The following is a 54,881-nucleotide window of genomic DNA, read 5'->3' as shown; positions in this document are numbered from 1 at the left end:
TACACCATGCTCGACGTTCTGCTGCACCTGCAGAAAGTGGCGCCGATCAAGTTCGAGATCGTCGCGGTGAACATGGACCAGAAGCAGCCCGGCTTCCCCGAGGAGATCCTCCCGGCCTACCTGAAGACCCTCGGCATCGAGTACCACATCGTCGAGAAGGACACCTACTCGGTGGTCAAGGAACTGGTCCCGGAAGGCAAGACCACCTGCTCGCTGTGCTCGCGCCTGCGCCGTGGCACCCTGTACACCTTCGCCGACGAGATCGGCGCGACCAAGATGGCCCTCGGTCACCATCGCGACGACATCGTCGAGACCTTCTTCCTCAACATGTTCTTCAACGGCACCATGAAGGCCATGCCGCCGAAACTGCGTGCCGACGACGGCCGCAACGTGGTGATCCGCCCGCTGGCCTACTGCTCGGAGAAGGACATCCAGGCCTACTCGGACATGAAGCAATTCCCGATCATCCCGTGCAACCTCTGCGGCTCCCAGGAAAACCTGCAGCGCCAGGTGGTCAAGGACATGCTGGTGGAGTGGGAGCGCAAGATGCCGGGGCGTACCGACAGCATCTTCCGCAGCCTGCAGAACGTGGTGCCATCGCAACTGGCCGACCGCAACCTGTTCGACTTCACCAGCCTGCGCATCGACGAGAACGCCACCCCGCGTTTCCTCGACGTGCTGAACATCTGACCCATGCGCGACTACCAGTGGCTGCATGAGTACTGCCTGAACCGCTTCGGCTCCGCGGCCGCGCTGGAGGCCTACCTGCCGCAGCCGAAGAGCCCGGCGCAACTGCGCGCGATCAGTGATGACCGCTACCTTTCGACCCTGGCCCTGCGCGTATTCCGCGCCGGGCTCAAGCACAGCCTGGTGGACGCCAAGTGGCCGGCGTTCGAGCAGGTGTTCTTCGGCTTCGACCCGGAGAAGGTGGTGCTGATGGGCGCCGAGCATCTGGAGCGGCTGATGCAGGACACCCGCCTGATCCGCCACCTGGGCAAGCTCAAGAGCGTGCCGCGCAATGCGCAGATGGTGCTGGATGTACAGAAGGAGAAGGGCAGCTTCGCGGCGCTGATCGCCGACTGGCCGGTGACCGATATCACCGGGCTGTGGAAGTACCTGGCCAGGCATGGCAATCAGCTGGGCGGGTTGTCGGCGCCGCGGTTCCTGCGGATGGTGGGCAAGGATACGTTCATTCCGACCGATGACATGACGGCGGCGTTGATTGCCCAGGAAGTGATCGACAAGAAGCCGACCAGTCTGAAGGACCTGGCCTTGGTGCAGGCTGCTTTCAATCAGTGGCATGCCGAGAGTGGGCGGCCGCTGTGCCAGTTGTCGGTGATGCTGGCGCATACCGTCAATCATTGAAGGTGTTCTTTAGGGCCTTATCGCTGGCAAGCCAGCTCCCACAGGGACCGCGTGCGCCGCGAAACCTGTGGGAGCTGGCTTGCCAGCGATGAGGCCCTAAAGTCAAACCGATCCTTCCCCTGCCAACCTGCGATCCAGCTGAAACCGCCAGCGGATATACAGCAGTGCACTGACGAACAACGTCAGGCTGATCACCACCTCCAGCCAGCCAAACAGCGCCCGCGCCGGGTCGAACGCCGCTTCCACCCCGGTGATGAAGTACAGGTTGAGCACGAAGCACATCCACGCATGGGCCCGGGCACTGCCGCCGATCATCCCCGGCGCCACCAGCGCCAGCGGCAGCAGTTGCACGCCGAGGATCACCCAGCTGCGCGCGCCGTGCAGGTCGGTAAAGAACAGCGTATTCACCACCACCAGCACCACCAGGCTGGCAAAGGCCGCCAGGCTCAGGGCCCGGGTCAGGCGCACCCGGGGTTCCAGCCATTGCATCGGCGGCAGGATCTTCGGCTTTTTAGCCACGCCCGTTCTCCAGCAGTTTCGCGGTGCTCGCCAGACGCTGGCCGAGTGCCCGGCACAGGGCGATCTCGTCGGCATCCAGGTCGCGCTTGCCATCGGCCCCGGCATGGTGGCTGGCGCCATAGGGCGTGCCACCGCCACGGGTTTCGATCAGCGCCGACTCACTGTAGGGCAGGCCCATGATCAGCATGCCGTGGTGCATCAGCGGCAGCAGCATCGACAGCAGGGTCGATTCCTGGCCGCCATGCAGGCTGGCGGTGGAGGTGAACACCGCCGCCGGCTTGCCCACCAGGCCGCCGCTCAGCCACAGGCTGCTGGTGCCGTCGATGAAGTACTTGAGCGGCGCGGCCATGTTGCCGAAGCGGGTTGGGCTGCCCAGGGCCAGGCCGGCGCAGTTGCGCAGGTCGTCGAGAGTGGCGTACAGGGCGCCGGTCTCGGGGATCGACGGGGCCACCGCTTCGCATTCGGTGGAGATCGCCGGCACGGTGCGCAGGCGCGCTTCCAGGCCGGCCAGTTCGACGCCACGGGCAATCTGCCGGGCCATTTCGCTGGTGGAGCCGTGGCGGCTGTAATAGAGAATCAGGATGTACGGCTGGCTCACGGCAGGATCTCCAGCACGTTCTCCGGCGGACGGCCGATCACCGCCTTGTCGCCGGCCACCAGGATCGGCCGTTCGATCAGCTTGGGATGCTCGGCCATGACAGCGATCAACTGTTCGTCGCTCAGGGCCGGGTTGGCCAGGTCGAGGTTCTTGTATTCGTCTTCGCCCGTGCGCAGCAGTTGGCGTGCGCCGATACCCAGCTTGCCGAGCAGGGCCTTGAGGGTCGCCGCGTCCGGCGGGGTTTCCAGGTAGCGCACCACGGTGGGGGTGAGGCCGCGCTCTTCGAGCAGCTCAAGCGCGCCACGGGATTTGGAGCAGCGCGGGTTGTGGTAAAGCGTCAGGTCGGTCATGTCAGGGTCGCATCCGGCTGTGAGTGGCGGGTATTCTAACCGCAGCAAACCGGCATTTTGCCTGAATCTTGAAGAAGGATTGACCCATGACAAGGCGTTTGGCAGCAGCCCTGGCCATCAGCATGAGCCTGATGCTCGGTGGTTGCGGTGCGGACTACGGCCTCGACCAGAACGGCAACACGGTGAAAGCCGAGCAACTCGACGGGCGCTGGGTGGTGCTCAACTACTGGGCCGAATGGTGCGGCCCGTGCCGGGTGGAGATCCCGGAACTGAATCACTTCGCCAAGGAATGGCAGGCCCAAGGCGTGACCGTGGTCGGGGTGAACTTCGACGGGTTGCAGGGTGAGGAACTGAAGAAGTCGGTGGAAACCATGGGCATCGGCTTCACCGTGCTGGCCCAGGACCCGGCCGAGCGCTATGACCTGCCGCGTGCCGAGGGGCTGCCGGTGACCTACATCATCGATGACAAGGGCAAGGTGCGCGAGCAGTTGATGGGTGAGCAGACCGAGGCGGGGCTGGTGGAGAAGATCAAGGCGCTCAAGGGCGCCTGATCAGTTCTGGCAGGCAACACATGACCCCTGTGGGAGCTGGCTTGCCAGCGATTGGGCCCGATCTGGCAACATCTTTGTCAGTGCCGGCCTCATCGCTGGCAAGTCGGGGCGCCGAACCGCAGCTCCCACAGGGTTTTGTGCTGGCCTTGAGAAGGGAGATCAGCCTTCTTCAGGCCAGAACCGCAGCGGCTTGCCCTCGGCCGGCCAGAACCTGACCTGCTCGATCGGCGAAACATCCCAGCGTTCGACCTGGGTCAGCGCCTGCAAGAAGCGCTTTTCCTGCTCCATCAACGCCGGCGCACACAGCTTGCGCGTGCTGCCTACGGTACCAAAGCTGAGCTTGTCACCCTGCAGGCTGTACTGGGCGAACCAGTGGTTGCACCCGGCATTGCCATAGGCCCGGCCATCATCGGCCAGGGTCAGGGTCAGGTGGCTGTAGTCCATCAGCGGACGTTCGCCGATCCACTCCAGCACATAGCTGCGTTCCTTCTGCAGCTTCACCGGCTCGGCCGCGCAGCCCGCCAGGGCCGCCAGTACCGCGCCGCTCATCAACAGCTTGTTCACTGCGCCTGCTCCCGGCATTTCGGGCACAGGTGTTTCTCACCCTTGGTCGCCCAACCCAGCTCGGCAATCCGCGCCACTGCCGCCGGCTGCTGGGCTTTCTTGCCCAGCTTGGCGTCTACCGCGAATTCGAATCCGAGCTCGGCGTCGCAGGCATTGCACTGCACTTTCCACTGGTGGATCGCCAGCTCGCCGAAGACCGGACCGTTGGCCGTGGCGACCCATTGACCGCGCGGGTTGATCAGGTGGCGGACGCTGTCGACGCTGAGGCGCATCGACAGGTCCTTGCTGCCCTTGAGGGTCACCAGCAGGACGTCGCCTTTCTGGATCGAGCCGCCGTTGCCGGTGACCTGGTAGCGACCGGCCGCCAGCGCGCGGCATTCGATCAGGGTGTGTTGCGGGTTGAAGAGGGTGTAGCGGAAATCGTGTTCGACCATGGGGCCTCCAAATTTGCCGCGTATCCTACCTTATCCCTCCACCAGATTCTGCGGCTCGCCGACCATCCATCGGGCGATGTTGTCCAGGGTGGTCTCGGCGATGGCCGCCAGGGCCTCGCGGGTCAGGAAGGCCTGGTGCGCGGTGATGATCACATTGGGGAAGGTCAGCAGTCGCGCCAGCACGTCGTCCTGCAAAGGCTGGTCGGAGCGGTCCTCGAAGAAGATCTGCGCTTCTTCCTCGTACACATCCAGGCCCAGGTAGCCGAGGTGGCCACTTTTCAGCGCCTCGATCAGCGCCGGCGTGTCCACCAGGGCACCGCGCCCGGTGTTGATCAGCATGGCGCCGGGCTGCAGGTCGGCAAGGCTGTGGATATTGATCAGGTGTTTGGTCTGCGAGGTCAGCGGGCAGTGCAGGCTGATGATATTGGCCTGGCGCAGCAACTGGTCCAGGGGCAGGTAACGGGCGCCCAGGGCTTCGACTTGCGGATTGGGGTAGGGATCGTAGGCCAGCAACTGGCAGCCGAAGCCGGCCATGATGCGGGCGAAGGCCAGGCCGATCTGCCCGGTGCCGACCACGCCGACGGTCTTGCCGTGCAGGTCGAAGCCGGTCAGCCCGTGCAGGCTGAAGTCGCCCTCGCGGGTGCGGTTGTAGGCGCGGTGCAGGCGGCGGTTCAGGGCCAGGATCAGCGCCACCGCATGTTCCGCCACGGCATGCGGCGAATAGGCCGGGACCCGGGTCACGCTCAGGCCCAGGCGCTTCGCCGCCGCCAGGTCGACATGGTTGTAGCCCGCCGAGCGCAGGGCGATCAGCCGCGTGCCGGCAGCGGCCAGGCGCTCCAGCACCGGCGCCGACAGGTCGTCGTTGATGAAGGCGCAGACCACTTCATGGCCGGCGGCGAGGGCGGCGGTGTCCTCGTTCAGGCGGGCGGGCTGGAAGTGCAGCTCCAAGCCGCGCACCGCGCGGGCAGCGGTGAAGCTGTTCTGGTCATAGGACTGGCTGCTGAAAAACAGGACGCGCATCGTTCAAGCTCCCTAACGGTCGAACCGCCAGTGTAGCCAGAGCGCCGCGCGCCCGCCTTGCCTCAGGTCAGGCGCTCTGGCGCGCCGCGTGGGTGAGGCGGTCGATGGCCCGTTCCAGGTCGTCGAGGGACTGCTGGGCCTCCGGGTCGTCCTGCTTCAACAGGGTCTCGCTGCGCTGGCAGGCCGCGCGCAACTGCGGCACGCCGCAGTAGCGGGTGGCGCCATTGAGCCGGTGCACGCGCTCGATGGTCGCGGCGCGGTCGCCGGTATCGCGGGCGGCGCGGATCGCGTGGCGGTCGGACTCCAGCGAGGCCAGGAGCATTGCCAGCATGTCCGCCGCCAGGTCCGGTTTGCCGGCGGCCAGGCGCAGGCCTTCCTCCGGGTCCAGGACTTTAAGCTCGTTGCTGCCGTACTGGTTGGCGCTGCTGCGGTCGTCGCGGGTGACCTTGACCGTCAGCCCGGTCCATTTCTGCACCACCTGGGCCAGTTGCCGGTCGCTGATCGGCTTGGTCAGGTAGTCGTCCATGCCGCTATGCAGCAGGGCACGCTTTTCGTTGGCCATGGCATGGGCGGTGAGGGCGACGATGGGCAGCGCCTGGCCACCATGCCCGGCTTCCCAGCGGCGGATCTGCTCGGTGCATTCGCGACCGTCCATGCCCGGCATCTGCACGTCCATCAGGACCAGGTCGAAGCTGTCCTGCTGCACGGCCTTGAGCGCCGCCTTGCCGCTGTCCACCGCCAGTACCTCGGCGCCGAGGTCCTCCAGCAGGGTCTGCACCAGCAACAGGTTGGCCGGGTTGTCGTCGACACACAGCACCTTGGGCAAACGCTGGCCCGGGACGGCCTTGAGTTCGCCCTGGCTGCGCCGCGGCTGGACCAGTTCGAGCAGGGCGCGACGCAGCTTGCGCGTGCACGCCGGCTTGGCGTAGAGCTGGCCGTGGGCATTGGGCAGGAACGGGTGGTAGAGGGTCTGCTCGGTGGTCGGGCAGAGCACCAGGGCCTGGCAGGCGAACTGCTCCAGGCGCTGGATCAGCTGGCCGAGGCTTTCCGGGGCCATGTCATGCAGGTTGACCCCGAGCACCGCCAGCTCGAACGGCTGTCCGGCCAGGTGCGCGGCTTCCACCGCGGTCAGCAACTGCTCCGGCGAACCGAAGGTGCTCACCGCCAGGCCGCAATCCTCCAGTTGATGCTCCAGTGCCTGGCGGGCCAGTTCGTGGTTGTCGGTGATCGCCGTGCGCCGTTGGTGCAGGGCCGGCAGCGGCTGGTCCTCGGTGGTGTCGCGGGCGCGGGGCAGGCTCAGGCTGATCCAGAACTGCGAGCCTTCGCCCGGGGTGCTGTCGACGCCGATCTCGCCGCCCATCTGTTCGATCAGGCGCTTGGAAATCACCAGCCCCAGGCCGGTCCCGCCGGCCTGGCGCGACAGCGAGTTGTCGGCCTGGCTGAAGGCCTGGAACAAGGCGCGCACATCCTGGGCCGAGAGGCCGATCCCGGTGTCCTGGATGCAGATGCGCAACTGCACCGAATCCTCGCGCTCGTCCTCGAGCATGGCGCGGGCGACGATGGTGCCCTCGCGGGTGAACTTGATCGCGTTGCTCACCAGGTTGGTGAGGATCTGCTTCAGGCGCAGCGGGTCGCCGATCAGCGACAGCGGTGTGTCGCGGTACACCAGGCTGACCAGTTCGAGCTGCTTGGCGTGAGCCTGCGGCGCGAGGATGGTCAGGGTGTCCTGGATCAGGTCGCGCAGGTTGAACGGAATGCTCTCCAGCACCAGCTTGCCGGCCTCGATCTTCGAGAAGTCGAGGATTTCGTTGATGATCCCCAGCAGGCTGTCGGCCGATTTCTCGATGGTGCCGAGGTAGTCGTGCTGGCGCGGGGTCAGCTCGCTTTTCTGCAGCAGGTGGGTGAAGCCGACGATGCCGTTGAGCGGTGTGCGAATCTCGTGGCTCATGTTGGCGAGGAACTCGGACTTGATCCGGCTCGCCTCGATCGCCTCCTTGCGCGCCATGTCCAGCTCGATGTTCTGGATCTCGATGGTTTCCAGGTTCTGGCGCACGTCCTCGGTGGCCTGGTCGATACTGTGCTGGAGCTCTTCGTGGGCGCTGTGCAGGGTCTCGGCCATGCGGTTGATCCCGGCCGCCAGTTCGTCCAGTTCGTAGCTGCCCATGTTTGGCAGGCGTTCTTCCAGGTTGCCGTCCTTGAGCTGGCTGACCGCATGCTTGATCTGCCCGATCGGGCCATTGATCGCCCGGCTCATGCGCAGGGCGAGGAGGGTGGTGGCCATCAGCCCGAGGAGGATCAGCAGCATGCTCGCGAACAGCGCGCGATAACCGCGCAGCAAGGTGCCGCTATGGGAAATTTCGATTTCGACCCAGCCCAGCAGGCGATCGGCTTCGTCGGGCACCGGATCGTCGGCAAGGTCGCGATGATGGCCGAACACCGGCAGCAGGTAGCGCGTGGCATCGCTGCCCGAGCGCTGGAGCATCTGCGTACCACCGCCGGCCGGCGGCATGTTGAGCATGCTCGGTCCGGCATGGGCGAGGCTGCCGCGGTCCGGTCCGAGGAAGGACACGGCCCGCACATCGGCCTGTTCCAGGCTCTGCGCGGCGATCCGCTCCAGTTGCGCCCGGTCCCTGCGGGCCAGGGCCGGGCCGGCAAGCGGTGCCAGGCTTTCGGTGATCATCTGGCCGCGCTGGAGCAACTGGGTCTGCAGCTCGTTCTGCTGCAGCCAGGTGAAATAGCCACCGAGCACCAGGGCCATGGCCCCGGCGGGCACCACGGCGAGCAGGAGCACGCGGGTCCTGATTCCAAATCGATTCAGCACGCCCGGTCTCCTGTGTCTGCGCGGCGCTGGATGGGAAGAAAGCTACCGCGTGTTTCAAGGTATTGCACTGGTTTATCGCTTCATGACGAACCGGCCTTTGTACTAGGGTCGGGTTGCCTGGGGCAATTTATTGCTCAATAATCGCGCGATTGAGAATTGCTAGCAGCCGCCAATGAATCCCGCCGTCATCCGCAATCCCAACATTCTCGCGATCGAGGACGATCCGGTACTCGGTGCCTACCTGCACGAGCAACTGGAGCGTAGTGGCTTTCTCGTGACCTGGTGCCGCAATGGTCGGGACGGCCTGGACCAGGCGCGCCAGCAGCATTTCGACGTGGTCCTGATGGATATCCTGCTGCCGGGCATGACCGGCCTCGATGCCCTGGTGCAGTTGCGCGAGCGTAGTGGCACGCCGGTGATCATGATGTCGGCCCTGGGCGCCGAGGCGGACCGCATCACCGGTTTCCAGCGCGGCGCCGACGACTACCTGCCCAAGCCGTTCAGCATGACCGAGCTGCGCGTGCGTATCGAAGCGATCCTGCGGCGGGTCGACCTGGAAAGGCGCTATTCGCCGGTGAGCAAGGCGCCAGCCAGCGAACTGCGTTTCGACGACGAGGCCAGTGACGTCTGCCACGACGGCCAGTGGGCCGGGCTGACCCCCAGCGAATACCGGGTGCTCGACACCCTGCAGCGCAGCCCCGACGAGGTGCTGAGCAAGCCCTTCCTTTACCAGCATGTGCTGCAGCGCGGTTACTCGCGCCACGACCGCAGCCTCGACATGCATGTCAGCCAGATCCGCCGCAAGCTCAAGGCCATCGGCTACCAGGAGCGCCAGGTCCGCACTGTGTGGGGCCAGGGTTACATCCTGAGCGCCGGCGAGGACCAGTGAGTTGCCCAACCGTCATTCGCTGTTCTGGAAGCTGGCGATCCTCATGGTGGGTTTCTGCCTGCTGCTGATCGGCCTGACCCTGTCCTGGGGCAAGCAGATGGAGGTGCGCAACGCCTACCTCGGCCCCCAGGCGCGGGCGCTGCTCGAAGGCTACGCCGCCGAGGCCGAACGGGCCCTGGAAAGCGGTGGCACGGCTGGCGTCGACCTGTGGCTGACCGGCATGCGCGAACGCGAACAGGGCTTTATCAGCGTGATCGGCCCGGACCTGCAACCGCTGGGCAGCCTGCCGCTGACCGATGGCCAGGTCGAGCGCCTGACCAACCTGCGCGGCGTGGATCGTCCGGTCAGCCGGCATTCGTCCACGGCGCCGTGGATGCGCGTGCCGTTTCCTGGTGATTCGTCCCTCGGCAGCCTGGTGATCGAGCTGCCGCACCGGCTGATCCCCGACCGCTGGAACCTGCTGTTCTGGCGCATGGTCACCAATGGCCTGATCCCCGGCCTGCTGACCTTGCTGTTCTGCGTCGGCCTGTACCGCATGCTGATCCGCCCGCTGCACCAGTTGCGTGACCAGGCCAATGCCTGGCGCTCCGAGCGTCTGACCGCACGGGTCGCCAGCACCACCACCAGCCGCCATGACGAATTCGGCGAGCTGGGCCGCGCCTTCGACGATATGGCCGAGCGCCTGCAAGGCACGGTGGCCTTGCAGCAGCAACTGCTGCGCGACCTGTCCCATGAGTTGCGCACACCGCTGAGTCGCCTGCAGGTGGCAAGCGACACGGAAGAAGACCTGCCCCGCCTGCGCGAGCGCCTGGGCCAGGAAGTGGAGGGCATGCAGCGTCTGGTCGAGGATGCCCTGCAACTGGCCTGGCTGGATGCCGAGCGCGCGCCGCTGCCCTGCGAGCCGATCGAGATTCCGGCGCTGTGGGAAATGCTCTGCGAGGACGCCAGCTTCGAAAGCGCCTGGCCGCGGGCGCAACTGGTCTGCGAGCTGGACGGTGAGTGCTGGGTGCAGGGCCATCTCAACAGCCTGGCCCAGGCTCTGGAGAACATCCTGCGCAATGCCATTCGCCATTCACCCGCCGACGGCGTGATCCGCCTCGGTGGCCAGCGCCAGGGCGAGTATTGGCTGCTGTGGCTGGAGGACCAGGGGGGCGGGGTGGACGAAGCGGAGCTGGAACGGATTTTCGCCGCCTTTACCCGTCTCGATGGTTCACGCCCGGGTGATGGCGGCTTCGGCCTTGGCTTGAGCATCGCCCGCAATGCCATGCAGCGCCAGGGCGGACGGCTCTGGGCGCAGAACGGCGCCCGCGGCCTGCGCCTGAATTTCCATCTGCGCGCAGCCGATCCGGCTGGCCTGGGCAAGGGGTTATAGCCATCCGCTATAAGCCCCGCAGATTGCGTGATATGGGGCGCGACGGTTTGCCGGTATGATAGGCGGCCCCGTGAGTCTGGATTGCGAAAACGCCATGACCTTGCAGTACCCCACCATCGCCGATTGCGTCGGCAACACCCCCCTGGTTCGCCTGCAGCGCATGGCCGGTGAGACCAGCAATACGCTCCTGGTAAAGCTCGAAGGCAACAACCCGGCGGGTTCGGTCAAGGACCGTCCGGCGCTGTCGATGATCACCCGTGCCGAGCTGCGCGGCCAGATCAAGCCAGGCGACACCCTGATCGAGGCGACCTCCGGCAACACCGGGATCGCCCTGGCCATGGCGGCGGCGATCAAGGGCTACAAGATGATCCTGATCATGCCCGACAACTCCAGTGCCGAACGCAAGGCGGCAATGACCGCCTACGGCGCCGAGCTGATCCTGGTCAGCAAGGAAGAGGGCATGGAAGGCGCCCGTGACCTGGCCGAGCGCCTGCGTGACGAAGGCCGTGGCCTGGTCCTCGACCAGTTCGGCAACGGCGACAACCCCGAGGCCCACTACGTCAGTACCGGCCCGGAGATCTGGCGCCAGACCGGCGGCAACATCACCCATTTCATCAGTTCCATGGGCACCACCGGCACCATCATGGGCTGCTCGCGCTACCTCAAGGAGCAGAACCCCAACGTGCAGATCGTCGGCCTGCAGCCCATGGAAGGTTCGGCCATCCCGGGCATCCGCCGCTGGCCGGAGGAATACCTGCCGTCGATCTTCCAGGCCGAGCGCGTCGATCGCGTGGTCGACATGGCCCAGAGCGAAGCCGAGGACACCACCCGCCGCCTGGCCCGGGAAGAGGGCATTTTCTGCGGTGTGTCTTCCGGTGGTGCGGTGGCGGCGATGCTGCGCCTGTCCCGTGAAGTGGAAAACGCCACGATGGTGGCGATCATCTGTGACCGTGGCGACCGTTACCTGTCGACCGGCATTTTCGACGCGGATCGCTGATGTCCAAAGCTAAACGAAACGGCGGCCTGCGCTTCCAGCCGGCCGGCGGCAGCCGTGCGCCCCAGGTGCCGACGGGCAAGAAGCAGCGCCTGAGCATCGAGCGCCTGGCCGGTGACGGTCGTGGCATCGCCTTCCTCGAAGGCCGCACCTGGTTCGTCAGTGGCGCGCTGGGTGGCGAAGAGGTCGAGGCGCGGGTGCTCAATGCCCATGGCAAGGTGGTCGAGGCGCGCCTGGAGCGGGTTTTCACGGCCAGCGAGCAGCGCCGCGAGGCGCCCTGCAAGCACTTCGACCGCTGCGGTGGCTGCAACCTGCAACACCTGCCCCACGCCGACCAACTCGAACTCAAGCAGCGCCTGCTCGCCGAACAGTTGCAGCGGGTGGCCGGCGTTGCTCCCGAGCAGTGGGCCGCGCCCTTGAGCGGTCCGGAATTCGGTTATCGCCGCCGCGCCCGCATCGCGGTGCGCTGGGACCAGAAGGCGAAGAAGCTGGACGTCGGTTTCCGCGCCGAAGCCAGCCAGGACATCATCGCCATCGACGACTGCCCGGTGCTGGTACAGCCCTTGCAATCGGTGATGCGCCATCTGCCGTTGCTGTTGCAGAGCCTGGGCAAACCCCAGGTGGTCGGGCACGTCGAGCTGTTCAGCGGCACCGCCCTGGCCATGCTGGTGCGTCACACCGCGCCACTGGGCGAGGCCGACCTGGGCAAGCTGAACGCCTTCTGCGCCGAAGCCGGCGTGCAGCTCTGGCTGCAAGGTGAAGGCGAGCCTGAAGCGGTGGAACCGGATCAGTTCCTCGGGTTCGAACTGGAGCCCTGGAAACTGACCCTGGCCTACCGCCCGGGCGACTTCGTCCAGGTCAACGCCGGGGTCAATACGGCGATGATCGAACAGGCCCTCGACTGGCTCGCCCCGCAGAATGACGAGCGCGTGCTCGACCTGTTCTGCGGCCTGGGCAATTTCGCCCTGCCGCTGGCGCAGAAAGCCGCCGAGGTAGTGGCGGTGGAAGGGGTGCAGGTGATGGTCGATCGGGCCGCCGCCAATGCCCTTGGCAATAATTTGAATAATGTTCGCTTTTTTCAGGCGGATTTATCCCAACCTCTGGCCGTTGCCGAGTGGGCGGCTGAAGGCTTTTCTGCGGTACTCTTGGACCCACCGCGCGACGGTGCCTACGAGGTCGTCAGAAAAATCGCAGCACTGGGTGCCAAGCGTCTGGTCTATGTGTCGTGCAATCCGGCGACCCTGGCCCGCGATACGCTTGAATTGATCAAGCAGGGTTACCGGTTAAAAAGGGCCGGGATCCTCGACATGTTCCCGCAGACAGCACATGTCGAGGCCATGGCGTTATTCGAGGTGGGTTAGCACCGCTAATCGCCCGGTGTCGTGCCTTCATCGTTCATAGGCACGGCACCCGAGTTATCAGGCGCATCGAGCATGCGCTGCAGGAAAAGGTAAACAAAGATGGTACAGGTGAGAGTGCACCAGCCGGTCAACACCGACGGCAGTATCAATCTCGAAGCATGGCTGGATCACGTATGCAGCGTCGATGCAGCGCTGGACCGTGAAGCCCTGAAGATTGCCTGCGAGTACGCCCAGGAAATCGAGAAGAAGGGCAACCAGGCCAAACACTCCTGGGCCGACGGTACGTCGAGTTTCCAGGCCGGCCTGGAAATCGCCGAGATCCTCGCGGACCTCAAGCTCGACCAGGATTCGCTGGTCGCCGCGATCATTTACCGCGCCGTGCGCGAGGGCAAGGCGACCCTCTCCGAAGTCGCCCAGCGCTTCGGCGCGGTGGTCTCCAAGCTGATCGACGGCGTGCTGCGCATGGCCGCCATCAGCGACAGCCTCAACCCGCGCCATTCCCTGGTGCTGGGCTCCCAGGCCCAGGTCGAGAACCTGCGCAAGATGCTCGTGGCCATGGTCGACGACGTGCGCGTGGCCCTGATCAAGCTGGCCGAGCGCACCTGCGCGATCCGCGCGGTGAAGGGCGCCGACGACGAGAAGCGCCACCGCGTCGCCCGCGAGGTCTTCGACATCTATGCGCCGCTGGCGCACCGCCTGGGTATCGGCCATATCAAGTGGGAGCTGGAGGACCTGTCCTTCCGCTACCTGGAGCCGGACCAGTACAAGCAGATCGCCAAGCTCCTGCATGAGCGCCGCCTCGACCGCGAGCGCTTCATCAACGACGTCATGGCCCAGTTGCAGAACGAACTGCTGGCCACCGGGGTCAAGGCCGATATCAGCGGCCGGGCGAAACACATCTATTCGATCTGGCGCAAGATGCAGCGCAAGGGCCTGGAATTCAGCCAGATCTACGACGTGCGCGCGGTGCGCGTGCTGGTCCCGGAAATGCGCGACTGCTATACCGCGCTGGGCATCGTCCACACCCTGTGGCGGCACATTCCCAAGGAGTTCGACGACTACATCGCCAACCCCAAGGAAAACGGCTACCGCTCGCTGCACACCGCGGTGATCGGCCCCGAGGGCAAGGTGCTGGAAGTGCAGATCCGCACCCACGCCATGCACGAGGAAGCCGAGCTGGGCGTCTGCGCCCACTGGCGCTACAAGGGCACCGACGTCAAGTCCGGGTCCAACCACTACGAAGAGAAGATCTCGTGGCTGCGCCAGGTTCTGGAGTGGCATGAGGAACTGGGCGACATCGGCGGCCTGGCCGAACAGTTGCGGGTCGATATCGAGCCGGACCGGGTCTACGTCTTCACCCCCGACGGCCACGCCATCGACCTGCCCAAGGGCGCCACGCCGCTGGACTTCGCCTACCGGGTGCACACCGAGATCGGCCACAACTGCCGGGGCGCCAAGATCAACGGGCGCATCGTGCCGCTCAACTACAGCCTGCAGACCGGCGAGCAGGTGGAGATCATCACCAGCAAGCACGGCAACCCGAGCCGCGACTGGCTGAACTCCAACCTCGGCTACGTCACCACCTCACGGGCGCGGGCGAAGATCGTCCACTGGTTCAAGCTGCAGGCCCGCGACCAGAACGTCGCCGCCGGCAAGACCCTGCTGGAGCGCGAGCTCAACCGCCTCGGCCTGCCCCAGGTGGACTTCGAGCGCCTGGCGGAAAAGGCCAACCTGCGCGCCGCCGAGGACATGTTCGCCTCCCTCGGTGCCGGCGACCTGCGCCTGGCGCACCTGGTCAACGCCGCCCAGCAACTGGTGGAGCCGGAGCGGATCGAGGAAATCGACCTCATCACCCGCAAGGCCACCGGCTACAAGCCGGGCAAGCGCGGCGACATCCAGATCCAGGGCGTCGGCAACCTGCTGACCCAGATGGCCGGTTGCTGCCAGCCGCTGCCGGGGGATGCCATCGTCGGCTACATCACCCAGGGCCGCGGCGTGACCATCCACCGCCAGGACTGCGCCTCGGTGCTGCAACTGGCCGGGCGCGAGCCGGAGCGGATCATCCAGGTCAGCTGGGGCCCGGTGCCGGTGCAGACCTATCCGGTGGATATCGTGGTCCGTGCCTACGACCGTCCGGGCTTGCTGCGTGACGTCTCCCAGGTCCTGCTCAACGAGCGGATCAACGTGCTGGCGGTGAACACCCGCTCGAACAAGGAAGACAACACCGCGCTGATGTCGCTGACCATCGAGATCCCCGGCCTGGACGCCCTTGGCCGTCTGCTCGGGCGTATCTCGCAGTTGCCGAACATCATCGAGACCCGGCGCAACCGCACCCCTTGACCGAGCAGGCCCGCCAGCACGGCGGGCCTTGCCTGTTGCGAGAGACCACGATGTACACCCTGGAAGACCTGCTGCACCTGATGGCCCGTTTGCGCGACCCGCAATACGGCTGCCCGTGGGACCTGAAACAGACCTACGCGAGCATCGTTCCGCATACCCTCGAGGAAGCCTACGAGGTGGCCGACGCCATCGAGCGCGGCGACTTCGAGCACCTCCAGGGCGAGCTGGGCGACCTGCTGTTCCAGGTGGTCTATTACAGCCAGCTGGCGCTGGAAGAGGGCCGCTTCGAATTCGCCGGGGTGATCGACAGCATCACCCGCAAGCTGATCCGTCGTCATCCCCACGTATTCCCCACCGGCGAGCTGTACGCGCCGCTGGACGCTCCGCGTCTGGACGAAGACCAGGTCAAGCAGCGCTGGGAAGAGATCAAGGCCGAGGAGCGTGCCGAGAAAGGCGTCCCCGAGCAGCTTTCGTTGCTCGACGACGTCCCGGCGGCGCTGCCGGCCCTGTCTCGCGCGGCCAAGCTGCAAAAGCGCACGGCCCAGGTCGGTTTCGACTGGCCGGGCCCGCTGCCGGTGCTGGACAAGGTCCGCGAAGAGCTGGACGAAGTGCTGGAAGCCATGGCCGACAACGACGCCGTGGCCCTGGCCGATGAAGTGGGCGACCTGCTGTTCGCCACGGTCAACCTGGCCCGGCACCTGAAGATCGACCCGGAAAACGCCCTGCGTGGCGCCAACGCCAAGTTCGAACGCCGCTTCCGTTTTATCGAGCAGGCATTGCGCGACATAGGGCGTCCGATTGAAGATTGCACCCTCGAAGACTTGGACGCACTCTGGGGCGAAGCCAAGCGTCAGGAAAAGAACCTGCCCAGCTGCGGCTGAGCGCGATGCATTAAGTGAGTGAACACGATGAGCCTTTCCCTTCGCGACCAATTGCTCAAAGCCGGCCTGGTCAACCAGAAGCAGGTCAAGCAGGTCAACAAAGACCAGAAGAAACAGAAACGCCTGGAGCAAAAAGGCCAGGTCGAAGTCGACGACAGCCAGCAGCGCCTGGCCAAGGAAGCGATGGCCGAGAAGGCCGCGCGCGACCAGGAACTCAACCGCCAGCAGCAGGAAAAGGCCGAGCAGAAGGCCCGTGCCGCGCAGATCAAGCAACTGATCGAAGTCTCGCGCCTGCCCAAGCTGACCACCGAGGACTACTACAACTTCGTCGATGACAAGAAGGTCAAGCGCATCCCGGTCAACGCCCTGGTGCGCAGCAAGCTGAGCAGCGGCTCGCTGGCCATCGTCGCCCATGGCGGTGGTTACGAGATCATCCCGCGGGAAGCAGCGGTGAAGATCCAGGAGCGCGATCCGCAGCGCATCCTCTTGCTCAACACCCAGGTGGAAGAGCCGGATGCCGACGATCCGTACGCGGCCTACGTGATTCCGGATGACCTGATGTGGTGATCTGACTCCGCAGAAACGACAAACCCCGCCTTGGCGGGGTTTGTCGTTTCTGCGGGGGAGGGCGGTGTCAGGACGGGTTGCGGCGGGTTTCCCAGACTTCCAGTTCCATGCGGTAGCGGTGGGCTTCGTGTTCAGTGTGGAACATGCCGACCAATTGGCCCTGCTGGTGCACATCCCAGATGCGCACGCCGGCGGCGACACCTTCATGGGACAGTTTCGATTCGTCGCGCTCAGTTACTTTGACAGTCATGTGCAAACTCCAAATCCGGTTAACTGCGGCACTCTGTCGCAGGCCTCTTTTATAGAATTTGTTAGCTGGCTAAGTAAATTAAAAGCGCCATGAAAGATCTTTCATGGTTGTCTGCACCGGCCTCATCGCTGGCAAGCCAGCTCCCACAGGGAATTGCATGCACCGCGGAACCTGTGGGAGCTGGCTTGCCAGCGATGAGGCCCTCACAGACAAAAGAAAACCCCGCACAAGGCGGGGTTTCCGGATACAACGAACAACCAGCCAGTCAGTTACCCTTGACCGCCTTGCCATCCACCGTGCCGTCCTGCAGCACGATCACGTATTCCTTGCCATCGGTCTCGACCTGGCGCAGTTGCACCAGCAGGTAGTCCCAGTCCTTGGCGAACCACAGCTCGGTGATGCGCTTGCTCTGGCTTGGATCACGCACGCGCTCGACCTTGACCGCATCGACCTGGCCGGTACGGGTGCTGACCTTCTCGGTACCCAGCACGCGGAAGTCGTAGGTGTCGATCTCGTCGCCATCCACCACCTGGTAGCTCACGCTCTTCTTGCCCGCCGCCACGTCATGCTGCAGCGCCAGTTGGTAGGTCGACTTGTCCAGAACGCCACGGTTGAGCGGCAGCTTCACCGCGTCGCCACGGTCGGTACCGGTGATGACCTTCTGCGACCAGTCGAAGTCCAGGTCGACTTTCTTCGCCTTGCCCAGGCCACCCCGTTCGAAGTGGTAGCTCTGCGGCAGCAGGGTGTCCTTGTCCAGCGACAGGGTGCTCTGCTCGGTCAGGCTGGCGATCATCATCGATGCCTTGAAGTTGAGGCTCCAGGTGCCGTTGGTGTTCTTTTCCAGGCTGCGTTCGGCAGTGCCGCTCATGGGCAGTTGCTTCCAGTCGGCGGTGTAGCTGGCCGAGAACGGTTTCAGGTCGGCTGCCTGAAGCGGCAGCGCGAGCACGGCGAGGGCGAGAAGCAGGGCGCGACGCATAAAATCTCCTAGGGTCGAATCAAGTGGCCGCTGGCCGCCAGTGGCTGGCCATCCAGTAGAGCACCGCTTGCACCGAGGCGCAAACGGCCTGCGGCAAACCAGCTCACGGCCAGCGGGTAGATCTGGTGTTCCTGGCTGTGAACCCTCTGCGCCAGGGTCTCTGGCGTGTCATCCGTAGCCACCGGAATGATTGCCTGTACGACCAGCGGCCCGCCATCGAGTTCCTCGGTGACGAAGTGCACGCTGCAGCCATGCTCGGCATCGCCGGCCTCCAGCGCCCGTTGGTGGGTGTGCAGGCCTTTGTACTTGGGCAGCAGGGACGGGTGGATATTCAGCAGGCGCCCGGCGTAGTGGCGGACGAAGTCGCCGCTGAGGATACGCATGAAGCCGGCGAGCACCACCAGGTGCGGCGAGAAGGCATCGATCTGCTCGATCAGGGCGCGGTCGAAGGCTTCGCGGCCATCGAACCCCTTGTGGTCGAGCACGGCGGTATCGATGCCGGCATTGCGCGCGCGCTCGAGGCCATAGGCATCGGCGCGGTTGGAAATCACGGCGCGGATCCGTACCGGGGAATCCCCGGCACGGGCGCTGTCGATCAGGGCTTGCAGGTTGCTGCCGGAACCCGACAGCAACACCACCACATCACACTTCGCTGCGGGCATCAGTGCGCCTTGACGTTCTTCAGCTCGACCTGGGCGGCGCCTTCGGCGGCAACGCCGATCTGGCCGATGACCCATGGCTGCTCACCGGCTTCGCGCAGGGTGTTCAGGGCCACTTCGACCTGGTCCTGGGCAACGCAGATGACCATGCCGACGCCGCAGTTCAGGACACGGTGCATTTCGTGCTCGTCGACGTTGCCTTGCTCCTGCAGCCAGTTGAACACCGCAGGACGCTCCCAGCTCGCCACGTCGACGATCGCCTGGGCGCCTTTTGGCAGGACGCGCGGGATGTTGTCCAGCAGGCCGCCGCCGGTGATGTGGGCCATGGCCTTGACCGCGCCGGTGTCCTTGATCAGCTTGAGCAGCGGCTTGACGTAGATGCGGGTCGGGGCCATCAGCAGCTCGGTCAGCGGCTTGCCGTCCAGTTGCACCTGCTCGATGTCGGCGCCGGAGACTTCGATGATCTTGCGGATCAGCGAGTAGCCGTTGGAGTGCGGGCCGGAGGACGGCAGGGCGATCAGCGCGTCACCGGTGGCGACTTTCGAGCCGTCGATGATCTCGGCCTTCTCGACCACACCCACGCAGAAACCGGCCAGGTCGTAGTCTTCGCCTTCGTACATGCCTGGCATTTCTGCGGTTTCACCACCGACCAGCGAGCAGCCGGCCAGTTCGCAGCCGGCGCCGATGCCGGTAACCACGGTGGCGGCCACGTCGACATTCAGCTTGCCGGTGGCGTAGTAGTCGAGGAAGAACAGCGGCTCGGCGCCGCAGACCACCAGGTCGTTGACGCACATGGCGACCAGGTCCTGGCCGATCGAGTCGTGCTTGTTCAGGTTCAGCGCCAGGCGCAGCTTGGTGCCAACGCCGTCGGTGCCGGAGACCAGGACCGGTTGCTTGTAGCCGGCCGGGATTTCACAGAGGGCGCCAAAGCCGCCCAGGCCGCCCATGACTTCCGGGCGCGCGGTGCGCTTGGCCACGCCTTTGATGCGTTCGACCAAGGCTTCGCCGGCGTCGATGTCTACACCGGCGTCCTTGTAGCTAAGGGAGGGTTGCTTGCTCATGTGATCCAGGCCTTTAGGAGGGAGGGATTCGGGAAAATCGACCCTGACCTGCCAGGCTGCGGGGAAAACTGGATCCGCCTGCCCGACCGTCAGTGGTCTGCGAAGGCGCGCGATTTTATCAGGGTTGCCCGGCAGCGGCCATCCTCAGGCCGACGGGCAGGGCCGGAATATCAGGAAAAAACATGAATCGCCGCGGGCGGCTGGTTGCCTTGTCACGGCCTGTATAAGGTATAGGAGGTGAAACAGTGCCCCTTGCGTGTATTTTGCGCTGCGGCGAGGGCGCTGGACTTCGCTTCTTTCTATATCTGGACAGGAATTCTTCATGCCTTTGCGTTCATATCTGTTCGGTTGCTGCGTGGCCTTGTTCGCCGTGGCGGCCCAGGCCGAAAGCGTCTCCGGGCTGTACCAGGTGCGCGAGCCGGTCGGGCAGGGCGCCGACGCCCGCGCCCAGGCCACCCAGGCGGCGCTGGACACCCTGGTCCTGCGCCTGACCGGCGACCCCAAGGCGCCGCAGAACCCCGGGCTTGCCGAATTGCGCAAGGACCCGCAACAGATCATCAGCCAGTTCGGCACCGAGGCCGGCCCGCCGGAGACCCTGCTGGTGGACTTCGACCCGGGCAGCACCGAGCGCGCCCTGCGCAAGGCCGGCCTGGCGCTGTGGGGCAGCAACCGCCCGGCGATTCTCGGCTGGTGGTTGAACGACAGCACCGAGGGCTCGAACCTGGTTGGCGACGGCCAGGGCAATGCCGAGGTGCTGCGCCGCGCCGCCCAGCATCGTGGCCTGCCGCTGCGCCTGCCGCTGGCGGATCTTGAAGAGCAACTGGTGGCGACGCCGAAGAACCTCGAAGGCACCGACCCTGCGCCGTTGCAGGCTGCGTCCGGGCGTTACGGCGCCGATGCCCTGCTGGCGGTGCATGCCAGCGAAGCCGATGGCAAGTGGAACGGCACCTGGCGCCTGTGGCTGGGCGAGCAGCGCGAGCAGGGCAAGGTGGAAGGTGCCGATCAGGCGGCCCTGGCCGATGCCGTGATGCTTGCGGTCAGCCAGCGCCTGGCGCCGCGTTTCGTGGTCAAGCCGGGCTCCAGCAGCGAGCAGCTGTTCCAGGTCCAGGGCATGAACCTGGAGCGCTATGCCGAACTGGGTCGGGTGCTGGAACCCTTCGGCGGTCGGGTCACCCTGGTTCAGGGTGACGTGATGACCTGGAAGGCTACCGGCAGCAATGATCAACTGCGCGCCCAGCTAGGGCTGGCGAAACTGCAGGAACTGCCGCCAGAGCCTGCACCGGCGACGCCAGTGGCACCGGCACCTGCAACGCCGGCCGAAGCTGGAGCTGCAGCACCGGCGCCTGCGCCGGCGCCGTTCACCGGCCTGCGTTTTCGCTGGTAAGGAGCCATGATGATCGACGTGCGCCGCTGGATGTGGCCGATCGCCCTGCTATCGCTGGGCCTCCTTCTATATTTGCTGCACGGAATTCTTTCGCCGTTCCTGGTCGGCATCCTTCTGGCCTACCTGGGCGATCCGCTGGTGGATCGCCTGGAACGCATGGGTCTGTCGCGCACCGCCGGGGTGGCGGTGGTCTTCGCCCTGTTCAGCCTGATCCTGCTGGCCATGCTGCTGGTGCTGATCCCGATGCTGGCCAAGCAACTGGTGCGCCTCTATGAGGTCGCGCCGCAGATGCTCGACTGGCTGCAGCACGTGGCGTTGCCCTGGGTCCAGGTCAAGCTGGGGCTGGCCGACGGCTTCTGGAAGTTCGACAAGGTCAAGGCGGCCATCAGCGCCCATATGGGCCAGACCACCGATATCGTCGGCATGGTCCTGTCCCAGGTGACCGCGTCCGGGCTGGCCCTGGTCGGCTGGCTGGCCAACCTGGTGCTGATCCCGGTGGTGGGCTTCTACTTGCTGCGCGACTGGGACCTGATGATGGCCAAGCTGCGCAGCCTGCTGCCACGCCAGCGAGAACCGCAGGTGGTGGAACTGGCGGGGGAGTGCCACGAGGTGCTGGGTGCCTTCGTTCGCGGGCAGTTGCTGGTGATGCTGGCGTTGGGCGTGATCTACGCCTCCGGGCTGATGCTGGTGGGCCTCGAACTGGGTCTGCTGATCGGCCTGCTGGCGGGGCTGGCGGCCATCGTGCCGTACATGGGCTTCATCATCGGTATCGGCGCGGCGCTGGTGGCCGGGCTGTTCCAGTTTGGCGGCGACCTCTACCCGCTGCTGGGCATCGTTGCCGTGTTCATGGTCGGCCAGGCGCTGGAGGGCATGGTCCTGACCCCGCTGCTGGTGGGCGACAGGATCGGCCTGCACCCGGTGGCGGTGATCTTCGCCATCCTCGCCGGCGGCGAGCTGTTCGGCTTTACCGGCGTGCTCCTGGCCTTGCCGGCAGCGGCGGTGATCATGGTGCTGCTGCGGCACATGCATGACTTCTATAAAAGGTCGGACGTGTATGGCGAGAAGATCGATCCGGATCTTTAGCCGCAAGCCCTAAGCTGCAAGCGGCAAGAAAGAGCAGTGCGCGTCGCCGCTGCTTTTTCTTGTCGCTTGCAGCTTGTGGCTTGAAGCTGTCCCAACCCTTTGATTTCCTTCGCTCATTGTGCGACCGACGGCGCGGGTATAGACTTTGCAAACTTTTACCAAGGGCCCTTTGCGGTTCCTCACGACCGCCCAGCCAGCATGAAACCGATCCAGTTGCCCCTGGGTGTGCGTCTGCGCGATGACGCCACCTTCATCAACTACTATCCGGGTGCCAACGCCGCAGCATTGGGCTACGTCGAGCGACTCTGCGAAGCCGACGCCGGCTGGACCGAAAGCCTGATCTATCTGTGGGGCAAGCAGGGGGTAGGGCGTACCCATCTGTTGCAGGCGGCCTGCCTGCGTTTCGAGCAACTGGGCGAACCCGCCGTCTACCTGCCGCTGGCGCAACTCCTCGATCGTGGTGTCGAACTGCTGGATTACCTGGAGCAGTACGAACTGGTGTGCCTGGACGATCTGCACGTCATCGCCGGCAAGCCGGAGTGGGAAGAGGCGATGTTCCACCTGTTCAACCGCCTGCGTGACAGCGGCCGGCGCCTGCTCCTGGCCGCCTCCGCCTCGCCCCGCGAACTGCCGATCAAGCTGCCGGACCTCAAGTCCCGCCTGACCATGGCGCTGATCTTCCAGATGCGCGCCCTGTCCGACGAAGACAAGCTGCGCGCCCTGCAACTGCGTGCCTCGCGCCGCGGCCTGCACATGACCGACGAAGTCGGGCACTTCATCCTCACCCGCGGAACCCGCAGCATGAGCGCATTGTTCGACCTGCTGGAGCGTCTGGACCAGGCTTCGCTGCAGGAAAAACGTAAGCTCACCATCCCCTTCCTGAAGGAAACATTGGGCTGGTAAACCCCGTCCTTGACCTACCGCACATAAAAGTCACATTTTTTTCGATTGAATTTGCAAATCGAATCCATAGAAGGCATAGTCGCGGCTTCATCAAATTCAAGACACGGTCGTGCCCATGCTGAATCGCTTCGCACCCCTCGTGCCCCTCGCACTCGTGACACTGCTTTTCGGCTGCGCAGCTCATAGCCCGGCACCGCAACAGCAGGATCACTTCGCTGTTTCTGCCAAGTCCGCCACCCAGTCCCCCGTTGACGCTTCGGTCTTCGACGAAGAGCTGGCGACCGAGCAGGATCTGGAAGAATTCTCCGGCAACAAGTCCTACCAACTGCCAGCCCTGGCCGACAGCATCCTCGAGCGCGGCATGTCGCTGATCGGTACCCGTTACCGCTTCGGTGGCACCTCCGAGCAGTCGGGCTTCGATTGCAGCGGTTTCATCGGTTATCTGTTCCGCGAGGAAGCCGGCATGACCCTGCCGCGTTCGACCCGCGAGATGATCAACGTGGATGCGCCGCTGGTCTCGCGCAACAACCTCAAGCCGGGTGACCTGCTGTTCTTCAGCACCAACGGCCGAGGTCGCGTCAGCCACGCCGGTATCTACCTTGGCGACAACCAGTTCATCCACTCCAGCAGCCGCCGCAGTGGCGGGGTGCGGATCGACAGCCTGGGCGATCGCTACTGGAGCAAGACCTTCATGGAAGCCAAGCGCGCCCTCGCGCTGGCTCCAGCGGCACCGGCCGAGACACTTTCGCGCAACTAAGCGAATTCCCTCGGTGTCAGACACACGGCGACTATGCTGAAAAGCTAGTCGCCGTGCGTGTTTACAGAAAACGTCTAATCTAATTTCTCACCACTTTTCCGGCCTCGCGCCGGCAGCTTCAGACAGGATGTTCTGATGAAGACGATGATGGCGCGTTTAGCGGTATTGTCCCTGGCAGCACTGCTCGGTGCCTGCTCCAGCCATGCTCCGACCCCGCCTCCGGTGGTCCAGCCGGCCTATGTTCCTGCCCAGATCACCTACTCGCCAGCCGCTGAGGACGTGCTTTTCCGCGCGCTCGGGCTTGTGGGTACGCCGTATCGCTGGGGTGGCAACACGCCAGACTCCGGGTTCGATTGCAGCGGGCTGATCGGGTACGTCTATCGGGACGCGGCGGGGATTTCCCTGCCCCGTTCGACCCGCGAGATGATCGTCATGCGTGCCCCGGATGTGCAGCGCGATGCGCTGCAGTCGGGGGATGTGGTGTTCTTTGCGACGAACGGTGCGAGCCAGGTGAATCATGCTGGCATCTATGTCGGGGAAGGGCGCTTCGTGCATGCGCCGTCGACCGGTGGGACGGTGCGGCTGGATTATCTGTCGAACAATTACTGGCAGAAGTCGTACCTGAATGCCAAGCGGGTATTGGTGGCGCCGGCGCATCTGGCGCACAACCCCTAGCTTTTGGGTGGGGCTGATGGCCTCATCGCTGGCAAGTCGGAGCGCCGAACCGCAGCTCCCACAGTGACCGCGTGCACCGCTGGACCTGTGGGAGCTGGCTTGCCAGCGATGAGGCCAGTACAGACAACCTCGATTACTGAAGCTTGCTCACCCGCCAAACCACATTCCCCACATCATCCGCCACCAGCACCCCGCCTCTGCGGTCCGTGACCACCCCCACCGGCCGCCCCATCGCCTTGCCATCGTCATTCAGGAACCCGCTCAACAAATCCACCGGTTTCCCGGCCGGCTTGCCTTCGGTACTGAACGGCACGAACAGCACCTTGTAGCCACTGTGCGGCTTGCGGTTCCACGAGCCGTGCTGGCCGATGAACGCGCCCTGGTCGAACGGCGGCGGCAGCGCCCCGGCTTCGGCGAAGGCCAGGCCCAGCGAGGCGGTATGCGGGCCCACCGCATAATCGGGGGCGATGGCCCGGGCCACCAGGTTCGGATCCTGATGCTCCACCCGCACATCCACATGCTGGCCGTAATAGCTGTAGGGCCAGCCATAGAAAGCCCCGTCCTGCACCGAGGTGATGTAGTCCGGCACCAGGTCGCTGCCGATCTCGTCGCGCTCGTTCACCGCCGTCCACAGCTTCCCGCTGTGAGGTTCCCAGGCGAGGCCGTTGGGATTGCGCAGGCCCGAGGCGAAGATCCGGTGCTGCCCGGTAGCCGGGTCCACCTCCCAGATCGCCGCCCGTTCCTTTTCCTTGTCCATGCCGTTCTCGGCAACATTGCTGTTGGAGCCGACGGTCACATACAGCTTCCTGCCGTCGGGGCTGGCGATGACGTTCTTGGTCCAGTGGTGGTTCAGCGGCCCTCCCGGCAGCTCGCTGACCGGCTCGCCCGGGCCATTAAGCGAGGTGGCGCCTTCCTGGTACTTGAAGCGCAGCAGGCGATCGGTGTCGGCCACATACAGGTCATTGCCGACCAGGGTCATGCCGAACGGCGAGTTGAGGTCCTTGAGGAACACCGTGCGGGTTTCCGCCACGCCATCCTTGTCGGCATCGCGCAGCAGGGTGATGCGGTTGGGGCTAGGTACGCCAGCGCCGGCCTTGGCCATGACCTTCTTCATCACCCAGCCACGGATGCCCTTGCCGTCGTCGGGTTTCTCCGGTGCGTTGGTTTCCGCGACCAGTACGTCGCCATTGGGCAGCACATAGAGCCAGCGCGGGTGATCCAGGCCACCGGCGAAGGCGACCACCTGGGTGCCCTGGGCCGCCTTGGGCTTGCCGCCATCGGGCCAGCCGACGGCGGGGGCGATGTTCACCGTGGGGATCAGGGTTTTGTTCGGTTCCGGCAGTTGCGGCGACGGGCCGCTGCCGTCGGTGACCTGGAGCCGGGCGGATTCGCCGCAGGCAGTCAGGCCGGTGGTGATGGCCAGCAAGATGGCAAGGCGCAGGGTGGGCATGGTCTGACTCCTTGGGATAGGTCCTAAAGAGTCAGAGGTGACGGGGGCGAGGGAGGTTCAGTCAGCTTCAAGCTATAAGCCTTAAGCTGCAAGAAAAGGCGCCGCTGCTCTTGCTTGCAGCTTATGACTTGCAGCTTGCGGCTGAACTCACGCCTGCTTCAGCAACAGCGCAACCCCGGGATAATACTGCCCCACCTCATCATGCAACTTCCGATACCCATACGGAAAACACCAGGCAATGGCACAGGCCGTATGCTTCTGCAGATCATCCACCAGGTCCTGCAGCTCTTCCGGGCTGGCATGCTGGCCCAGCTTGCACGGGCTGGCGAACAGCGCCGCGACCTTCAACTGGCTCGGATAGGCAATGGCCTTCGCCGCCTGCACCGTCTCCTGCAAGGCCCCGCTCAGATCAAGCCGTCCGACCTTCGGCCAGCGCTGCCCGGCATGCAGGTAAGCTGATTCATCCTTGCTGGCGATCAACAGATCGCAGCGCGCGCCCCGTTCGCCTTCGTCCCGCTGCTTCTTGCTCTGGTAACCCTGCAGGGTCACCAGTTCGGCCTGCCACAGCGCTGCCGACAGCATTCCGATGTTGCCCTGCACCCCTTGCCAGTGCGGACCCTCGTTGTCACCCAGGGTCTGGTTGAAGCGTTCGATGCATTCGCTCCAGCGCTCCAGCGCCGGCCGCAGGAACTCAAGACGGGGGTTGTTGATGATCAGACCTTGCATGCTGCTCTCCTTCGTAATTGTTGTACGAGCTACAGCGACAGCGTTGAATCATGTCAATGTGATATCACTCGTTTGGAGTGTGGCACAACGTGAAAGTTGCGCCGTTGGCCGCAATGTGACGGCGGTCTCCAATTGACGCTCCGGGCCCAACCCTCTAACCTTCGCGACTTGTTTCAGGTGCCCCGTGACTGCAAGGTCGACCGGGTGAAACAGGGAAGCCGGTGCGATTCCGGCGCTGCCCCCGCAACGGTAAATCGAGTCAAGACTGTGCACGGCCACTGGGTGTCGAAACCCGGGAAGGCGCCCGGTCAGGATCGCCCGGCGATCCGCTCGTTAGCCCGGAGACCGGCCTGCAAACTGTCAACGGCACCACGGCGGGTGGTGCGCGGTTCTCCGGGCCCTGGCGTCCGGTGCCTGCGCTTCCCTCCGTGCCCCCATCCCCTCAGCTGTCGCCGCCCTGCGACAGTGGCCCGCGGAGACCCCCGATGAGCGAATCCCCCGAACGTGACGAACGCCACCTGGCGCGCATGCAGCGCAAGAAGGCGGTGATCGACGAGCGTATCGCCAATTCCCCCAACGAATGCGGCCTGCTGCTGGTGCTCAGCGGCAACGGCAAGGGCAAGAGCAGTTCGGCCTTCGGCATGCTCGCCCGGGCCCTCGGCCATGGCATGCACTGCGGCGTGGTGCAGTTCATCAAGGGCCGCAATGCCACCGGGGAAGAACTGTTCTTCCGCCGCTTCCCCGAGGAAGTGCGCTACCACGTGATGGGCGAGGGCTTCACCTGGGAAACCCAGGACCGCCAGCGTGATATCGCCGCTGCCGAAGCCGCCTGGGAGGTTTCCCGTGAGTTGCTGCGCGACCCGGGCATCGGCTTCGTCGTCCTCGACGAGCTGAACATCGCCCTCAAGCACGGCTACCTCGACCTCGATACCGTCCTCGCCGACCTCCAGGCCCGTCCGCCGATGCAACATGTCATCGTCACCGGTCGCGGCGCCAAGGACGAGATGATCGAACTGGCCGACACCGTCACCGAGATGGGCATGATCAAGCACGCTTTCCAGGCCGGCATCCGTGCCCAGAAGGGCGTCGAACTATGAGCGACACCCGGCATTGCCCGGCGGTGCTGATCGCCGCGCCGGCCTCCGGCCAGGGCAAGACCACCGTGACCGCCGCCCTGGCCCGCCTGCACCGCAACCAGGGGCGCAAGGTCCGTGTGTTCAAGTGCGGCCCGGACTTTCTCGACCCGATGATCCTCGAACGCGCCAGCGGCGCGCCGGTGTACCAGCTCGACCTGTGGATGGTCGGCGTCGAGGAAAGCCGTCGCCTGCTCTGGGAAGCGGCCGGCGAGGCCGACCTGATCCTGATCGAGGGCGTGATGGGCCTGTTCGACGGCACCCCGTCCAGCGCCGACCTGGCCCGTCACTTCGGCGTGCCGGTGCTGGCGGTGATCGACGGCACCGCCATGGCCCAGACCTTCGGCGCCCTGGCCCTGGGGCTGGCGCGCTACCAGGCGGACCTGCCCTTTGCCGGCGTACTGGCCAACCGGGTTGGCTCGTTGCGCCACGCACAACTGCTGGAAGGCAGCCTGACCGAGGGGCTGCGCTGGTATGGCGGGCTCTCCCGCGAGACCGGGATCGAACTGCCAAGCCGCCATCTCGGCCTGGTCCAGGCCAGCGAACTGACCGACCTCGACCTGCGTCTCGACGCTGCGGCCATGGCCCTGGGCGATAGCTGCCAGTCCTCCCTGCCGCCGCCAGTGGCCTTCGAGCCGCCTGCACCCCGCCATATCGAGCGCAAGCTGGAAGGCGTGCACATCGCCGTGGCCCGTGACGAGGCCTGCGCCTTCACCTACGGCGCCAGCCTCGACCTGCTGCGCGAGATGGGCGCCGAGCTGAGCTTCTTCTCGCCGATCCACGACCAGGAACTGCCAGACGCCGACAGCCTGTACCTGCCCGGCGGCTATCCGGAACTGCATCACCATGCATTGGCGGCCAATACGCCGATGCTGGAAGCGATTCGCGCCCATCACCAGGCCGGCAAACCGTTGCTGGCCGAGTGCGGCGGCATGCTCTACCTGCTCGATGCCCTGACCGATGTCGCCGGGGAACGCGCCGAACTGGCCGGCTTGCTGCCGGGCGAAGCGACCATGCAGAAGCGCCTGGCGGCACTCGCCCTGCAATCGGTCGAACTGCCGGAAGGCACCCTGCGCGGCCACACCTACCACCATTCCCTGACCAGCACCGAGTTGGAGCCCATCGCCCGTGGCGTGAGCCCCAACGGCGGACGTGGCGCGGAAGCGGTATACCGCATCGGCCGCCTGACCGCCTCCTACGTGCATTTCTATTTCCCGTCCAACCCAGACGCGATGGCGGCGCTGCTGGCGCCATGAGCGAACATGCCTACAGCGAAGCCGAGCGCGCGGCGATCTACCGCGCCATCGGCGAACGCCGTGACATGCGCCACTTCAGCGGCGGCGAGGTGGCGCCCGAGCTGCTGGCGCGGCTGCTGGAAGCGGCGCACCAGGCACCCAGCGTCGGCCTGATGCAGCCCTGGCGCTTTATCCGCATTACCCGGCGCGAGCTGCGCCAGCGTATCCAGGCCCTGGTCGAGGACGAACGCCAGCGCACCGCCGAAGCCCTCGGCCAGCGTTCCGACGAATTCATGCAACTCAAGGTCGAAGGCATCAACGACTGCGCCGAAGTGCTGGTGGCGGCGCTGATGGACAAGCGCGACGTGCATATCTTCGGCCGTCGCACCCTGCCGGAAATGGACCTGGCCTCGTTGTCCTGCGCGATCCAGAATCTCTGGCTGGCGGCCCGGGCCGAAGGGCTGGGCCTGGGCTGGGTGTCGCTGTTCGATCCGCAGGCCCTGGCCGATCTGCTGCACATGCCCGCCGGGGCCAAGCCGCTGGCGATTCTCTGTCTCGGCCCGGTCCACGCGTTCTACCCGGCGCCGATGCTCGCGCTGGAAGGCTGGACCACGCCACGGCCGCTGGCCGACATGCTCTACGAAAACCAATGGGGAGAAGCCGAATGAGTGTGGCCTTGCTGACCGTGGCCGGGGTGGCGCTGGATGCGCTGCTGGGCGAGCCGCGGCGCTGGCATCCGCTGGTGGCCTTCGGCCGTTTTGCCGGGCGCCTGGAACAGCGCTTCAATTCCGGCGGGCGCGGCTGGCGCAGTCATGGGGTGACCGCCTGGTTCCTGGCGGTGATTCCGTTGACCCTGCTGGCGACGGCGTTGTCCTGGCTGCCCTACATCGGCTGGCTGGTGGAGATTCTCGCGCTGTACTGCGCCCTGGGCCTGCGCAGCCTTGGCGAACATGTGCAGCCGGTGGCCGACGCCTTGCGCGGCGGCGACCTGGACGAGGCGCGCAAGCGGGTCGGCTATCTGGTCAGCCGGGAAACCGCCGAACTGGATGAGACGGCCGTGGCCCGGGCCGCCACCGAATCGGTACTGGAGAATGGCAGCGATGCGGTCTTCGCCGCGCTGTTCTGGTTTGTCATCGCGGGGGCGCCGGGCGTCGTGCTCTATCGCCTGAGCAATACCCTGGATGCCATGTGGGGTTATCGCAACGAACGCTTCGAGCGCTTCGGCTGGGCCGCGGCGCGGATCGACGACGTGCTCAACTACCTCCCGGCGCGCCTGGTGGCGCTGACCTACGCGCTGTTGGGCAATACCCGCCTGGCGCTGAAGTGCTGGCGTCAGCAGGGCCCGAAATGGGACAGCCCGAATGCAGGTCCCGTGATGGCATCCGGCGCGGGTGCCCTGGGTGTCGAACTGGGCGGCTCGGCGGTCTATCACGGCGAGCTGCACGAGCGCCCGCAACTGGGCGAAGGCCCGCCAGCGGATGCCGGCGCCATCGAGCGCGGCTGGCAACTGGTGTGCAAGGGCGTGTGGCTGTGGTTGCTGCTGCTGTGCCTGGGAGCTGAATTCCATGCTTGAACACGGTGGCCGCCTGCTGCGGGCGATCGCGCACTACGGAATTGTCCGCGAGGACTGGCTGGACCTGTCCAGCGGCATCGCGCCCTGGGCCTTCCCGATTCCCGAGATTCCATTGCGTGCCTGGGCGCGCCTGCCGGAGACCGACGACGGTCTGGAACAGGCCGCCGCCGCGTACTACGGCGTAAAAGAGTTGCTGCCGGTGGCCGGTTCCCAGGCGGCGATCCAGGCGCTGCCGCGCCTGCGTCCGCTGGGCAAGGTCGGTGTGTTGTCGCCGTGCTATGCCGAGCATGCCGAGGCATGGCGCCGTGTCGGGCATCGTCTTCTGGAACTCAATGAAGCACAGGTCGAGGCGCAACTGGACAGCCTCGACGTGCTGGTGCTGGTCAACCCGAACAATCCAACCGGACGGCTGCTCAGCCCGGAAACCCTGCTCGGCTGGCATGAACGCCTGGCCCGGCACGGTGGCTGGCTGCTGGTGGACGAAGCCTTCATGGACAACACGCCGGTCCATAGCATCGCTGCGTTCAGCCAGCGCGAAGGGCTGATCGTGCTGCGTTCGTTCGGCAAGTTCTTCGGCCTGGCCGGGGTGCGCCTGGGCTTCGTGCTGGCGGAAGCGCCGCTGTTGCGAGCGCTGGCGGAAGAGCTGGGGCCCTGGTCGATCAGCGGACCGACCCGCGTGCTTGGGCAGGCAAGTTTTGCCGACAGCGAAAGCCAGCGCCTGCAGACCGAACGTTGCGCCACCGCCAGCGCCCGTCTCGCCGCCTTGCTGGAGTCCGCCGGTCTGAAGCCTTCCGGCGGCTGCGACCTGTTCCAGTACCTGCGCCATGACCAGGCCGCGATCCTCCACGATTTCATGGCCCGGCGCGGCATTCTCCTGCGCCTGTTCGATCAACCGCCCAGCCTGCGCTTCGGCCTGCCGGCGGACGAAGCCGACTGGCAACGCCTGGCCGCCGCGCTGGCCGCCTACCGCAAGGAACAGCCATGACCACCCTGATGGTGCAGGGCACCACCTCCGATGCCGGCAAAAGCACGCTGGTCACCGCGCTGTGTCGCTGGCTGAAACGCCAGGGCGTCGGCGTCGTCCCCTTCAAGCCGCAGAACATGGCGCTGAACAGCGCGGTCACCGCCGACGGCGGCGAGATCGGCCGGGCCCAGGCGGTGCAGGCCCAGGCCTGCAACCTCCAACCCCACACCGACATGAACCCGGTGCTGCTCAAGCCCAACAGCGATACCGGCGCCCAGGTCATCGTCCATGGCCGTGCGGTCACCAGCATGAATGCGGTGGCCTATCACGACTACAAGGCCATCGCCATGCAGGCGGTGCTCGCTTCGCACCAGCGCCTGAGCGCCGCGTATCCGGTAGTGATGGTGGAAGGTGCCGGCTCGCCGGCCGAGATCAACCTGCGCGCCGGCGATATCGCCAACATGGGCTTTGCCGAGGCGGTGGACTGCCCGGTGATCCTGGTGGCCGATATCAATCGCGGCGGGGTGTTCGCCCACCTGGTCGGTACGCTCGAGCTCCTTTCGCCGAGCGAGCAGGCGCGGGTCAAGGGCTTCGTCATCAACCGCTTCCGTGGCGATATCGCCTTGCTCCAGCCTGGTCTCGACTGGCTGGAAGAACGCACCGGCAAGCCGGTGCTGGGCGTGCTGCCCTATGTGATGGACCTGCACCTCGAAGCCGAGGATGGCCTCGACCGCCGCCAGGGCGCCAAGGCCGCGCAGGTGCTCAAGGTGATCGTCCCGGTGCTGCCGCGCATCAGCAATCACACCGACTTCGATCCACTGCGCCTGCACCCGCAGGTGGACCTGCAATTTATCGGCCCCGGCGAGGCGATCCCGCCGGCCGACCTGATCATCCTGCCGGGCTCGAAAAGCGTGCGTGGCGATCTGGCGCAGCTGTGCGAGCGCGGCTGGGAAGAGGCGATCGCCCGGCACCTGCGCTATGGCGGCAAGGTGGTGGGTATCTGCGGCGGTTTGCAGATGCTCGGCCGCGAAGTGCATGACCCGCTGGGCCTGGAAGGGCCCGCGGGGAGCAGCGCGGGCCTCGGGCTGCTGGACTACTCGACGGTGCTGGAAGCGCAAAAGCAGCTGCGCAACGTCAGCGGCAGCCTGACCCTGGAGCAGGCCGGGATCAGCGGCTACGAGATCCATGCCGGTGTCACCAGCGGTCCCGCCCTGGCGCATCCGGCGGTGAAACTGGCCGACGGTCGCGACGACGGCGCCATCAGCGCCGACGGCCAGATCCTCGCCACCTACCTCCACGGCCTGTTCGAATCCCCCGACTCCTGCGCCGCACTGCTGCGCTGGGCCGGGCTGAAACAGGTCGAGCGCATCGACTACCATGCCCTGCGCGAGCGGGATATCGAGCGCCTGGCCGACCTGGTGGACAAGCACCTGGACCAGGCGCTGCTTCGTCAACTCTGCGGGCTCGACTGACATGCTCAACCTGATTCTCGGCGGTGCCCGCTCGGGCAAGAGCCGCCTCGCCGAACAACGCGCCACGGCCAGCGGCCTGGCGGTGACCTATATCGCCACCAGCGAGCCGCTGGACGGCGAAATGAATGCCCGGGTGCAACTGCACCGCGAGCGGCGCCCGGCCGGATGGGCGCTGATCGAGGAACCGCTGGCCCTGGCCGCGGTGCTGCGCGCGAATGCTGCCGCCGACCGCTGCTTGCTGGTGGACTGCCTGACCCTGTGGCTGACCAACCTGCTGATGCTCGAAGACCCGGCCCGCCTCGCTGCCGAGCGCGATGCGCTGCTCGACTGCCTGGCCGGATTGCCGGGGGAGATCCTCCTGGTCAGCAATGAAACCGGCCTCGGTGTCGTGCCCATGGGCGAGCTGACCCGGCGCTATGTCGATGAAGCCGGCTGGCTGCACCAGGCCGTCGCCGAACGTTGCCAGCGGGTGATCCTCACCGTCGCCGGCCTGCCGCTCTACCTCAAAGGAAACCCATCATGACCCAAGCCTGGTGGCTCAACCCGTGCCGCGTGCCGGACGAACAGGTACGCGCCGAGGCCCTGGCGCGCCAGCAGCAACTGACCAAGCCGGCCGGCTCGCTGGGGCGCCTGGAGCAGGTGGCGGTGGAGCTGGCGGCATTGCAGGGGCAGCTCAAGCCAACGCTGGACCAGGTATGGATCAGCATCTTCGCCGGTGACCATGGCGTGGTTGCCGAGGGTATCTCTGCGTATCCGCAGGAAGTGACCGGGCAGATGCTGCTCAACTTCGTCAGCGGTGGCGCGGCGATCAGCGTGCTCGCTCGTCAACTGGATGCGCGTCTTGAAGTGGTGGACCTTGGGACGATCAATCTCGACCTCGATCTGCCAGGCGTGCGTCACCTGCGCATCGCACCGGGTACCGCCAACTTTGCCCAAGGGCCGGCCATGACGGCGGAGCAGGGCGAGCGTGCCTTGCAAGGCGGGCGTGACAGTGCCTTGCGAGCGGTGCAGGCCGGGGCGCGGTTGTTTATCGGTGGCGAGATGGGTATCGGCAATACCACGGCGGCCAGTGCGCTGGCCTGTACCTTGCTCGGGTGCGCGGCGGTCGAGCTGAGTGGGCCGGGCACCGGGCTGGATGCGGCGGGGGTGCGGCACAAGGCCGAAGTGATCGAGGCGGCCTTGCAGCGCCATGCCGGGATTGCGGGTGATCCGTGGCAGGCATTGCTGCATGTCGGCGGGCTGGAGATCGCCGCACTCGCGGGCGCCTATCTCGCCTGTGCCCAGGAAGGTGTCGCGGTGCTGGTGGATGGTTTTATCTGCACGGTCGCTGCGCTGGTTGCGGTGCGCTTGAATCCGTCGTGCCGGGCCTGGCTGTTCTTTGGTCATCGGGGTGCCGAGCCGGGCCATCGTCGGGTACTGGCCGAGCTGGAGGGGGAGCCGTTGCTGGAACTGGGCCTGCGCCTCGGCGAAGGCAGCGGTGCGGCGCTGGCGGTGCCGCTGCTGCGCCTGGCCTGTGACCTGCACGGGCAGATGGCGACCTTCGCCGAAGCGGCGGTGGCGGATCGGCCGGCATGATCCTCGACCTGCTGCGCCATGGTGAAACCGAGCTGGGTGGCGGCTTTCGCGGCAGTCTCGACGATGCGCTGACCGAGCTGGGCTGGGCGCAGATGCAGGCGGCGGTGGAAGGCGGCGGGCCATGGGATCGCCTGGTCAGTTCACCGTTGCAGCGTTGTGCGCGATTTGCCGAGCGTCTGGCGGCGGAGCTGAAGTTGCCGCTGACGCTGGAGCCGGGGATGCAGGAATTGCATTTCGGCGAGTGGGAAGGGCGCAGCGCGCTGGAGTTGATGGACGGTCATGAGGAGGCGCTGGGGCGGTTCTGGGCGGATCCTTATGGCTTCACGCCGCCGGGTGGCGAGCCGGTTATCGACTTCTCCGGGCGCGTTCTGGCCAGCCTGGCGCGTTTGCACACGGCCTATGCTGGCGAGCGGGTGTTGCTGGTGACCCATGGTGGTGTGATGCGCTTGCTGCTGGCCCGGGCTCGCGGGTTGCCGAGGGAGCAGTTGTTGCAGGTGCAGGTGGGGCATGGGGCGTTGCATCGGTTGCGTGTCGGTGCTGGCGACGAATTATCCGAATCCCTGTGAAGAACCCCTGTGGGAGCTGGCTTGCCAGCGATGAGGCCGGCAGGAGCAGTGATGTTGTCAGGTCGGGCCCAATCGCTGGCAAGCCAGCTCCCACAGGATTTGTGTCTGCTGGAGAGTCTGTGGTCAGCGCTGACTCTGTGGGAGCTGGCTTGCCAGCGATGAGGCCGGCAGGAGCAGGGATGTTGTCAGGTCGGGCCCAATCGCTGGCAAGCCAGCTCCCACAGGATTTGTGTCTGCTGGAGAGTCTGTGGTCAGCGCTGACTCTGTGGGAGCTGGCTTGCCAGCGATGAGGCCGGCAGGAGCAGTGATGTTGTCAGGTCGGGCCCAATCGCTGGCAAGCCAGCTCCCACAGGATTTGTGTCTGCTGGAGAGTCTGTGGTCAGCGCTGACTCTGTGGGAGCTGGCTTGCCAGCGATGAGGCCGGCAGGAGCAGTGATGTTGTCAGGTCGGGCCCAATCGCTGGCAAGCCAGCTCCCACAGGATTTGTGTCTGCTGGAGAGTCTGTGGCCAGCGCTGACTTTGTGGGAGCTGGCTTGCCAGCGATGAGGCCGGCAGGAGCAGTGATGTTGTCAGGTCGGGCCCAATCGCTGGCAAGCCAGCTCCCACAGGATTTGTGTCTGCTGGAGAGTCTGTGGCCAGCGCTGACTTTGTGGGAGCTGGCTTGCCAGCGATGAGGCCGGCAGGAGCAGTGATGTTGTCAGATCGGGCCTAATCGCTGGCAAGCCAGCTCCCACAGGGTTGGCGGCAAGCCAAACCATCGATGTATGTCTTGGAGAGACCGGCCATGCTGCCATTCTGGATCGCCCTGCAATTTCTCAGCAGCCTGCCCGTCACCCTGCCGGGTATGCCAACCCCTGAGCAGAACGGCCGCTCCCTGCTGTTCTACCCGCTGGTCGGCCTGCTCTTCGGCGTCCTGCTCTGGGCCCTGAATTCCCTGCTGCAAGGCACCCAGCCGCTGCTCCATGCCGCCCTGCTGCTCAGCGCCTGGGTCATCCTTGGCGGTGGCCTGCACCTGGACGGCCTGGCCGACAGCGCCGATGCCTGGCTCGGCGGTTTCGGCGACCGCGAACGCACCCTGACCATCATGAAGGACCCGCGCAGCGGACCCATCGCCGTGGTCACCCTGGTACTGGTCCTGCTCCTGAAATTCTGCGCCCTGCTGGCGCTGGTCGAAGCCGGGCAGGGCGCCTTGCTGATCCTGGCGCCGGTGATCGGCCGGGCGGCGATGCTGGCGCTGTTCCTCAATACCCCCTACGTGCGCCCCGGCGGACTGGGGCAAGCACTGAAGGATCATCTACCTCGGCAAACCGCACTGTGGGTCCTGATCGTTAGCGCCCTCGGCTGCCTGCTACTGGGCGGCTGGCTACCGCTGCTGGTCGCTGGCCTGGCCTTCTTCGCCCTGCGCCGCTCCATGCTGCGCCGCCTCGGCGGCACCACCGGCGACACCGCCGGCGCCCTGCTGGAACTGCTCGAACTGGCCGTCGTCCTGACCCTGGCTTGCAATATTTCGTAACTTTCTCTTGCGTCACTTCCGGATGCGGGTATATACACGCATTCATGTTGACCAGTACCTGCATCTGCACCCATCTGCGTCGCGCTGCCCGTGGGGTGAGCCGGCATTACGACGAGGCCCTCGAAGGCTTCGGGATCAATGTCGCCCAGTTTTCCCTGCTACGGCATCTGCAACGCCTGGATAAACCGAGCATCTCGACCCTGGCCGAAGCCATGGGCCTGGAGCGCAGCACCCTGGGGCGCAACCTCAAGGTGCTGGAGGCCGACGGCCTGGTGGCCCTGGCCGAGGGCAGCGACCTGCGCAATCGCGTGGTGCTGCTGACCGCCGAAGGCGCCGAGCGGGTGCGCCTTGCCGAACCGGCCTGGGAAAAGGCCCAGGCGGGCCTGGTAGACACGTTGGGTGCGGATCAGCGCGATCAGTTGATCCGTCTGCTGGAACAGTTGGCCTGAGCTTTTTCACGACCTTGCGCAACAGGAGAGAAAAACAATGACATCCGTATGGCGTACCAGTGGCTGGGTGCTGCTGGGCGCGGCCCTGATTCTCGCGTTGTCGCTGGGCGTGCGCCACGGCTTCGGCCTGTTCCTTGCGCCAATGAGCGCCGAATTCGGCTGGGGCCGCGGCGTGTTCGCCTTCGCCATCGCTCTGCAGAACCTGGTCTGGGGCCTGGCCCAGCCGTTTGCCGGGGCCCTGGCGGACCGGCTTGGTGCCGCGAAAGTGGTGATCATCGGTGGCGTTCTCTACGCCGCTGGCCTGGTCCTCATGGGCATGTCGGATTCGCCGATAACCCTGTCCCTGAGCGCCGGCCTGCTGATCGGTATCGGCCTGTCCGGCACTTCGTTCTCGGTGATCCTTGGCGTGGTCGGGCGTGCGGTTGCCCCGGAGAAGCGCAGCCTGGCCATGGGCATCGCCAGTGCCGCCGGCTCCTTCGGCCAGTTCGCCATGCTCCCCGGCACCCTCGGCCTGATCAACTGGCTGGGCTGGTCCCTGGCCCTGCTGGTGCTGGGGCTGATGGTGGCCTTTATCGTGCCGCTGGTGGGCATGCTCAAGGACCGTCCGCTGCCGGCCCAAGGTCATGAGCAGACCCTCGGCGAAGCCCTGCGTGAAGCCTGTTCCCACAGAGGGTTCTGGCTGCTGGCCCTGGGCTTCTTCGTCTGCGGTTTCCAGGTGGTGTTCATCGGCGTGCACCTGCCGGCCTACCTGGTCGACCAGCACCTGCCGGCGACCACCGGGACCACGGTGCTGGCCCTGGTCGGGCTGTTCAATATCGTCGGTACCTATACCGCCGGCTGGCTCGGCGGACGGATGTCCAAGCCGCGCCTGCTGACCGCCCTGTACCTGCTGCGCGCGGTGGTGATCGTGCTGTTCCTGTGGGCGCCGGTGACCCAGTTCAGTGCCTACCTGTTCGGTATCGCCATGGGCCTGCTGTGGCTGTCCACCGTGCCGCTGACCAATGGCACCGTGGCCACCCTGTTCGGCGTGCGCAACCTGTCGATGCTCGGCGGGATCGTCTTCCTTCTCCACCAGTTGGGCGCCTTCCTCGGTGGCTGGTTGGGCGGGGTAGTGTATGACCAGACCGGCAACTACGATCTGGTCTGGCATATCTCCATCGCCCTCAGCCTGCTGGCCGGCGCCTTGACCTGGCCGGTGCGCGAGCGTCCGGTGGCGCGCCTGCAGGCGGCTGCGGCATGAGCCATGCGCGCTTCTGGCTGATCGGTCTGGGCCTGGCCGTCCTCTTGCTGGGGCTGGCCTGGTGGGGCTGGCAGCGCGGCGGGCTGGCGCTGATGCAGTTGGGCATGGGCGTGTGTTAGGCGTACTCTGATCCTTCGTACAACGAATGGAGAATCGTCATGCAAGCACGCCTGTTGATCGCCGCCGTGGCCCTCGGCTTCAGTGGTCTGGCCCTGGCCGACGGCTGCCCGGCCCTGCTCCAGGGCGATCTGCCCAAGTTGCGGGCCAAGGAAAGCATCGACCTGTGCCAGCAGTTCGGCGGCAAGCCGCTGGTGGTGGTGAACACCGCCAGCTATTGCGGTTTTGCCCCACAGTTCGAGGGGCTGGAGTCGGTCTACAAGGAGTACCACGGCAAGGGCCTGGAAATGCTCGGTGTGCCGTCCAACGACTTCAAGCAGGAAGACGCCGACAGCGAGAAGACCGCCAAGGTCTGCTACGCCAACTACGGCGTGACCTTCACTATGACCGAGGCGCAAAAAGTGCGCGGTGATGGCGCCATTCCGCTGTTCCGCGAGTTGGCCAGCCAGAGCGCCGCGCCGAAGTGGAATTTCTACAAGTACGTGGTCGATCGCCAGGGCAAGGTGGTGGCCAGTTTCTCCAGCCTGACCAAGCCGGATGATCCCGAATTCCGTGCAGCCATCGAGAAGGCCATCGCCTCCAAGCCCTGAACGCCTATTTGCCGGGGTGCACGGTCAGCGCTACCAGCTTGATCACGATCGGGCGCACCACCAGCACGCAGGCGAAGGCCACCGGCATGGCCAGTTGATAGGCCTTGAGCACATGGCTCAGGTACTGCTCGCCGATACCGCTGTTGGCTGCGGTGATGACGAAGCACATCAGCATGGCCATGATCGACGACATGTAGAAGGCGAATACGTAGGGGGTGGCGCGTACGCCAAGTTTGCGGGAACGGGGACGGGTAGTGACCTGTGATTCCATGCGACCTCCTGCGGGGCTTGGGTGAGTCGGCGCAGGTTAGCAACGGGGCCGCGGGGCAAGTAGACGGGCAGGGCTTAGGTCTTTATAAAGGAAAACTTACGAATCCTGTGGAGACCTCCCGCGTGAACCTGCTGGGCCTGATCAAGAGCTTCATCAAGGTGGTCGAGGCCGGCAGCATTGCCGGCGGCGCGCGCAGTCTCGGCCTGAGTGCGGCGGCGGTGAGCCAGAACATCGCCCGGCTGGAGGCGCACCTGCAGGTGCGCCTGCTCTCGCGTACCACTCGCAGCATGGTGCTGACGCCCAGCGGCAGCCTGTATTACGACAAGGTCCGGCATATCGAGCGGGACCTGGAAGAGGCGCAACTGGCGATCACCACAGCCGACAGCGAGCCGCGAGGGCGCCTGTGCATCGCCACTACCTCGGCCTTCGGGCGCCATGTACTGGCGCGACTGATCCCGGAGTTCAGTGCGCTCTATCCGCGTCTTTCAATCGAATTGCTTACGAGTGACGAAAAGGTCGATCACGCCCGGCAAGGGGTGGATGTCAGCCTGCGTATCACCCCGCAACTGGAGGATGGCCTGCTGGCCCGGCATATCGCCCAGGTGCCCTTTATCTGCTGTGCCTCGCCTGGTTACCTGGCGCGCGAGGGCTGGCCGCAAAGTCCCGAAGAGTTGAAGCAGCGTCGCTGCCTGGTGTTCCGCTATCCGGTGGACGGGCGCTTCCTGCGCTGGGGTTTCGTGCGTGATGGCCTGCGTTTCGATGCCGAGTTCGGCGATGTATTGATCAGCGACGACATCGACGTGCTGGCGCAGATGGCGGTGCATGACGGCGGCATTACCCGGCTGGCCGAGTTTGTCGCCCGGCCCTGGCTGGAGCGTGGCGAGCTGGTGCCCTTGTTCGAGGAGGCCGGTGGTGCCCGTGCCTACGCCCAGACCGAGCCCATGGACATCTATCTTTGCGTTACCGACCGCTTTGCCATGACCCCCAAGGTTTGTGCCTTCATGGCGTTCCTCAAGGCCAGCCTGGGTGACGAATGGAAGGTCAAGGCTCGCACCTGAAATGAAAAAACCGCCAGCGAGGGCGGTTTTTTCGTGCAGCCAGAGGCGAAATCAGAAGCGGTAGGTCAGGGATGCGCCCAGGCCATGTGCACTGTTCTCGTACTTGGCACTGTAGGCACCTTTGCTCGGGTCACGCAGGTTGACCTTGGTGTCTTCTTCCCACAGGTAGGAGTAAGCCACGTCGATGGTCATCGCTTCGGTCGGGGTCCAGCCAGCACCCACGCTGAAGATCTTGCGGTCGCCGGTCGGGATGCGTGGCGAGCGGTTGGTGTTGTTGGTCGGCGACTGGTCGACGGTGAAGCCGGTGCGCAGTACCCACTCCTTGTTGACCTTGTAGGACGCGCCGATGGCGTGGGCCCAGGTGTCGTGCCAGTTCTGCTCTTCGCTGATGGTACCCAGGTTAGGACGCAGAGGAGCCGGCACGCCGTCGTTCTTGACGGTGATGGCTTCCAGGCGGCTCCAGCGGGTCCAGGTGCTGCCAGCGTAGAGGGTCCACTGGTCATCCAGTTCGTGGGTGACGGACAGGTCCACGGATTCCGGGGTCTTGATGTTCAGCGAGGCATCGAACTTGCCGCCGTTGAACGGACCGAAGCCGGTGCCCTGGATCTTGGTATCGCCCTCGAGCTTGTAGTCGACCATCGAGTGGTAGGTCAGGCCGATGCGGGTGTGCTCGGACGGCTGGACCAGGATACCGATGTTGTAGCCAACGGCAGTGTCATCGCCGGAGATCTTCACCTGGCCATCGTTGCGGCCCGGCGAGCCGGCGTTCAGGGCGTTGGACTGCAGGCTGCCGTCGATGCGGTTGATGGTCGGGCCGAAACCGATGGACACCACGTCGTTGAAGGCGTAGCTGACGGTCGGCTGGAAGGTGACCACCTGGACTTCCGACTTGCTGCCGAAGTAGCGGCCGGCGAAGCCGGTTTCATAATCGGTGACCAGGCCGAAGGGCACGTACATGCCGAAGCCGACGCTCCAGTGCTCATCGATCGGCTTGACGTAGTAGCCCATCGGGACGCCGACCACGGGCACCATGTCACCGTCGTTGCTGCCACCGAAGGTGCCACGGCCATTCTTGATGTCGGTCTTGGCGATCACGGCAGCGCCGCCGACGGTAATCTGTTCGCTTTTCAGGCGCGACATGCCGGCAGGGTTGCCGTACACGGTGCTGGCATCATCGGCGGAGGAAGAACGGCCGGCAAAACCGGTGCCCATGCCGCTGACGCTTTGTTCGTTGAGTGCGAAACCGCTGGCAAGCAGGTTGGAAGAGGCCAGGGTAACGGCAATGGCGAGGGTGCTTTTGATGAGTGTGACTTTTTTCATTATTAGAAACTCCAGGGGATCACCGTGGCGCAAATTACCAACATTTTCTGGACCGCGCTATAGCCTGTATCGCAGGAGATAGAGCGGTTTTGTAGGACAATCCGACCAGAATTGGCAATTTAATCCGTTTGATGTTGCAGGTGTTTTCCTAACATGCCTGATGTTCCACGGGCGCGACGCAGGCCTGCCAGGCCCGGGTGAAGTCGCGCAACCGGCCTTGCGGCTGGAAAATCTGACGCCAGATTTTTGCCAGCCCGAGCAGATCGTCGGCTTCCGGCAAACGGGGCGCCTGCTCTTCGATCAGCATCCATGCGATGGCGGTGGCGTAGCGCAGGTTCACCGTCAGTTCCAGGTGCGGGCCGTTGAGAAAAGCATGCTGACTAGCCAGACCGCGGACCAGACTCGCCAGTTCCGGATCGCGGGCAAGAAAGTCGTCCCAGACCGCTTGATGACGCAATGCGCCAATTCGATACAAGCCGTTTCCACGGCGATCGTGAAGGGCCGCGCCAAGGGCCGACTGGCTGGCCGCTACCCCGAGCAACAAGGCTTCGGCGCAGGGGCTATGGCGGTCCAGGTAGATCAGCGTCGGCCGGATCACGTATTGGCTCAACTCGCTCGCGGCGATACCCATGATGCCCTCGAACAGGAAAATGGCCGGCAGGTCGCTGGTGCTTGGCAGCAGGGTGGATCGGGGTCAGGCCCGCCGGAAGCGGACAGGTCCGCTTGAGTTGAAGTGTAGTGTCATATTCCGGCTGTAAAGGGCTGTTTTTAAATCGTTTCCGGCATGAGGGCATAAGCCATATACCGAACCGGACTTAAAAAGGCGGGGCGTTTCAGGCGATGCGCGAGGGTGGGGCGGATAGCGAAAGCCCCTCGAATGAGGGGCTTTGAAGTGAGTGTTCCATCAGGCGACGAGCGCCTGACGGGTCCGGTCGATCACCGCCTGCAGCGGCTCGGCACCGGTGTACTGCTCGGGGTACAGGCGTTCGCTGTGCTGGGCGATGCCGTGTTCGTCGACCAGGGTGAAGCTGAAGCTGTTCTTGCGCGAGGCAAGGATGATGCAGTTCAGCGGCGCGAAGGCCTGGGAGAGGGTGCGGATGGCCGCTTGGGTGTGGCTGTTGTGAGTCATCATTGTTTGGACGTTCCTGCATTAGATACGGCAAGTTTGAGCCGTATATATTTCAAACGTTCCAGTGACGCGAGTATTAAGGCTTGCTCGTGCAAAACCCTTGGACGTGCGGCAGAACCCCTGGAACAGGGCAGCCAGTGAATGAGCGCAATATAGATGGTGGCGCCTTGGGCTGACTGGTAGGTACTTCGGAAGACGGGCAACACGCCAGGGCAATAGGTTCTGCGCCTCTGGGTGAGGATCCTGTTCAGTCTGCTGGAGGGCTCGGCAGGGCGGTATGGATGTGCCTGGTGAGCTTTTTCGGTTGGCGGGTCCTGGTTTCAGCAGGAAAGCCCGTGAGTGTAGGGCAATGCTGCAAGGACCGCTTTGGCCAGAATTGACTTTCAGCTTGGTACTAACGGCGGCGAAGATACTCGCTTCCGCTCTCGCTGGCAAGTACTTTCATCTTCCATCCGGCGAGCCGAGCATTATCTCCATTTTACCGGTCTCTGGGAAGCCCCATGGCTCATTGCCAATGGCCGCGATGGTGCGTCTGATCGCCTCGCTTTGGGGCGTTTGTACACACTTGGGGCGACTGCTGTCACAACCCGGTCATGGCCCTGCATGGCTCCCCCATTGACCGCTCCGATCTGACAAGTCAATGAAAAAAAACACTTTTTTTAGCTGGTGAAAAAATCGTCAGTTTGAGCGCAGGCCCCATTCCATGGGGGTTTGCGGGGTGCCGGAGGCGGTTGTCCACTGAGTTATCCACAGCTTCTGTGGATTGTCCCGGGCGCTTGCTCTAGGACGGGCGTGCCAGCAGGTCGAAGGCTGTCGGACAATTTTCCGAAGCGGTGGTACTGGCTAAAAAATCACCTCGGAAAGGTCAAGAAAAAAGATCAGAAATTTCTGAAAAAACTTCAGAAATGGCACGGGCGATCGTCGGAAAAATCGGGTAGAGTGCGCGCCCCAAGAAATATCCTGCCTGTTTTTATGAAGTTTCGCGGTCGATCCACCGAGTCAACGCCTGCTGCTCCTTCCACAAAATCCCCCGCCGAAGCCAAGCGCTTTTCGCTGAAGGTCGCCCTGTGGCTGCTCGACAGCCCGCGCCTGGGCGACAAGCCCAAGGTCAAGCATTTTGCCGGGCGCCTGCTCAAGCAACCGGCGCGCGAAGGCGTGGTGGTCGCGCAAAGCCGTTTGGGGCAGATGCTCTGCCGCGAGTGCGGCAATGCCCGCGACCGTCGCATCGGTCACGAGCTGCTGCGCCAGGCGGCCCGCGCCGGCGACTCCAGTGCCCAGCTAGAGCTGGAGGAATTGCTGCGCGACTGAGCAGCCCGACTGATAAGCTCTGCGGGATTTTTTCCGAGGGTTGAGCATGCTGTCGATGGTTGCAATGGATCTGACCAGCCTGGTGCTGGGTATGTTGCTGGCGGCGGTGCCGGCGACCGTGGTGCTGGTGCGCTGGCAGCGCCAGCACAGCGAACGCCAGGCGCAACTGGCCTTGCAGGAAGAGCGCCTGAGCGGTGCCTTGCTCGCCCAGGAAGGCCTGCAGGCGCAACTGGACGCCAGCCGCGACGAAATCAGCGATCTCAGCCAGGCCAACAGCGCCAAGCAGGCCAGCCTCGCGGCCCAGGCCCGGGAACTGGACCTGCTGCAGATCGACCGCGACAACGCCCGTGATGCCGCCCACGCCTGGAACCTCGAACGCAGCGCCCGCGAAGCCGAGCTGCGCCGTCTCGACGCCCGCTGCGCCGCCCTCGAGGCCGAACTGCGCGAGCAGCAGGACAGCCACCAGCAGCGCCTCGCCGACCTTCAAGGCTCGCGGGACGAACTGCGCGCCCAGTTCGCCGAGATGGCCACGAAGATCTTCGATGAACGCGAGCAGCGCTTCGCCCAGACCAGCCAGCAGCACCTCGGGCAGTTGCTCGACCCGCTCAAGGAGCGCATCCAGGCCTTCGAAAAGCGCGTGGAAGAAAGCTACCAGCAGGAAGCCCGCGAGCGTTTCTCCCTGGGCAAGGAGCTGGAGCGCCTGCAGCAGCTCAACCTGCGCCTGAGCGACGAGGCCACCAACCTGACCCAGGCCCTCAAGGGCCAGAAGACCCAGGGCAACTGGGGCGAGTTGATCCTGGAAAAGGTCCTCGAACACGCCGGCCTGGAAAAAGGCCGCGAATACCAGACCCAGGTCAGCCTGAAGAGCGCCGATGGCGAGCGTTACCAGCCCGACGTGCTGATCATGCTGCCCGGCGACAAGCAGGTGGTGGTGGACTCCAAGGTCAGCCTGACCGCCTACCAGCAGTTCATTGGGGCCAGCGAGGACGATGTCGCCCAGGCCGCCCTCAAGCAGCACGTGCACTCCCTGCGTAGCCACGTCAAAGGCCTGTCGAGCAAGGACTACAACCGCCTCGACGGCCTCACCAGCCTGGATTTCGTCCTGCTCTTCGTACCTATCGAAGCGGCGTTCTCGGCTGCCCTGCAAGCCGAGCCGGGTCTGTTCCAGGAAGCCTTCGACCGGCAGATCGTGATCGTCAGCCCGACCACCCTGCTGGCCACCCTGCGGGTCATCGACAGCCTGTGGAAGCAGGAGCGGCAGAGCCAGAACGCCCGGGAAATCGCCGAGCGGGCGGGGTGGCTGTACGACAAGTTCGTGCTGTTCATCCAGGACCTGGACGAGCTGGGCAACCGCCTGCAGCAGGTTGACAAGGCCTATGCGGCGGCGCGCAACAAGCTCTGCGAAGGGCGTGGCAACCTGATCAGCCGCAGCGAACAGCTCAAGCTGCTCGGTGCCCGGGCCAGCAAGAGCCTGCCGGGGGACCTGCTGGAGCGGGCCATGGCCGGGGAGGGCAACCCGGCCAACGACGGGCTTATTGCACCAGGCTCAGATGGCGATTGAGCAGAGCGCGCAGGGCCGCCGGCTTGACTGGTTTGCTGAGGAAATCGAGGCCGGCGGCATGCACCTTGGCCATGGTCTCGCCATGCCCGTCGGCGCTGATCACCACCCCTGGCACCGGCTCGCCCAGGCGCGTGCGTAGCCAGGCCATCAGTTCGGTACCGATCTCGCCCTCGTCGAGGTGATAGTCCACCAGCGCCAGGTGCGGGCGCAGGCCCTGGTCGAGCAGCGCTGCGCATTCCTCGCGGTTGCGTGCGGTGGACACCTGGCAGCCCCAGCGGCTGAGCAGGCTGTTCATGCCGATCAGGATGCTGTCCTCGTTGTCCACGCACAGCACCTGCAGGCCGGCCAGCGGCTGGCCGGCCTGTTCCGGGGTCTTCACCGGCTCCGGTGTGCGGGCCGTGGCCAGCGGCACGCTGACGCGGAACACGGTGCCCTTGCCGCTCCATGAGCGTACTTCCAGCGGATGGCCGAGCACCTTGCACAGGCCGTCGGCGATCGCCAGACCGAGGCCCAGGCCTTTCTCGGCGCGGGTCTGGTGGCTGTCGAGGCGCTTGAATTCTTCGAAGATCACTTGCAGCTTGTCGTCGGCGATGCCCGGGCCGCGGTCCCAGACTTCCAGCCACAGATGGCCCTGGCTGCGGCGCACGCCCAGCAGGATCGGGCTCTTGCCGTAGCGGAAGGCGTTGGTCAGGAAGTTCTGCAGGATCCGTCGCAGCAGCTTCATGTCGCTGTGCACCCGCAACTGGCTGCCGCGCACGCGGAAGTCCAGGCCCTGTTCGCGGGCCAGGACCTTGAACTCGGCGCCGAGGGTGTCGAACAGCTCGCTGAGGGCGAAGGGCTTGGCGTCCGGGGTGATCTTGCCGTTTTCCAGGCGCGATATATCCAGCAGGTCGCTGATCAGCTCTTCCGCCGAGCGCAGCGAGCTGTCCATGTGCCGGACCAGTTGCTGGGCCTCGTCCGACAGGCCTTCGGCCTGGTGCGAGAGGGCGGCGGAGAACAGCCGGGCCGCGTTCAGCGGCTGCATCAGGTCATGGCTGACGGCGGCGAGGAAGCGGGTCTTGGACTTGTTCGCCGCTTCCGCATGGCTCTTCGCCTCGGTCAGCGCCAGGTTCAGTTGCGACAGTTCACGGGTGCGCTCGGCCACGCGCTGTTCGAGGCTTTCGTTGGAGTCCTTGAGCAGTTGCTCGGCTTCGCGGAACGGGGTGATGTCGGTGAAGCTCATGACGAAGCCGCCGCCGGGCATCGGGTTGCCGATCAGCTCGATGACCCGGCCATTGGGGAACAGGCGCTCGGAAGTATGCGCGCGGCCCTGGCGCATCCAGTGCAGGCGCCGGGCCACATGGACCTGGGCCTCGCCGGGCCCGCACAGGCCGCGCTCGGCGTTGTAGCGGATGATATCGGCGATCGGCCGGCCGACGCTGATCAGCCCGTCCGGATAGTTGAACAGCTCCAGGTAACGGCGGTTCCAGGCCACCAGGCGCAGCGACTGGTCGACCACGCTGATGCCCTGGCTGATGTTCTCGATCGCGCCTTGCAGCAGGGCGCGGTTGAACTGCAGCACCTCCGAGGCTTCGTCGGCGATGCGCACCACGTCTTCGAGCTGCATGTCGCGGCCTTCGATGGCCGCCTTGACCACCGCCCGGGTCGACGAGGTGCCGAGCACGCCGGCGAGCAGGCGCTCGGTGTGCTCGATCCATTCGCCGTCGGCGTTCTGGTTGGGGTTGAAGCCCTTGCCCTGGCGGTAGGCGAAGCGGATGAAGCTCTGCCGTGCACGTTCCTCGCCGACGAAGCGTGCGGCGAGGTGCAGCAGGTCGTCGATCTGCACCGCCAGCAGCGAACGGTTGCTCGGCCGCGAGCTGCTCTGCTGGCCGATGAAGCGCCCGGCCTGCCAGTGTTCGGTGACCCGGGTGCGGGACAGGATCGAGACCCAGGCGAAGACCGTGAAGTTGCCGGCCAGGGACAGCACCACGCCCTGGGTCAGCGGGGTGATCGGCAGGCCCAGCGGATTGCCGTCCAGCCAGGTCAGGCCGGGGAACAGGGTCAGCGGCCAGCCCAGGCTATGGGCGGCGATCGGCAGGACCAGGGTGTAGAACCATAGGAAGGTGCCGGTGGCCAGGCCGGCGAACACGCCGCGGCGATTGGCCTGCTTCCAGTACAGCGCGCCGAGCATGGCCGGTGTGAGCTGGGTCACGGCGGCGAAGGCGATCTGGCCGATGGTGGCCAGGCTCGCGGTGGAGCCGAGCAGGCGGTAGCTGACATAGGCGAGCAGGAGGATGACCACGATGGTCACCCGGCGCACTGTCAGCATCCAGCTGCGGAACGCTTCGAACGGTCGCTCGGCGTTGTTGCGGCGCAGCAGCCAGGGCAACAGCATGTCGTTGGACACCATGGTCGACAGCGCCACCGCCTCGACGATGACCATGCCGGTGGCCGCCGAGGCGCCGCCGATAAAGGCCAGCAGGGCCAGGCTCGGGTGGGCCTCGGCCAGGGGCAGGCTGATCACGAAGGAGTCGGAGATCACCGAGCCGGGCAGGAGCATCTGCCCGGCCAGGGCGATGGGCACCACGAACAGCGCGGCCAGCACCAGGTACATCGGGAACACCCAGCGCGCCAGGCGCATGTCCTGCGGCTCGATGTTCTCCACCACGGTGACCTGGAACTGCCGCGGCAGGCAGATGATCGCCATCATCGCCACGCCGGTCTGGACGATCATCGACGGCCAGTTGATGGTTTCCTGCCAGTAGCTGTCCAGTGCCGGGGCGACCCGGGCCTGGCTGAACAGGTCGTCGAAGCCGTCATACAGGTTGAATACCACGAAAGCGCCGACGGCGAGGAAGGCCAGCAGCTTGACGATGGCCTCGAAGGCGATGGCCAGGACCATGCCGCGGTGGTGCTCGGTCACGTCCAGGCTGCGGGTTCCGAAAACGATGGAGAACAGCGCCAGGACCAGCGAGATCACCAGCGCCGTGTCCTGCACCCGGCTGCCGGTGGCGTCGGCGTTGGCGCCGATCAGCAGGTTGACGCCGAGGACGATGCCCTTGAGTTGCAGGGCGATGTAGGGCAGCACGCCGACCAGGCAGATCAGCGCGACCACCACCGCCAGGGTCTGGGATTTGCCGTAGCGGGCGGCAATGAAGTCGGCGATGGAGGTGATGTTTTCCTGCTTGCTGATCAGCACCATCTTCTGCAGCACCCAGGGCGCGAAGATCAGCAGCAGCACCGGGCCCAGGTAGATGGGCAGGAAGGCCCAGAGCTGTTCGGCGGCCTGGCCCACCGCGCCGAAGAAGGTCCAGCTGGTGCAGTACACCGCCAGCGACAGGCTGTAGACCCAGGCGCGAAGGCGAGGTGGCAGGGGCGTGCCGCGGCGGTCGCCGTAGAAGGCAATGGCGAACATGATGGCCATATAGACCAGGGCGACCCCGGCGATCAGCCCGCTGGACAACGACATGAAGACTCCGAACGAAAAAAACCACCTCGATCAATCAGTCTGGCATGCCGCCCGGGCTTCGTCAGCGCCGACCAAAGTCGCGGTGGCAGGACGTCGCAGGGAAAGGGCATTGCAGACGCCTCGCGGCGGATTTGCCGGGTTGTTTATAGGTAAAACCGATAACAGATAGAGAAAATAACCGTTATATGGATATTCCTTTTGGTTGTAGCGTGGTGATCACCTCATGAGAGGACAGGAGACAGACCATCATGCCTTGCCAGACCGCCGTTCACCCTTTGCGCCCGTTCAATCAGCTGGCCCACCCGCGGGAGGTGATTCGCCAATTCATCCCCAACTGGTTCGCCGTGGTCATGGGCACCGGCGTGCTGGCGCTGGCCTTGCCCCAGGCTTTTGCGGGGCTGCATGGCGTGGCGGAAGCACTGTGGTGGCTGGCGAGCGGATTGTTCGTGCTGTTCAGCGTCCTGTATGGCGCGCGCTGGCTGATGTTCTTCCATGAAGCGCGGCGGATCTTCGCCCACTCCACGGTCTCGATGTTCTTCGGCACCATTCCCATGGGGCTGGCGACGCTGCTCAACGGTGCGCTGGTGTTCGGGTTGGCGCGGTTTGGCGACGGTCTGCTGCCGTGGATCGAAGCGCTGTGGTGGATCGATGTGGGGCTGGCCCTGCTGTGTGGCGTGGCGATTCCCTTCCTGATGTTCACCCGCCAGGAGCACAGCATCGACCAGATGACGGCGGTGTGGCTGTTGCCGGTGGTGGCTGCGGAAGTGGCGGCGGCCAGCGGTGGCCTGCTGGCGCCGCATCTGGCGGACAGTGCGCGGCAGTTGCAGATGCTGGTCACCAGCTATGTGCTGTGGGCGGTGTCGTTGCCGGTGGCGTTCAGCATCCTGACCATCCTGATCCTGCGCATGGCCCTGCATAAGTTGCCGCCGGCGCATATGGCGGCGTCGAGCTGGCTGGCCCTGGGGCCGATCGGGACCGGGGCGCTGGGGATGTTGCTGCTGGGCGGGGATGCGCCGGCGATCTTTGCCGCCAATGGTCTGCACGGCTTTGGCGAGACGGCCCGGGGGCTGGGGCTGATTGCCGGGATCGTGCTCTGGGGCTGCGGGTTCTGGTGGTTGCTGACGGCGCTGCTGATCACCCTCAAGCATGTGCACCAGGGCATGCCGTTCAACCTCGGCTGGTGGGGCTTTACCTTTCCGCTGGGGGTGTATGCGCTGGCGACCCTGAAGCTCGGGGTGTGGCTGGAGCTGGGGTTCTTCAAGGGGATGGGCGCGGTGCTGGTGCTGGCGCTGGTGGGGTTGTGGTCGCTGGTGGGGTGGCGGACCCTGTGCGGGGCCTGGCGCGGGGAGCTGTTCGTGTCTCCCTGCATCAAACAGGCTTGAGATTTTGGGGCCGCTTTGCGGCCCTTCGCGGGCAAGCCACGCTCCTACCTTGGAACGCTGTCATCTGTAGGAGCGTGGCTTGCCCGCGAAGGACCGCAAAGCGGTCCCATTGGCCAGAAGCAAGGGTTATCCGGCAAAGTGTGGCTTTTCCCGCTTTCGGCGCCTCAAATAACCAACGCCCCGAACAGGTACATGGACGATGAGCCACACCTCGCAGTTCGCCTTGCTGAAGAAGCGCCGCTTCCTGCCCTTCTTCATTACCCAGTCCCTGGGTGCCTTCAACGACAACCTGTACAAGCAGTCGCTGATCCTGGCGATCCTCTACAAGCTGAGTCTCGGCGGCGACGGCTCGATGCTGGTCAACCTCTGCGCCCTGCTGTTCATCCTGCCGTTCTTCCTGTTCTCGGCCCTGGCCGGGCAGTTCGGCGAGAAATACGCCAAGGACGCGCTGATCCGCACCATCAAGCTGGCCGAAGTGGTGATCATGGCCGTCGGTGCCGTGGGCTTTGTCTTCAACCAGCTGTGGCTGCTGCTCCTGGCGCTGTTCGCCATGGGCACCCACTCGGCGCTGTTCGGCCCGGTCAAGTATTCGATCCTGCCCCAGGCCTTGCGTGAAGAAGAACTGGTCGGCGGCAACGGCCTGGTGGAAATGGGCACCTTCCTGGCGATCCTCGCCGGGACCATCGCCGCCGGGGTGATGATGTCCTCCACGGGCTACGCCCCGGTGGTGGCCTGCGGCATCGTACTCACCGCTGCCCTGGGCTACCTCGCCAGCCGCTTCATTCCCCGCGCCGCCGCGGCGTCGCCGGAACTCAAGCTGCAATGGAACATCTTCTCGCAGACCGCCGCGACCCTGCGCCTGGGCCTCGGCCAGACCCCGGCCGTGTCGCGTTCGATCGTCGGCAACTCGTGGTTCTGGTTCGTCGGCGCCATCTACCTGACCCAGATTCCCGAGTACGCCAAGCTATGGATGCATGGCGACGAAACCGTGGTGACCCTGATCCTCACCCTGTTCTCCGTGGGCATCGCCCTGGGCTCGCTGCTCTGCGAACGCCTCAGCGGGCGCAAGGTGGAAATCGGCCTGGTGCCCTTCGGTTCCTTCGGCCTGACCCTGTTCGGCCTGCTCTGGTGGTGGCACTCCGGGGATATCCCGGCCGCCGCCGCGCCTTATGACTGGCTGGCGCTGCTGGAAATGACCAAGGCGTGGTGGATCCTCCTGTCGATCGTCGGCCTCGGTGTGTTCGGCGGCTTCTATATCGTGCCGCTGTATGCCCTGATCCAGGCCCGTACCGCAGAAGACCAGCGGGCCCGGGTGATCGCTGCGAACAACATCCTCAATGCCCTGTTCATGGTGGTCTCGGCGATCTTCACCATGCTGCTGCTGGGCGTGGCCGGGCTGGAGATTCCCCAGCTGTTCCTGGTGGTGTCGCTGCTGAACATCGCGGTCAATGCCTACATCTTCAAGATCGTCCCGGAATTCAGCATGCGCTTCATGATCTGGCTGCTGAGCCATTCCATGTACCGGGTCAAGCACCGCGACCTGGAGCGGATCCCCGACGAGGGCGCGGCGTTGCTGGTGTGCAACCACGTGTCCTTCGTCGATGCGCTGCTGATCGCCGGGGCGGTGCGCCGGCCGATGCGGTTCGTCATGTACTACAAGATCTACAACCTGCCGGTGCTCAACTTCATCTTCCGCACCGCCGGGGCCATTCCGATTGCCGGGCGCAACGAGGATCGCGCCACCTTCGACCAGGCCTTCGAGCGCATTGCCGCGTACCTGGAGGAGGGCGAGCTGGTGTGCATCTTCCCCGAAGGCAAGCTGACCGGGGATGGCGAGATCGACGAGTTCAAGGGCGGGGTCAGGCTGATCCTCGAGCGCACCCCGGTGCCGGTGATTCCGCTGGCGCTGCAGGGCTTGTGGGGGAGTTTCTTCAGTCGCGATCCGGCCAAGGGCTTTTTCCGCCGCTTCTGGTCGCGGGTAACCCTGGTGGCCGGCGATGCGATTCCTGGCGAGGAAGCGCAGCCGGCGCTGTTGCGCGAACGGGTCGGGGCGTTACGCGGCGAGATTCGCTAGATTCAGCTGGCGCTGACCTTCAGGCCGATCAGACCGGCAATGATCAGCGCCACGCTGGCCAGGCGTACCAGGGCCATGGACTCGCCGAACAGGATGACCCCGGCGATTACCGTGCCGACGGCGCCGACGCCGGTCCAGATGGCATAGGCGGTACCCAGCGGCAACTCCTTCATGGCCAGGCCGAGCAGGCCCAGGCTGATGGCCATGGCGGCGATGGTCAGGACGGTGGGGAGGGGACGGGTGAAGCCGTCGGTGTATTTCAGGCCGACGGCCCAGCCGACTTCGAAAAGGCCGGCGCAGAACAGGATGATCCAGGACATGCTTGGTACTCCATCAGGGTGATGGGGCCGTCCCCGGGCGTTCACGCACTGCGTCGCGAGGTCGTCCTCGCAGTGGGCGATATGGTGCACCGTTCTGGTGCCTGGAGCAAACTTCAAGGCTCACATCGAACCCTGTGGGAGCTGGCTTGCCAGCGATTGCGATGGTGAATTCACTGCCGCTATCGCTGGCAAGCCAGCTCCCACAGGTTTATTCAGCGTCCTCGGGATTTTAGATCCCCTGCGGAATCTCTTCCCCACCCAACGCCTCGAACAGCGCCGGCAGGAATTCGGTGAAGGTCAGCATCATCAGGGTGAAGCTGGCATCCAGTTGGCCCGGCGCTTCCTCGCCGCCATCTTCCTCGGCCTGGTCCTGCAGCAGCTCTTCGAACTTCAGGCGCTTGATCACCGTCTTGTCATCGAGCACGAAGGACAACTTGTCCTGCCAGGCCAGGGCCAGCTGGGTCACCTGCTTGCCGGTGCCCAGGTGCATCTGGATCTCTTCGCTGGTCAGGTCCTGGCGCTTGCAACGGACGATGCCGCCATCTTCGTGGGTATCACGCAGCTCGCACTCGTGCAGAACGTGGAAGTCCGGCGCGGCCTGCTGGTTCTTCACCCAGTCGGTCATGGTGGCGCTCGGGGCGATCTTCACGGTCACCGGACGTACCGGCAGCGAGCCCATCACTTCACGCAGGGTCGAGAGCAGGTCTTCGGCACGCTTGGCGCTGGCCGAGTTGACCAGGATCAGGCCGAGCTTCGGCGCGATGGCGGCGAAGATCATCGCCCGGCGAATGAACGCACGAGGCAGGAAGGCCTGGACGATCTCGTCCTTGATCTGGTCGCGCTCCTTCTTGTAGACCTTGCGCATCTGCTCGGCCTCGATCTCCTCGACCTTCTCCTTGACCGCGTCGCGCACGACGCTGCCCGGCAGGATGCGCTCTTCCTTGCGCGCGGCAATCAGCAGGAAGTCACCGCTGACATGCACCAGGGGCGCGTCTTCGCCTTTGCCGAACGGGGCGACGAAACCGTAGGTGGTCAACTCCTGGCTGGCGCACGGGCGGGCGGGCTTGCTGGCCAGTGCGGCTTCCAGTGCTTCGGCATCGAACGGAATGTCCTGGGTCAGGCGGTAGCTCAGCAGGTTTTTGAACCACATGGGGCGGATCTCTCCTCTCTATATAAGGGGAGCATTATTCTCCGGCTGACGCTTCCAGGCCAAGCCCGCTAAGTCGTTGGATCGCCTGAAAAAATTTTTTCAAAAAGTGCTTTACAGAGCTTGGGGTGCTCCGTAGAATGCGCGCCACACCGAGACGATGGGTGATTAGCTCAGCCGGGAGAGCATCTGCCTTACAAGCAGAGGGTCGGCGGTTCGATCCCGTCATCACCCACCACTTCTCAGTGTTAGCGCAGCGGTAGTTCAGTCGGTTAGAATACCGGCCTGTCACGCCGGGGGTCGCGGGTTCGAGTCCCGTCCGCTGCGCCATATTCAACTTCCAGGGCCCACTGAACACCCGGAAGTTACAAAGAAAGCGACCTTAGGGTCGCTTTTTTTGTTTTCGTCGTTCGTCCAGAATCAAATCAGCGCGCTGGTGCCACTTGCCAGCACCTTTTCTGAGCAAGAGATCGACCATGCAGGACGCCAGTATTCCCTCCGCCCCGTTGCTGGGCATTGACCTCGGTACCACCAACAGCCTGATCGCCGTCTGGCAGGAAGGCCGTGCCCAACTCATCCCCAACGCCCTCGGCGATGTGCTGACCCCTTCGGTGGTCAGTGTCGACGAAGACGGCAGCATCCTGGTCGGCCGCGCCGCCCGTTCGCGCCTGACCACCCACCCCGAGCGCAGCGCCGCGGCGTTCAAGCGCTTCATGGGCAGCGACAAGCGCTTCGAGCTGGGCGGCCAGTCGTTCAGCCCGGAAGAGCTCTCGGCCCTGGTGCTGGGTGCGCTGAAACAGGATGCCGAAGCCTTTCTCGGCGTCCCGGTCAACGAGGCGGTGATTTCGGTCCCGGCCTACTTCAGCGACGAACAGCGCAAACGCAC

54 protein-coding genes, 2 tRNA genes, 1 pseudogene and 1 riboswitch (2 of these 58 running past the window's edge) are annotated in these 54,881 nt (G+C 65.0%); of the genes and pseudogenes, 37 read left to right on the top strand and 20 right to left on the bottom strand.

From position 1 onward, the window contains the following. Positions 1–690: the 3' portion of a tRNA 2-thiocytidine(32) synthetase TtcA gene (gene ttcA / locus AC2CQI_RS13490; RefSeq protein ID WP_484580427.1), read on the top strand. Its footprint begins 135 nt before the window's first position; the window shows 690 of its 825 coding nt (coding positions 136–825); the start codon falls outside the window, past its left edge; its stop codon occupies positions 688–690. A 3-nt stretch (positions 691–693) separates the two neighbouring features. Beyond that, complete coding sequence (locus tag AC2CQI_RS13485; RefSeq protein WP_484580426.1) at positions 694–1,365, top strand: DNA-3-methyladenine glycosylase I; 672 nt, start codon at positions 694–696, stop codon at positions 1,363–1,365. Between the two features lie 102 nt (positions 1,366–1,467). Here AC2CQI_RS13485 and AC2CQI_RS13480 read toward each other — a convergent pair whose 3' ends face one another. The 3 genes from AC2CQI_RS13480 to arsC are packed head-to-tail and all read right to left on the bottom strand — an operon-like array spanning position 1,468 to position 2,832. Next, positions 1,468–1,884, bottom strand: coding sequence for a DUF2069 domain-containing protein (locus tag AC2CQI_RS13480; protein ID WP_075803689.1), 417 nt, complete (start codon positions 1,882–1,884; stop codon positions 1,468–1,470). After that, positions 1,877–2,482 carry an NAD(P)H:quinone oxidoreductase gene (gene wrbA / locus AC2CQI_RS13475; RefSeq protein WP_484580425.1) on the bottom strand — a complete coding sequence of 202 codons (606 nt, stop codon included), beginning with the start codon at positions 2,480–2,482 and terminating at the stop codon, positions 1,877–1,879. The genes AC2CQI_RS13480 and wrbA overlap by 8 nt, the downstream gene beginning before the upstream one ends. Continuing rightward, the gene (gene arsC / locus AC2CQI_RS13470; RefSeq protein ID WP_484580424.1) at positions 2,479–2,832 is read right to left on the bottom strand and encodes an arsenate reductase (glutaredoxin); all 354 of its coding nucleotides are present in this window, start codon (positions 2,830–2,832) and stop codon (positions 2,479–2,481) included. Before arsC ends, wrbA begins: the two co-directional genes overlap by 4 nt. An 86-nt stretch (positions 2,833–2,918) precedes the next feature. Between arsC and AC2CQI_RS13465 the strand changes: the two genes are divergently transcribed. Continuing rightward, complete coding sequence (locus AC2CQI_RS13465; RefSeq protein WP_075803692.1) at positions 2,919–3,383, top strand: TlpA disulfide reductase family protein; 465 nt, start codon at positions 2,919–2,921, stop codon at positions 3,381–3,383. 159 nt (positions 3,384–3,542) lie between these two features. On the opposite strand, the gene AC2CQI_RS13460 is transcribed toward AC2CQI_RS13465, so the two are convergent. The 4 genes from AC2CQI_RS13460 to AC2CQI_RS13445 form a co-directional block, all read right to left on the bottom strand. Next, the gene (locus AC2CQI_RS13460; RefSeq protein WP_086937234.1) at positions 3,543–3,932 is read right to left on the bottom strand and encodes an META domain-containing protein; all 390 of its coding nucleotides are present in this window, start codon (positions 3,930–3,932) and stop codon (positions 3,543–3,545) included. Positions 3,933–3,943: 11 nt separating this feature from the next. Beyond that, positions 3,944–4,381, bottom strand: a complete 438-nt coding sequence (locus AC2CQI_RS13455) for a hypothetical protein (protein WP_075803694.1) — start codon at positions 4,379–4,381, stop codon at positions 3,944–3,946. A 30-nt stretch (positions 4,382–4,411) separates the two neighbouring features. Then, on the bottom strand, positions 4,412–5,401 hold the full coding sequence (locus AC2CQI_RS13450) for a 2-hydroxyacid dehydrogenase (RefSeq protein WP_075803695.1): 990 nt from the start codon (positions 5,399–5,401) through the stop codon (positions 4,412–4,414). A 67-nt stretch (positions 5,402–5,468) separates the two neighbouring features. After that, positions 5,469–8,222, bottom strand: a complete 2,754-nt coding sequence (locus AC2CQI_RS13445; RefSeq protein WP_484580423.1) for a response regulator — start codon at positions 8,220–8,222, stop codon at positions 5,469–5,471. A gap of 172 nt (positions 8,223–8,394) precedes the next feature. Here AC2CQI_RS13445 and AC2CQI_RS13440 point away from each other — a divergent pair, with 172 nt between their 5' ends. From AC2CQI_RS13440 to AC2CQI_RS13410, 7 genes are all read left to right on the top strand, one after another. Then, entirely contained in the window at positions 8,395–9,111 is a 717-nt protein-coding gene (locus AC2CQI_RS13440; RefSeq protein WP_075803697.1) for a response regulator transcription factor, read from the top strand. A gap of 43 nt (positions 9,112–9,154) precedes the next feature. Continuing rightward, positions 9,155–10,483: a histidine kinase sensor domain-containing protein gene (locus AC2CQI_RS13435; RefSeq protein WP_484580616.1), complete on the top strand. Its 1,329-nt coding sequence runs from the start codon at positions 9,155–9,157 to the stop codon at positions 10,481–10,483. A gap of 94 nt (positions 10,484–10,577) precedes the next feature. Further along, on the top strand, positions 10,578–11,480 hold the full coding sequence (cysM, locus tag AC2CQI_RS13430; protein ID WP_178392006.1) for a cysteine synthase CysM: 903 nt from the start codon (positions 10,578–10,580) through the stop codon (positions 11,478–11,480). Further along, positions 11,480–12,838 (top strand): 23S rRNA (uracil(1939)-C(5))-methyltransferase RlmD, encoded by a 1,359-nt coding sequence (gene rlmD / locus AC2CQI_RS13425; RefSeq protein WP_075803699.1) that lies wholly within the window; start codon positions 11,480–11,482, stop codon positions 12,836–12,838. The genes cysM and rlmD overlap by 1 nt, the downstream gene beginning before the upstream one ends. 99 nt (positions 12,839–12,937) lie before the next feature. Further along, positions 12,938–15,178 carry a GTP diphosphokinase gene (relA, locus tag AC2CQI_RS13420; RefSeq protein WP_075803700.1) on the top strand — a complete coding sequence of 747 codons (2,241 nt, stop codon included), beginning with the start codon at positions 12,938–12,940 and terminating at the stop codon, positions 15,176–15,178. Positions 15,179–15,228: 50 nt separating this feature from the next. Continuing rightward, positions 15,229–16,059: a nucleoside triphosphate pyrophosphohydrolase gene (gene mazG / locus AC2CQI_RS13415; RefSeq protein WP_484580422.1), complete on the top strand. Its 831-nt coding sequence runs from the start codon at positions 15,229–15,231 to the stop codon at positions 16,057–16,059. Positions 16,060–16,086: 27 nt separating this feature from the next. After that, on the top strand, positions 16,087–16,626 hold the full coding sequence (locus tag AC2CQI_RS13410; protein ID WP_075803702.1) for a DUF2058 domain-containing protein: 540 nt from the start codon (positions 16,087–16,089) through the stop codon (positions 16,624–16,626). A 67-nt stretch (positions 16,627–16,693) separates the two neighbouring features. Here the strand turns inward: AC2CQI_RS13410 and AC2CQI_RS13405 are convergent, their stop codons facing one another. The 4 genes from AC2CQI_RS13405 to purM all read right to left on the bottom strand — a co-directional run bounded on the left by AC2CQI_RS13405 (position 16,694) and on the right by purM (position 19,572). Next, positions 16,694–16,876: a hypothetical protein gene (locus tag AC2CQI_RS13405; protein WP_075803703.1), complete on the bottom strand. Its 183-nt coding sequence runs from the start codon at positions 16,874–16,876 to the stop codon at positions 16,694–16,696. A gap of 265 nt (positions 16,877–17,141) precedes the next feature. Beyond that, positions 17,142–17,852 carry a DUF3108 domain-containing protein gene (locus tag AC2CQI_RS13400; RefSeq protein ID WP_075803704.1) on the bottom strand — a complete coding sequence of 237 codons (711 nt, stop codon included), beginning with the start codon at positions 17,850–17,852 and terminating at the stop codon, positions 17,142–17,144. 8 nt (positions 17,853–17,860) lie between these two features. Then, positions 17,861–18,514, bottom strand: coding sequence for a phosphoribosylglycinamide formyltransferase (gene purN, locus AC2CQI_RS13395; RefSeq protein WP_075803705.1), 654 nt, complete (start codon positions 18,512–18,514; stop codon positions 17,861–17,863). Continuing rightward, positions 18,514–19,572 (bottom strand): phosphoribosylformylglycinamidine cyclo-ligase, encoded by a 1,059-nt coding sequence (gene purM / locus AC2CQI_RS13390; RefSeq protein ID WP_484580421.1) that lies wholly within the window; start codon positions 19,570–19,572, stop codon positions 18,514–18,516. The genes purN and purM overlap by 1 nt, the downstream gene beginning before the upstream one ends. Before the next feature lie 322 nt (positions 19,573–19,894). On the opposite strand from purM, the gene AC2CQI_RS13385 reads away from it, so the two are divergent. The 5 genes from AC2CQI_RS13385 (at position 19,895) to AC2CQI_RS13365 (ending at position 24,374) form a co-directional block, all read left to right on the top strand. After that, positions 19,895–20,956: a DUF2066 domain-containing protein gene (locus AC2CQI_RS13385; protein ID WP_484580420.1), complete on the top strand. Its 1,062-nt coding sequence runs from the start codon at positions 19,895–19,897 to the stop codon at positions 20,954–20,956. Between the two features lie 9 nt (positions 20,957–20,965). Continuing rightward, a complete protein-coding gene (locus AC2CQI_RS13380; protein WP_484580419.1) occupies positions 20,966–22,039 on the top strand; it encodes an AI-2E family transporter in 1,074 nt (357 codons plus the stop codon). Between the two features lie 198 nt (positions 22,040–22,237). Beyond that, positions 22,238–22,942 (top strand): DnaA regulatory inactivator Hda, encoded by a 705-nt coding sequence (gene hda / locus AC2CQI_RS13375; RefSeq protein ID WP_075803709.1) that lies wholly within the window; start codon positions 22,238–22,240, stop codon positions 22,940–22,942. Positions 22,943–23,057: 115 nt separating this feature from the next. Further along, the gene (locus AC2CQI_RS13370; protein ID WP_075803710.1) at positions 23,058–23,699 is read left to right on the top strand and encodes a C40 family peptidase; all 642 of its coding nucleotides are present in this window, start codon (positions 23,058–23,060) and stop codon (positions 23,697–23,699) included. Between the two features lie 135 nt (positions 23,700–23,834). Beyond that, positions 23,835–24,374, top strand: coding sequence for a C40 family peptidase (locus AC2CQI_RS13365; protein ID WP_081430262.1), 540 nt, complete (start codon positions 23,835–23,837; stop codon positions 24,372–24,374). A gap of 133 nt (positions 24,375–24,507) precedes the next feature. Here the strand turns inward: AC2CQI_RS13365 and AC2CQI_RS13360 are convergent, their stop codons facing one another. Together AC2CQI_RS13360 and AC2CQI_RS13355 are read right to left on the bottom strand one after the other, a co-directional pair. After that, positions 24,508–25,824 carry a PQQ-dependent sugar dehydrogenase gene (locus tag AC2CQI_RS13360; protein WP_484580418.1) on the bottom strand — a complete coding sequence of 439 codons (1,317 nt, stop codon included), beginning with the start codon at positions 25,822–25,824 and terminating at the stop codon, positions 24,508–24,510. 147 nt (positions 25,825–25,971) lie between these two features. Continuing rightward, positions 25,972–26,550, bottom strand: coding sequence for a hypothetical protein (locus AC2CQI_RS13355; protein WP_484580417.1), 579 nt, complete (start codon positions 26,548–26,550; stop codon positions 25,972–25,974). A 158-nt stretch (positions 26,551–26,708) separates the two neighbouring features. Continuing rightward, positions 26,709–26,918, top strand: a riboswitch (cobalamin riboswitch). A gap of 117 nt (positions 26,919–27,035) precedes the next feature. On the opposite strand from AC2CQI_RS13355, the gene cobO reads away from it, so the two are divergent. From cobO to AC2CQI_RS13285, 14 genes are all read left to right on the top strand, one after another. Further along, positions 27,036–27,647, top strand: coding sequence for a cob(I)yrinic acid a,c-diamide adenosyltransferase (cobO, locus tag AC2CQI_RS13350; RefSeq protein ID WP_484580416.1), 612 nt, complete (start codon positions 27,036–27,038; stop codon positions 27,645–27,647). Continuing rightward, positions 27,644–28,939, top strand: coding sequence for a cobyrinic acid a,c-diamide synthase CobB (locus tag AC2CQI_RS13345; protein ID WP_484580415.1), 1,296 nt, complete (start codon positions 27,644–27,646; stop codon positions 28,937–28,939). Before cobO ends, AC2CQI_RS13345 begins: the two co-directional genes overlap by 4 nt. Next, positions 28,936–29,586 (top strand): 5,6-dimethylbenzimidazole synthase, encoded by a 651-nt coding sequence (gene bluB / locus AC2CQI_RS13340; RefSeq protein ID WP_484580414.1) that lies wholly within the window; start codon positions 28,936–28,938, stop codon positions 29,584–29,586. Before AC2CQI_RS13345 ends, bluB begins: the two co-directional genes overlap by 4 nt. Further along, a complete protein-coding gene (cbiB, locus tag AC2CQI_RS13335) occupies positions 29,583–30,491 on the top strand; it encodes an adenosylcobinamide-phosphate synthase CbiB (RefSeq protein WP_484580413.1) in 909 nt (302 codons plus the stop codon). Before bluB ends, cbiB begins: the two co-directional genes overlap by 4 nt. Beyond that, entirely contained in the window at positions 30,484–31,476 is a 993-nt protein-coding gene (gene cobD / locus AC2CQI_RS13330; RefSeq protein ID WP_484580412.1) for a threonine-phosphate decarboxylase CobD, read from the top strand. The genes cbiB and cobD overlap by 8 nt, the downstream gene beginning before the upstream one ends. Beyond that, complete coding sequence (locus AC2CQI_RS13325) at positions 31,473–32,927, top strand: cobyric acid synthase (protein WP_484580411.1); 1,455 nt, start codon at positions 31,473–31,475, stop codon at positions 32,925–32,927. The genes cobD and AC2CQI_RS13325 overlap by 4 nt, the downstream gene beginning before the upstream one ends. 1 nt (position 32,928) lies before the next feature. Next, complete coding sequence (gene cobU / locus AC2CQI_RS13320; RefSeq protein ID WP_484580410.1) at positions 32,929–33,450, top strand: bifunctional adenosylcobinamide kinase/adenosylcobinamide-phosphate guanylyltransferase; 522 nt, start codon at positions 32,929–32,931, stop codon at positions 33,448–33,450. After that, positions 33,447–34,502: a nicotinate-nucleotide--dimethylbenzimidazole phosphoribosyltransferase gene (gene cobT, locus AC2CQI_RS13315; protein ID WP_484580409.1), complete on the top strand. Its 1,056-nt coding sequence runs from the start codon at positions 33,447–33,449 to the stop codon at positions 34,500–34,502. Before cobU ends, cobT begins: the two co-directional genes overlap by 4 nt. Continuing rightward, on the top strand, positions 34,499–35,068 hold the full coding sequence (gene cobC, locus AC2CQI_RS13310; protein WP_484580408.1) for an alpha-ribazole phosphatase family protein: 570 nt from the start codon (positions 34,499–34,501) through the stop codon (positions 35,066–35,068). The genes cobT and cobC overlap by 4 nt, the downstream gene beginning before the upstream one ends. 784 nt (positions 35,069–35,852) lie before the next feature. Beyond that, a complete protein-coding gene (locus AC2CQI_RS13305; RefSeq protein WP_484580407.1) occupies positions 35,853–36,581 on the top strand; it encodes an adenosylcobinamide-GDP ribazoletransferase in 729 nt (242 codons plus the stop codon). Positions 36,582–36,625: 44 nt separating this feature from the next. Beyond that, positions 36,626–37,030: a MarR family winged helix-turn-helix transcriptional regulator gene (locus AC2CQI_RS13300; protein ID WP_075803723.1), complete on the top strand. Its 405-nt coding sequence runs from the start codon at positions 36,626–36,628 to the stop codon at positions 37,028–37,030. Positions 37,031–37,067: 37 nt separating this feature from the next. Next, positions 37,068–38,270 (top strand): MFS transporter, encoded by a 1,203-nt coding sequence (locus AC2CQI_RS13295; protein WP_075803724.1) that lies wholly within the window; start codon positions 37,068–37,070, stop codon positions 38,268–38,270. Continuing rightward, complete coding sequence (locus tag AC2CQI_RS13290; RefSeq protein WP_484580406.1) at positions 38,267–38,389, top strand: hypothetical protein; 123 nt, start codon at positions 38,267–38,269, stop codon at positions 38,387–38,389. The genes AC2CQI_RS13295 and AC2CQI_RS13290 overlap by 4 nt, the downstream gene beginning before the upstream one ends. A 39-nt stretch (positions 38,390–38,428) precedes the next feature. Next, positions 38,429–38,977: a glutathione peroxidase gene (locus tag AC2CQI_RS13285; RefSeq protein ID WP_075803725.1), complete on the top strand. Its 549-nt coding sequence runs from the start codon at positions 38,429–38,431 to the stop codon at positions 38,975–38,977. A gap of 4 nt (positions 38,978–38,981) precedes the next feature. Here the strand turns inward: AC2CQI_RS13285 and AC2CQI_RS13280 are convergent, their stop codons facing one another. Then, a complete protein-coding gene (locus AC2CQI_RS13280; RefSeq protein WP_075803726.1) occupies positions 38,982–39,248 on the bottom strand; it encodes a DUF2798 domain-containing protein in 267 nt (88 codons plus the stop codon). Between the two features lie 122 nt (positions 39,249–39,370). On the opposite strand from AC2CQI_RS13280, the gene AC2CQI_RS13275 reads away from it, so the two are divergent. Then, positions 39,371–40,306: a LysR family transcriptional regulator gene (locus AC2CQI_RS13275; protein WP_075803983.1), complete on the top strand. Its 936-nt coding sequence runs from the start codon at positions 39,371–39,373 to the stop codon at positions 40,304–40,306. A 51-nt stretch (positions 40,307–40,357) separates the two neighbouring features. Here AC2CQI_RS13275 and AC2CQI_RS13270 read toward each other — a convergent pair whose 3' ends face one another. The 3 genes from AC2CQI_RS13270 to AC2CQI_RS13260 form a co-directional block, all read right to left on the bottom strand. Continuing rightward, the gene (locus tag AC2CQI_RS13270; protein ID WP_075803727.1) at positions 40,358–41,626 is read right to left on the bottom strand and encodes an OmpP1/FadL family transporter; all 1,269 of its coding nucleotides are present in this window, start codon (positions 41,624–41,626) and stop codon (positions 40,358–40,360) included. Between the two features lie 148 nt (positions 41,627–41,774). Continuing rightward, complete coding sequence (locus tag AC2CQI_RS13265; RefSeq protein ID WP_178392001.1) at positions 41,775–42,257, bottom strand: hypothetical protein; 483 nt, start codon at positions 42,255–42,257, stop codon at positions 41,775–41,777. A 273-nt stretch (positions 42,258–42,530) separates the two neighbouring features. Beyond that, the gene (locus tag AC2CQI_RS13260; protein ID WP_075803984.1) at positions 42,531–42,755 is read right to left on the bottom strand and encodes a hypothetical protein; all 225 of its coding nucleotides are present in this window, start codon (positions 42,753–42,755) and stop codon (positions 42,531–42,533) included. A gap of 972 nt (positions 42,756–43,727) precedes the next feature. Here AC2CQI_RS13260 and AC2CQI_RS13255 point away from each other — a divergent pair. Both AC2CQI_RS13255 and AC2CQI_RS13250 read left to right on the top strand, forming a co-directional pair. After that, positions 43,728–44,051, top strand: a pseudogene (locus AC2CQI_RS13255) (sel1 repeat family protein); the annotation flags it as partial. A gap of 67 nt (positions 44,052–44,118) precedes the next feature. Beyond that, positions 44,119–45,624, top strand: a complete 1,506-nt coding sequence (locus tag AC2CQI_RS13250; RefSeq protein WP_075803985.1) for a DNA recombination protein RmuC — start codon at positions 44,119–44,121, stop codon at positions 45,622–45,624. On the opposite strand, the gene AC2CQI_RS13245 is transcribed toward AC2CQI_RS13250, so the two are convergent. Continuing rightward, a complete protein-coding gene (locus tag AC2CQI_RS13245; protein WP_484580405.1) occupies positions 45,596–49,072 on the bottom strand; it encodes a PAS domain-containing hybrid sensor histidine kinase/response regulator in 3,477 nt (1,158 codons plus the stop codon). The genes AC2CQI_RS13250 and AC2CQI_RS13245 overlap by 29 nt on opposite strands. 248 nt (positions 49,073–49,320) lie before the next feature. On the opposite strand from AC2CQI_RS13245, the gene AC2CQI_RS13240 reads away from it, so the two are divergent. Both AC2CQI_RS13240 and AC2CQI_RS13235 read left to right on the top strand, forming a co-directional pair. After that, complete coding sequence (locus AC2CQI_RS13240) at positions 49,321–50,454, top strand: TDT family transporter (protein WP_484580404.1); 1,134 nt, start codon at positions 49,321–49,323, stop codon at positions 50,452–50,454. 199 nt (positions 50,455–50,653) lie between these two features. Beyond that, complete coding sequence (locus tag AC2CQI_RS13235; protein WP_075803732.1) at positions 50,654–52,528, top strand: MFS transporter; 1,875 nt, start codon at positions 50,654–50,656, stop codon at positions 52,526–52,528. A gap of 2 nt (positions 52,529–52,530) precedes the next feature. Here the strand turns inward: AC2CQI_RS13235 and sugE are convergent, their stop codons facing one another. Next, the gene (gene sugE, locus AC2CQI_RS13230) at positions 52,531–52,848 is read right to left on the bottom strand and encodes a quaternary ammonium compound efflux SMR transporter SugE (RefSeq protein ID WP_009407432.1); all 318 of its coding nucleotides are present in this window, start codon (positions 52,846–52,848) and stop codon (positions 52,531–52,533) included. Positions 52,849–53,077: 229 nt separating this feature from the next. Beyond that, the gene (rdgC, locus tag AC2CQI_RS13225) at positions 53,078–53,998 is read right to left on the bottom strand and encodes a recombination-associated protein RdgC (RefSeq protein ID WP_484580403.1); all 921 of its coding nucleotides are present in this window, start codon (positions 53,996–53,998) and stop codon (positions 53,078–53,080) included. Positions 53,999–54,157: 159 nt separating this feature from the next. Here rdgC and AC2CQI_RS13220 point away from each other — a divergent pair. The 3 genes from AC2CQI_RS13220 to AC2CQI_RS13210 form a co-directional block, all read left to right on the top strand. After that, positions 54,158–54,233, top strand: a tRNA-Val gene (locus AC2CQI_RS13220). 15 nt (positions 54,234–54,248) lie between these two features. Next, positions 54,249–54,325: transfer RNA gene (locus AC2CQI_RS13215), tRNA-Asp, on the top strand. A 146-nt stretch (positions 54,326–54,471) separates the two neighbouring features. Continuing rightward, positions 54,472–54,881, top strand: partial view of an Hsp70 family protein gene (locus AC2CQI_RS13210; protein WP_484580402.1) — the 5' end (the start) only. It continues 1,282 nt past the right edge of the window; only the first 410 of its 1,692 coding nucleotides appear in the window; its start codon is at positions 54,472–54,474; its stop codon lies off the right edge, out of view.

This window comes from Pseudomonas sp. P2S-1 (assembly GCF_057197725.1).
The sequence above is the reverse complement of the archived record's forward strand: the minus strand, read 5'-3'. Positions and strand labels throughout refer to the sequence as shown.

Coding starts and splice junctions, on each gene's coding strand:
- AC2CQI_RS13410 (WP_075803702.1), top strand. CDS start 16,087: ATGAGCCTTTCCCTTCGCGACCAATTGCTCAAAGCCGGCCTGGTCAAC.
- cobT (WP_484580409.1), top strand. CDS start 33,447: ATGACCCAAGCCTGGTGGCTCAACCCGTGCCGCGTGCCGGACGAACAG.
- AC2CQI_RS13345 (WP_484580415.1), top strand. CDS start 27,644: ATGAGCGACACCCGGCATTGCCCGGCGGTGCTGATCGCCGCGCCGGCC.
- AC2CQI_RS13460 (WP_086937234.1), bottom strand. CDS start 3,932: ATGAGCGGCGCGGTACTGGCGGCCCTGGCGGGCTGCGCGGCCGAGCCG.
- purM (WP_484580421.1), bottom strand. CDS start 19,572: ATGAGCAAGCAACCCTCCCTTAGCTACAAGGACGCCGGTGTAGACATC.
- AC2CQI_RS13325 (WP_484580411.1), top strand. CDS start 31,473: ATGACCACCCTGATGGTGCAGGGCACCACCTCCGATGCCGGCAAAAGC.
- rdgC (WP_484580403.1), bottom strand. CDS start 53,998: ATGTGGTTCAAAAACCTGCTGAGCTACCGCCTGACCCAGGACATTCCG.
- AC2CQI_RS13380 (WP_484580419.1), top strand. CDS start 20,966: ATGATCGACGTGCGCCGCTGGATGTGGCCGATCGCCCTGCTATCGCTG.
- cobD (WP_484580412.1), top strand. CDS start 30,484: ATGCTTGAACACGGTGGCCGCCTGCTGCGGGCGATCGCGCACTACGGA.
- sugE (WP_009407432.1), bottom strand. CDS start 52,848: ATGTCCTGGATCATCCTGTTCTGCGCCGGCCTTTTCGAAGTCGGCTGG.
- cobU (WP_484580410.1), top strand. CDS start 32,929: ATGCTCAACCTGATTCTCGGCGGTGCCCGCTCGGGCAAGAGCCGCCTC.
- AC2CQI_RS13455 (WP_075803694.1), bottom strand. CDS start 4,381: ATGGTCGAACACGATTTCCGCTACACCCTCTTCAACCCGCAACACACC.
- AC2CQI_RS13245 (WP_484580405.1), bottom strand. CDS start 49,072: ATGTCGTTGTCCAGCGGGCTGATCGCCGGGGTCGCCCTGGTCTATATG.
- relA (WP_075803700.1), top strand. CDS start 12,938: ATGGTACAGGTGAGAGTGCACCAGCCGGTCAACACCGACGGCAGTATC.
- AC2CQI_RS13400 (WP_075803704.1), bottom strand. CDS start 17,852: ATGCGTCGCGCCCTGCTTCTCGCCCTCGCCGTGCTCGCGCTGCCGCTT.
- AC2CQI_RS13435 (WP_484580616.1), top strand. CDS start 9,155: ATGGTGGGTTTCTGCCTGCTGCTGATCGGCCTGACCCTGTCCTGGGGC.
- cysM (WP_178392006.1), top strand. CDS start 10,578: ATGACCTTGCAGTACCCCACCATCGCCGATTGCGTCGGCAACACCCCC.
- cbiB (WP_484580413.1), top strand. CDS start 29,583: ATGAGTGTGGCCTTGCTGACCGTGGCCGGGGTGGCGCTGGATGCGCTG.
- AC2CQI_RS13280 (WP_075803726.1), bottom strand. CDS start 39,248: ATGGAATCACAGGTCACTACCCGTCCCCGTTCCCGCAAACTTGGCGTA.
- AC2CQI_RS13250 (WP_075803985.1), top strand. CDS start 44,119: ATGGTTGCAATGGATCTGACCAGCCTGGTGCTGGGTATGTTGCTGGCG.
- purN (WP_075803705.1), bottom strand. CDS start 18,514: ATGCCCGCAGCGAAGTGTGATGTGGTGGTGTTGCTGTCGGGTTCCGGC.
- AC2CQI_RS13300 (WP_075803723.1), top strand. CDS start 36,626: ATGTTGACCAGTACCTGCATCTGCACCCATCTGCGTCGCGCTGCCCGT.
- cobC (WP_484580408.1), top strand. CDS start 34,499: ATGATCCTCGACCTGCTGCGCCATGGTGAAACCGAGCTGGGTGGCGGC.
- AC2CQI_RS13305 (WP_484580407.1), top strand. CDS start 35,853: ATGCTGCCATTCTGGATCGCCCTGCAATTTCTCAGCAGCCTGCCCGTC.
- AC2CQI_RS13405 (WP_075803703.1), bottom strand. CDS start 16,876: ATGACTGTCAAAGTAACTGAGCGCGACGAATCGAAACTGTCCCATGAA.
- AC2CQI_RS13270 (WP_075803727.1), bottom strand. CDS start 41,626: ATGAAAAAAGTCACACTCATCAAAAGCACCCTCGCCATTGCCGTTACC.
- AC2CQI_RS13370 (WP_075803710.1), top strand. CDS start 23,058: ATGCTGAATCGCTTCGCACCCCTCGTGCCCCTCGCACTCGTGACACTG.
- AC2CQI_RS13265 (WP_178392001.1), bottom strand. CDS start 42,257: ATGGGTATCGCCGCGAGCGAGTTGAGCCAATACGTGATCCGGCCGACG.
- cobO (WP_484580416.1), top strand. CDS start 27,036: ATGAGCGAATCCCCCGAACGTGACGAACGCCACCTGGCGCGCATGCAG.
- AC2CQI_RS13360 (WP_484580418.1), bottom strand. CDS start 25,824: ATGCCCACCCTGCGCCTTGCCATCTTGCTGGCCATCACCACCGGCCTG.
- AC2CQI_RS13465 (WP_075803692.1), top strand. CDS start 2,919: ATGACAAGGCGTTTGGCAGCAGCCCTGGCCATCAGCATGAGCCTGATG.
- hda (WP_075803709.1), top strand. CDS start 22,238: ATGAAACCGATCCAGTTGCCCCTGGGTGTGCGTCTGCGCGATGACGCC.
- AC2CQI_RS13485 (WP_484580426.1), top strand. CDS start 694: ATGCGCGACTACCAGTGGCTGCATGAGTACTGCCTGAACCGCTTCGGC.
- AC2CQI_RS13295 (WP_075803724.1), top strand. CDS start 37,068: ATGACATCCGTATGGCGTACCAGTGGCTGGGTGCTGCTGGGCGCGGCC.
- AC2CQI_RS13260 (WP_075803984.1), bottom strand. CDS start 42,755: ATGACTCACAACAGCCACACCCAAGCGGCCATCCGCACCCTCTCCCAG.
- AC2CQI_RS13290 (WP_484580406.1), top strand. CDS start 38,267: ATGAGCCATGCGCGCTTCTGGCTGATCGGTCTGGGCCTGGCCGTCCTC.
- AC2CQI_RS13240 (WP_484580404.1), top strand. CDS start 49,321: ATGCCTTGCCAGACCGCCGTTCACCCTTTGCGCCCGTTCAATCAGCTG.
- AC2CQI_RS13385 (WP_484580420.1), top strand. CDS start 19,895: ATGCCTTTGCGTTCATATCTGTTCGGTTGCTGCGTGGCCTTGTTCGCC.
- AC2CQI_RS13450 (WP_075803695.1), bottom strand. CDS start 5,401: ATGCGCGTCCTGTTTTTCAGCAGCCAGTCCTATGACCAGAACAGCTTC.
- AC2CQI_RS13285 (WP_075803725.1), top strand. CDS start 38,429: ATGCAAGCACGCCTGTTGATCGCCGCCGTGGCCCTCGGCTTCAGTGGT.
- AC2CQI_RS13235 (WP_075803732.1), top strand. CDS start 50,654: ATGAGCCACACCTCGCAGTTCGCCTTGCTGAAGAAGCGCCGCTTCCTG.
- AC2CQI_RS13355 (WP_484580417.1), bottom strand. CDS start 26,550: ATGCAAGGTCTGATCATCAACAACCCCCGTCTTGAGTTCCTGCGGCCG.
- bluB (WP_484580414.1), top strand. CDS start 28,936: ATGAGCGAACATGCCTACAGCGAAGCCGAGCGCGCGGCGATCTACCGC.
- AC2CQI_RS13365 (WP_081430262.1), top strand. CDS start 23,835: ATGAAGACGATGATGGCGCGTTTAGCGGTATTGTCCCTGGCAGCACTG.
- rlmD (WP_075803699.1), top strand. CDS start 11,480: ATGTCCAAAGCTAAACGAAACGGCGGCCTGCGCTTCCAGCCGGCCGGC.
- AC2CQI_RS13440 (WP_075803697.1), top strand. CDS start 8,395: ATGAATCCCGCCGTCATCCGCAATCCCAACATTCTCGCGATCGAGGAC.
- arsC (WP_484580424.1), bottom strand. CDS start 2,832: ATGACCGACCTGACGCTTTACCACAACCCGCGCTGCTCCAAATCCCGT.
- mazG (WP_484580422.1), top strand. CDS start 15,229: ATGTACACCCTGGAAGACCTGCTGCACCTGATGGCCCGTTTGCGCGAC.